We start from the raw sequence: 56,629 nt of genomic DNA, 5'->3' as shown, positions 1-56,629 counted from the left end.
GACTCTCTTGATCAGCCACGGGCTAGCTGACGAGCCGGGTACGCCGACCGGGCGTGGGTTGCGGAAGACCACTACTTGCCCCGGCGCGAGCGGGGATCGCGCCAGACGCCGCAGGGCCAGCAGCCGGTCGCCGTCCTGATAGTTCGGTGACATGCTGGGCCCGGACACCTCAGTGATGATCAGCCGCCGCCGGATGAACAACGAGCCGGCGCCGAGTACGGCGATCAGTGTGCTGGCCAAGACCCAGGTCATGCCCGTACCTCCGGATTCAGGTCGCTGCGGTAGCCTTCCGCCTGCATCGTGAACAGGCGGGCGTAGAGGCCGTCGCGGGCCATCAGTTCGTCGTGCCGTCCCAACTCCGCGACGCAGCCGTCGGCGAGGACGGCGAGTTGGTCCGCGTCCCGGAGCCCGCCCAGCCGGTGGGAGATCAGCAGGCTGGTCCGCCCGGCCCGGTGCGCCTTGACTCGGCGGTGGATGTCGAACTCCGCCTCCGGGTCGAGGCTGGCGCTGGGCTCGTCCATGATCAGCAGGTCGCGTTCGCCGCGCAGGATCGCCCGGGCGAGCGCCACCCGCTGCCACTGCCCGCCCGACAGCACGACGCCGGTCGCCTCGTCGTCCGCGTCGGTGTCGAAGAAGACCCTGGTCAGCAGGGTGTCATAGCCCTTTGGCAGGGACATGAGGTCGTCGTGGATCCCGGCGCCGTAGGCGGCTCGGCGCACGCTGGGCTCGTCCTGCAGCAGGCGGAGGTCGCCGAGTCCGACGTTCTCGCCGGCGGACAGGTCGTAGGTCATGAAATCCTGGAACAGTGCGCTGATCCGGTTCCGCAGCTCCGCCGGGTCGAGATCGCGTAGGTCGACGCCGTCCCAGCGCACGCTCCCGCGCTGCGGATCGTAGAAGCGACACAGAAGCTTCACCAGCGTGCTCTTGCCGGAGCCGTTGTGCCCGACCAGCCCGACCGTCTGCCCGTACGGGATCGTCAGGTTGACGCCACGTAGCACCCACGGGTGGCTGGGGCTGTACCGGAACCAGACGTCCCGGAACTCGATGCCGGAGCGCAACGGGGCCAGGGTGACCGGGTGTGGGCGCAGGGGCAGGTCGGAGCGGGTCGCCTCGATGTCGCGGAAGTGCCGGAACAGTAGAAGTTGCCGGTGGGTCGACGCGATCTGGTTGACTAGCGCCGCGTTGCCGGCCTGGACGCCGGCCGCTGCGGCCACGAACATCGCCACGTCGCCCACGCTGATCGTGCCGCCCCGTACGCCGCTGACCACCCAGATGATGCCGCCACCGGTGATGGCCGCCGACAGTACGCCGAGCGACACCTGGATGAGCATGTTGCGGCGGTCCAGCCGGCGTTGCTTGTCGTTGGCCTGCCGCCGCTCCGCCAGCATCCGGGCCCGGAAGAAGCCGCCGAGCCCGAACAGCCGGACCTCCTTGGCCGCCTCGATGTTGGCCATGAGGTCGGCGTAGAAGAACTCGCGCCGTTGCGCCGGCCCGATCTGCCACAGCATCGCGGCGGTGCGCCGGGCCAGCGCCAACTCGGCCAGGAGGGCCGGGACCGCCCCTGCGGTGATGACGGCGGCCATGACGGGACTGATGGCCAGCAGCGTGGTGAGGAACCCACCGACGGTGAGCAGGCTTCCGCCCAGGCCGAGGGCGCCGTCGACTACCTGCACCGGGGTGCCGCTGGACTGGGTCGCCATCCGCAGCCGGTCGACGAACGCCGGGTCCTCGAACCGGGCGAGGCCGGGCAGCCGGTTCAGCGCCGAGTAGAGCCGGTCGGTGGCCGTGAGTCCGGTGGCCCGCGCCAGCTCCGAACGTAGATAGCTGGACAGTGCGGGCAGGGCGGCCAGCGCGAGGCCGAGCACGCAGAGCCCGAGGCCGAGACCGATCACCGCGGTGTCGCCCGCGGTGATCCGGTCCAACAGCAGCTTGACGGTCAGCGCGCTGCCGACCGGGACCGCCGCGGCCGCGACCGTGCAGACCGCCAGCAGGGTCAGCGCCCCGGGCGCGGCGCGCCAGGCGAGGCCGGCCGCCACGGCGAGCGTGGCGCTCGTACGGCCCCGGTCGGCGACGGTCATGCTCGGACGGCGGTGGGTAGCCGGTCGACCACCGTCTCTGTCGCGACCACCACCCCGTCTTCCAGGACGAGCAGAGCGGGGGTGCCGATCACACCGAGCGCCTTGGTGATCGGGCCGCCCTGCGGCTCGACGACCACCGGGCAGCTCTCCTCGAGCCGGGCGGCCAGCTCCATGTGGTCGTCGCCGTCGGTCATCACCACGGCGATGGCCGAGTCCGCGCGTCCGGCGTATTCGATGAAGCCGGGCAGTTGGCGGTGGCAAGGCGTGCAGGTCGGGGAGAAGACACCGACCACCGTCCGCCGGTCGAGCAGCCGGTCGGAGATGGTGACACCCGTGGTGGACACGGTCGTGAACTCGCCGGTCCTTGCTCCGACCGGCAGCGACATATCGGGCTGGCTCGGGTCGGACGAACGGCTCTCGTACTCCCGCAGGCGCTGGATCACGCCGAGGAGGAGGAGAAGGTTGAGGGCGCAGACGAGCGCCAGGATGGTCATCGCGACCGTGGTCACGGACACCACGCCTCCATGTTGCTGGAATGGTTGACGGAAGGGGACCGGGGCACGGCCAGGAGCCACCCGGACACTCGTCCGGCCTGGTGGCCCCTGGCCGCCGGCCTACCGTTCGCAGCGTCCGGCCGTTACCGGCACACGCAGCGCGTCGGGCAGTTGTCGTACGTGGTGCAGCAGTAGTTCACGCACGTCGCCGTGCATAGGCAGTACGTGCCGAGGGAGATGCACCCCGCCTCCGCGGTCATCCTCGGCGCAACCAGTGACAGCAGCCGTTCGGCCGCCCGGGTCACCACTCGCATGGCTCCACCTCCGTGGGTCCGACCCGTTACCAGTTGCAGGGCGCGGTCTTGGACGGGCAGTTGTCGTAGGAGTAGATGCAGATGCCGTTGCAGTTCGGCGAGTACTTGGAGATGAAGATGCAGGCGGCCTCAGCCGTCACCTTCGGCGCGAGACGATTGAGGAGGGCGTACCCCACCCGGTTGACGATCTTCATTTGCCGGTTCTCCTTCCGGTGTTCGTACTGGCGGTCCAGACTCTGCCGGGCAGGAGTGTCGATCTTGATGGCGAACGTGTGTCGATCTTGTTCTATCGTCCTCTGTGTACGAATCCGTGGACACGGCGCGTCGAGCGCGGCGAGGATGTGACGTTGGTGGAGTTTCGTCTGCTGGGCCCGGTGGAGTTCTGGCGTGACGGGCGCCAGGTCCAATTGACCGGCCACAAGCTTCGGTCGGTGATGGCGGTGCTGGCGCTGAATGTCGGCCGGCCGGTGCCCGCGGACCGGCTGATCCGGCTGGTGTGGGCCGAGGACGCGCCACCGTCCGCGCCGAGACTGCTGCAGCATCAGGTCTCCTCGTTGCGGGCCCTGCTGCCCGACCCGGCCCTGATCCACCGGTCTCCGGCCGGCTACGAACTGCGGACGCCGCCGGAGCAGATCGACCTGCACGTGTTCGACGCCCAATGCGAATCGGCCGCGGACGCCCTGCGCGGCGGCGACGCCGATCTCGCTGCCCGCCAGCTGCGGTCGGCCCTGGCGCTGTGGCGCGGCCCGGCACTGTCCGGCACCACCGAGGAGCTGACCACCGCCTTCGGGCCGGCCCTCGAGGAGCGCCGCTTGGCCGCGCTGCTGAACCGGATCGACGCCGACCTGCGGGTGGGGCGGCACCTGCAACTGCTCGCCGAGCTCAGCCAGCTGGCGGCCGACCATCCGTTCGACGAGCGGCTGCGGGGCCAGCTGATCCTCGCGCTGGACCGGGCCGGCCGCAAGGCCGACGCGGTCGACGCCTACCAACAGATTCGCCGCCTGCTCGCCGACGAGCTCGGCATCGAGCCGGGCCCGCTGCTGCAGCGCACGTTCCGGCAGGTGCTGGGCGCGACGGACGAGGACAACGGCGCGGTCTCCGCCGGCGGCGAACCGACACCTCCGTCGGCACCGGCCGCCGCGACCACCGGTTCCCCGACCCCTTCCCGCGTGCCACGTCAGCTGCCCGCCACCGTGCCGGACTTCGTCGGCCGGGCCGAGGCGCTTACCGCACTGCACACGCTGCTCACGGGCGGGCATGCGGTGAGCGCGATCGTCGGACCCGCCGGCGTCGGCAAGACCACGCTGGCCGTGCACTGGTCCCACACGGCGGCCCGGCACTTCCCCGACGGGCAGCTCTTCGCAGACCTGAGGGGCTACGACCGGGACGAACCCGTCGCCCCGCAGGTGGTGATCGGCGGACTGCTACGCGCCCTCGGCGTACCCGCGGACGAGGTGCCGCCTGACCTGGCGGAGCGTACCGCCCTGTACCGGACGCTGCTCGCCGACCGTGCGGTGCTCGTGCTGCTGGACAACGTACGCTCCGCGGAACAGGTCCGGCCGCTGCTGCCCGGCTCGAACCGGTGTGCCGTCGTGGTGACCAGCCGGGACGAGCTGGCCGGCCTGGTGGCCCGGGACGGGGCACGCCGCATCATCCTCACCCCGCTCACCGCGCCCGAGGGTCGCGACCTGCTGCGCCGTACGCTGGGAGCGGACCGGGTCGAGGCCGAGCCGGCAGCGGCCACCATGCTGACGATGCTCTGCGACGGGCTCCCGCTCGCCCTGCGGCTGGCCGCCGAGCGCATGAGCCGCCATCCGGACACCCGGCTGACCCGCCTGGTCAAGGCGCTGGAGCTGGAGGCGCACCGGCTGGAAACACTGGACGCGGCGGGTGACCCGGCCGCCGCCGTCAGGGCGGCGTTCTCCTGGTCGTATCTCGCCCTGCCGCCCGCCGCCGCGCGGATGTTCCGGCTCCTCGGCCTCCACCCGGCCGCCGAGATCGATCCGACCGCCGCCGCCAACCTGGCCGGGCTGACGGGGCCCGAGGCCAGCCGGCTCCTGACCACACTGGCCGGGGTCCATCTGGTCACCGAGACCGCACCAACCCGGTACCGGATGCACGACTTGCTCCGGGTGTATGCGCTGGAGCAGTGCCGCGCGGAGGAGCCGGCGCCGGCCCGTCGCGCCGCCGTCGCCCGTCTGCTGGCCGGGTACGACGCTGCTGCCCGGCGCGCGGTGGACCTGGTCGCGCCGCACCGCCGGCGACTGCCAGCGGCCCCACCGCCCGGCTCGCTCGTGCTGCCCACCATCGCCAGCTACGACGAGGCGCTGGCCTGGCTGGACACCGAACGGGGCACACTCGTGGTTGCTGTACGGTACGCGGTGGCCGCCGGCGAACCGGCCTACAGCTGGCATCTCGCGCACACCCTGTGGCGGTATTTCCTGCTCGGCCGACACCTTGACGACTGGCTGACGAGTCACCAGGCCGCGGCACTGGCCGCCCGCGAGGCGGGCGACCGGACAGCGGAGGCGGAAATGCTCAACAGCATGGCGGCCGCCGACACCCACGGTGGGCGGTCCGCCCGGGCGGTCGACCGCTACCAGCGGGTGATCGAGCTGATGCGGGAACTCGGCGACCAGCGCGGCGAGGCCGGCGCCGTGGGCAACCTGGGCACTGCGTACCACCGCATCGGCCGCTACGCCCAGGCGCGACGGCACTACCTGGCGGCCCTGGACCTGTGCACCGACGAGGACCCGCGTGATCGGGCGTTCCTGCTGGGCAACATCGCCGAGGTCTCCTACCTGCTCGGCGACCACGCCGACGCGTTGCGGCACTACGAACGCTCGCTGGCCGTCAGTGAGGACGCCGACGACCGCTACGCGGAAACCTTCGCCCGCATCGGCCTCGGCGCCACCTACCGGGAACTCGGCCGCCTCGATGCGGCCGGGCGGCACCTCGAGCACGCGCTTCAGCTCAGCCGGGAGCACGCGGACCAGCACGACGAGGCGGCCTGCCTCGGCGAACTCGGGCTGCTACGGCTGCGCCAGGGGCGACCCGTCGAGGCGCTACAGCACCTCGACGAGGGGCTCGACCTGGGCCGGCGGGTCGGCGACCCGAACCTGACCGCAATGGTGCTCATCCGACGTGGCGACACGCTGTCTGCCATCGACAGTCGCGACGACGCGGAGCGCTGCTACCGGGAGGCGCTGGACATCGCCGACGCCGCCCGCGATCGGCTCCATCAGGCCCAGGCGCACCGCGGTCTCGCCACTGTCCGGCAAGCTGCCGGTGAGCGAGGCGGCGCCGCGCAGCACCGGCGCCAGGCGTACGACCTGTTCGTCAACCTCGGCCTGCCCGTCCCGTCCGACGTCGCCGGGGAGGACCCGCCCGGTCGCGACCATGGCTGAGCATGCCACTTCCTGGATGCCGGCACGATGTCCCATGGATCAACGGCTGTCGGTTGCGGCTCCTCCGCCGGGCCCGGTCAGCCGGAGCGCGGTGGGCGCGGCGGGTAGGGGAGCGGGCAGCCGCAGCGGGCCGGTGCCGGGCACGATGGCGCCGAGCACCCGGGACCCGGTCGCGCCGGTGCACGACGTCACGGTGGCGGGCAGACCGTGCGCGGTGTGCCAGCCGAGCAGCGCGAAGGCGATCGCCTCCTTGGTGTCGGCCGGCGCGCCGAACTCGTCGGTGGCGGTGACCCGCACCCGGGGCAGGCGTTCCCGCAGCATGCCCATCAGGGTCGGATTGGCGCAGCCTCCGCCGGCGGCGACGAGGGTGTCGACGTCGTGCCGGCGTACCTGGTCGGCGACGGTCTGCGCGGTGAGCGCGGTCAGCGTGGCGACGACGTCCGCGTCCGGCAGGTCCGGGTGCGTGCGCAGCGCCGACTCCAGGTACGCGGCGTGGAACAACTCCTTGCCGGTGGTCTTCGGCGCCTCGAGCCGGTAGTACGGCTCGGCGATCAGCTCCGCCAGCAGGCCGGCGTGCACCCGGCCGGCGGCGGCGAGACGGCCGTCCGCGTCGTACCGCAGCCGGCCATCGCTGGCCCGCACCACGGCGGCGTCGATCAGCGCGTTGGCCGGCCCGGTGTCGTAGGCCACCGGGCCGCCGCCACCGGGCGGCCGCAGCACGGTCAGGTTGGCGATGCCGCCCAGGTTGAGCGCGGCCGGCCGGCCCCGCAGGCCGGACAGCAGCAGAACGTCCATCATGGACACCAGCGGCGCGCCCTGGCCCCCGGCGGCCACGTCCCGCACCCGTACGTCGGCGACCACCGGGACGCCGGTGCGCTCGGCGATCCAGGCCGGCTGCCCGATCTGCAGGGTGCCCCGCACGTGGCGCCCCTGCACCCAGTGGTAGACGGTCTGCCCGTGCGAGCAGATCAGGTCCACCCCGCCGGCGTGCCCGGCCGCGTCGGCCGCCACCTCGGCGAACGCCTGACCGATCAGGGTGTCCAGCTCGCAGGCCTCGGCGAAGGTCAGCGCCGCGGGTGGCAGGGCCCGCATCAGCCGGGCGCGCAGCTCCTCCGGGTAGGGCGCACTGCCGGCGTACCCGACCGTGCCGTGCAGCACCCCGTCGCGCAGCGCGAAGTCGACGGCCGCGACGTCGATCCCGTCGTGGGAGGTGCCGGAGATCAGGCCGAGCACCTTCACGGGCTCGCCTCCAGCGCCTTCCGCAGCCGGCCGCCGCTGGCGGCCAGCCGCTGGCGGGGGTCCGCCCCGTCGGCAGGGCCGTCGAGCATCAGGATCGCGGTCTTGACGTCCAGGTCGGCGCGGTCGAGCGCCGCCTCCGCCTCGGCGTGGGGCGCCCCGGTCACCCGCCGGATGATGCGCACCGCCCGGTCGCGCAGCTTGGCGTTGGTCACCCGCAGGTCGACCATGAGGTTGTCGTACGTCTTGCCCAACCTGATCATCGAGACCGTCGAGATCATGTTGAGCACCAGTTTCTGCGCGGTGCCGGCCTTCAGGCGGGTCGAGCCGGCCAGCACCTCGGGGCCGACCAGCACCTCGATCCCGTGATCGGCGGCGGCGCTCAGCGGGGTGTCGGCGTTGCACGACAGGCCGACGGTCAGCGCGTCCCGCTCCCTGGCGGCCCGCATCGCCGCCAGGACGTACGGGGTGCGGCCGCTCGCCGAGATCCCGACGACCGCGTCGGTGGCCGTGATGGCGCACTCGGCGATCGCCTGCGCGCCGGCCGCCTCGTCGTCCTCCACGCCCTCCTGCGCCGCGAACAGCGCCGGGGTGCCGCCGGCGATGACGGCGCGCACCAGCTCCGGTGGGGTGCTGAACGTCGGCGGGCACTCCGACGCGTCGAGCACCCCTAGCCGGCCGGCGGTGCCCGCCCCGACGTAGAGCAGCCGTCCGCCTGCCGCCAGCCGGTCGGCGATTCCTTCGATGGCCGGCACGATCTGTGGCAGCGCGGCCCGCACGGCGCCGGGCACGGTCGCGTCCGCGTCGTTCATGACCACGGCCAACTGTGCGACCGAGGCGGTGTCGAGGCCGGCGTACCGATCGTCGACCTGCTCGGTCAGCAGGTCACCCAGGCGATCCGTCATGCGTTGCGTCCACTTCTCGGGTCGAGGGCGTTGCGGAGCCCGTCGCCGAGCAGGTTGAGCCCGGCCCGGGCGCTGACCGCACGCCCGGCGACCGAGTATCACGGGGCCCGCGGAGCGCTGTCAACGTTTTCCACCTCATGACGGCAAGATGAAGAAAGTTGCCAGCCATGGGAATGCCGCTCGACCGACGCGTCACCGGGTACGCGCGAGCGCCTCCACCTCGGCGAGGGTGACGACCTCGTCGCACTCCCCGGGCGTCAACTTGTTGATCAACGCCTTGGCTGCCTGCGCCTGCGCTGTGGTGGGCAGGTCACCGGCCACGAGGCCGGGCAGGCTCAGCTCGTAGCCGACCCGGGCCCGGGGCGAGTAGCGCGCACGGTTACGGGCGACGGCGAAGGAGACGCGGATCGCGTGCTCGTTGCCGGGCGGCACGTTCGGCCGGTCCGTCTCCCGAGCGGCGAAGCGCATGCCGTGGTAGTAGGCGCACCGGTGACAGGTGACCGGACCGTGGGTGAGCGTGGATCCGCAGAGCGGGCACGTCAGCCGGTCGAGGGCCGCGTCCACCACCCGCCAGTCGTGCTCGTCGGGACCGTCCGCCACGAGCCAGCCCAGCGCCGTCTCCTCCGGCGAACCCGGGGCGACGTCCAGCTCGGCGAGCAGGCTCGCCCAGGCCAGTTCGAGTTCCGCCACGAGCTCAGCGACGGCCCGGGCCAGGGACGGGCTGCGCCACGTCGGAGTGCCATCGACCATGTCGCCAAGCATGCGCCCACGCCGGATGCCGCGACACCGGGTTCTGCCCGGGCACGGTCAGGAGAAGTGCGTCCTTGGCCGGGCCAGCCGCTCCCCGCCGACGATCAGGTCGACCTTCTCGTTGTAGAACGCGACCAGGCCGGCGATCGGCAGCAGCGCCCCGGTCGGAAAGCGGTACGACCAGGCCAGGTCCGGGTGCACCGTGCCGTCGCCGCGGACCGACCAGTAGTCGCTGGTCCGCCCCTTGTACGGGCAGGAGGTCCTGGTCTCCGACGGTACGAGGCGGTGGAAGTTCACGTCGGTGCGGTTCAGGTAGTAGCGAGTCGGCAGGCCGGTCTCGAAGACCAGCACCGGCGACGCCGACTCGGCCAGCACTGTGCCGTCGAGTTCCACCCGCACGCTGCGCGAGGATCGCACCGCGTCCACCCGGGCGTACGGGTTACGCGGATGGACGAAGACCTCCTCGTCCTCCTCGAACCAGCCGTCGAGCGCCGCCCAGTCGAACCGGATCGTGTCCGCCAGCCCGGGCAGCGCGTCGTCCCCGTACCAGCGGACGCACGAACCGCGGGTGGTCTCGCCGACCCGCAACCCGTGCAACCGCCCGGTGCCCCGCCGCGACGGGTCCGTACGCTGCTCGTCGACCAGCAGGTCACGGTTCACGTCCGCGCTCGGGATGTAGTACTGCGGGTAGAACGGCCACTCCCAGACGTACCGGGCCCGCGTGGTGTCCAGCACCGGCTCGGCGGCGAGGAACGCGCGGACCCGGCGCGGCACGGGCTCGATGTGGTCCACCGGGGTGATCGCCTTCGGGTAGTCCGGCACCTGTCCTGTCCTCCACTGCTGGCTCGCGTCGGGTACCGGTTCAACGATCGGCGCGGCCGTTCGCGGCGCGTGTGACCTGAGGCACCTTCGTCGCGAGTGGGAATGAGATCAGGGGTCCGGTGATTTGGTGGCAGGTGTGACCGCCGCACAGTTCTCCGCCCGCGTCCGGACGGACGTGGCCCCGTGACCGCGACCGTCGACACCATCGAGACACCCACGCCAACCCAGCTTTCCGGTGACCTGATGAGCACCCGGCAACGGCTGCGGCTCGTCCTCGTCCTCGGCTCGCTGATCGCCATCGGGCCGCTGACCATCGACATGTACCTGCCCGCGCTGCCGGCCATCACCACCGACCTGCACACCACGTCGGCGGCCGTCCAGCTGACCCTGACCGGCACCCTCGCCGGCCTCGCCCTCGGGCAGCCGCTCATCGGCCCGCTGTCCGACGCGGTCGGCCGACGCAAGCCGCTGCTCGCCGGCATCGCGCTGCACATCGTGGCGTCCATGCTGTGCGCGATCGCGCCGAACATCGGGATCGTCGGCACCCTGCGCGTACTGCAGGGGCTCGGCGTCGCCGCCAGCTCCGTGGTGGCGATGGCGGTGGTCCGCGACTTGTTCAGCGGCGCCGCCTTCGCCCGGCTCTTCTCCCGCCTGATGCTGGTCATGGGCGTGGCCCCGATCCTGGCCCCCACGCTCGGCAGCGGGCTGCTGCGCTGGTCGGACTGGCGGGGCGTGTTCGTGGCCCTCGCCGTCTTCGGCGTCCTGCTGGTCACGGTCGCGGCGTTCGGGCTCGCCGAAACCCTGCCGCCCGAGCGGCGCCGCCGCGGCGGGCTGGCCGCCACCGGGCGGGACTACCTCGCGCTGCTGCGCGACCGGACGTTCGTCGGCCTCGTGCTGGTCGCCGGGCTCGCCATGGCGGCGCTCTTCGCGTACGTGGCCGGGTCGTCGTTCGTCTTCCAGCAGCAGTACGGGCTGGACGAGCAGCAGTTCGGGATCGCCTTCGGCGCCGGCGCGGTCGGCCTGATCACGGCCACCCAGCTCAACGTGCGGCTGCTGCGCCGGTACTCGCCGCAGCGGATCCTCGTCACCGCGCTCGGCGTGGGCACGGCGGCCGGACTCGTGCTGCTCGCCGTCGCCGCCACCGGCTTCGGCGGCCTCGCCGCCATCCTCGCCTCGCTGTGGGTTGTGCTCGCCGCGGCCGGGCTCGCCATGCCGAACGCGCCCGCCCTGGCGCTGTCCCGCCACGGCGAGGCCGCCGGCACCGCCGCCGCCCTGCTCGGCGCGGTGCAGTTCGGCGTCGGCGCGTTGGCCGCGCCGCTCGTCGGCGTACTCGGCACCGGCAGCGTGGCGATGGCCGTGGTGGTCGCCGGCGGCATGGTCGCGGCGATGGCCGTCCTGCTCGTCGTGGTCCGGCCCGCGCGGCTGGCCGAGGTCGAGCCGGCCGTGGTCGCCGTGGCCGCGCACTGACCGGCGGCCCACCGGCCCGTCGTTGCCCGCCCCGATCGGCGCCCGCCGGATAGGGTCGGGCCTCATGCGGACCAAGCAGGAGCTAGCGGCGGCGATCCGGCGGGAGGGGCGAGCGGTGCTCGTCGTCAACGCCCACTCCCGCCGGGGCCGCCAGCTCTACGAAGGGGCCCGGTCGCGGCTGGTGGCGGCCGGGTTCACCCTGCTCGGCACATACCCGGTCGAGCGGCCCGGCGAGCTCGAACAGCGCCTCGCCGCGGCCGCCGACCTGGGGCCGGACCTGCTGGTCGCCGGCGGCGGTGACGGCACCATCGGCACCGCCGCCCGGCTGCTCGCCCACCGCGACATCGCGCTCGGCCTGCTGCCGCTCGGCACCACCAACAACTTCGCCCGCACCGTCGGTATCCCGCTCGACCTCGACGCCGCGGTCGGGATCCTCACCGCCGGCAAGGTGATCGACGTCGACCTCGGCCTGGTCGGGAACATGCGGTTCACCAATCACGTCGGCATCGGCCTGTCCGCCGACGTGATGCTCCGGACGCCGCCGCGGCTCAAACGGGCCATCGGCCGACTCGCGTACCCGCTCACCGCCCTGGGGCTGCTCACCCGGCACCGGCCGCTGCGGGTGACCGTGCGCGCCGAGGCGCGCACGCACGAGTTCGTCACCCACCAGTTGTACGTGGCCAACGGCGGCCACCAGGCCGGCCGGCCGATCACCGCCGACGCCAACGCCGACGACCGGCTGCTGGTGGCGTACCCCGTCGGCGGGTCGACGCGCCGCGGGCTGCTGCGCGACACCGCCCGCAACGCCGCCACCGGGCACCGCCGCACGCTCGGCGACGAGCCGTTCCTCGCCGTGCGCCAACTGTGGCTGGAGACCGACCGGCCCGCGCCGGTCGAGGTCGACGGCGAGCTGTACGGTGAGACGCCGATCCGGATCGGCCTGGACGCGAACGCGTTGCGCATCATGGCCGCCGCCGACAGCCCGGACCGCTGAGCCCGGCCGGCTGCCCGTCCTGCCCGACCGGCGAGCTCCCGCAGGCGCTGACGGAGTGCCGGTGGCGGCCCGGGCGGGCGGTTCGCCGCCCCGGAGCCCCTCAGTCCCGGCGGTCCTCGTCGGGTACCGGAATCTCCTGGTTCTGCTCCACGGCGTCCGCCGGGCTGACATCGCCGCGGACGGCGCCGGCCAGGTCGGTCTGGTCACTCGGCGGACGCAGGACGCCCTGCTCCGCCAGGTCCGCCTCGGACGCCTCCGGCACGGCGTCGGAGACTGCGTCCGGCGGACCGACCACGGTCTCGTTCTGCTGCTGCTCCTGCGCGTCAGCCTCCGGCGGCCGGTGCAGCGGGTCAGCCTGCTCGTCCCAGTTGGCGGTCATCGCGGCCTCCCGACCCGAGCGGCCCGCTCAGCGGGTGCGCTGCACGAAGGGCGCGGTCAGGTCGGCGACCTCGCCGAACTCCGCCGGGAGTTGGGACACCACGTCGTCATACCCTTCGGGTGGGAGGGCCTGGCGGAGGGCGTCGAACACCGCCGTCGCCCCGTCCTTCGCCCGCTCCGGGTCGACCTCGGCGCGCCCGCTGACCCGCTGCAGGAAGACGTCGAGCCCGAACCGCTCGGCGGTCTCGGTCGGGGCGAAGGCGTACGGCCGCAGGCCCTCGGGAAGCTGGCCGGCCAGATCACGCGCCTCGCCGCCGTCGATCCGCTCCGCCAGCGTCGTCAGCGTGGCCCGGACGAGGGCGGTCGCCTGCTGCGACGACGTCCCGGTGCGCTTCGCCACCAGGCCGATGAACTGGTTGTCGTCCATCATCAGGGCCCTTCTCTCGGACGGATGCCCGCGTCTTCCCCGCCGCCGCCGGCTCAAACGGCAGCAGCCGGTGCAGCACGACCAGCGGCACCACGCCGACCGGATACCAGAGCAGGTCCACCGGATCGAACTGGACGCCCAGCACCAGCCGGGCCAGCAGGCTACGTGCCGACAGCGCGGCCGGCACGCCGGTGAGCTGGAAACACTCCATCGCCCAGCAGAAGCCCGCCGCGATGGCCCCAGCCGGCACCGGGCGCAGGCGCGGCCACAGGAAGAGCACCCCGGCGTACACCAGCGACGCGTAGAGGGCGGTGCCCGAATACTGCTCGAGGCGGCCGTCGGCAAGGCCCCGGATGGCCAGCGCCACCGCCAGGAACAACGCCGCCGACACCAGCATGAGCAGCCGGAAAATGGCCGGCCGGATCGACATTCCGGCGATGCTATCGGCGCCGGGTCGTCCGCGCCGTCCCGAACCGGCGGCCCGTCAGATGATCCGGCGGGCCGCCGGCCGGGTCGCGCGTCAGCGGTAGACGTGCACGGGGACGCCGACCCCGATGACCGACCAGAGCCGGTTCATGGCGGGGATGGGCACCCGGACGCAGCCGTGGCTGGCCGGATAGGTGGGCACGGAGGTGGCACCGTGCACCGCGTAGCCGCGGTAGAAGTAGTTCGGCCGCCACAGCAGGCCGAGGTCGCTCTGCCGCCAGCCGTCGATGCGCCGCTCGATCTTGTAGTTGCCGGTGGGGGTGGGGGTGCTGGACTTTCCGCTGGAGGCGTCCAGGATCCGTACCACTGACCCCCCGCGCGCCAGGTACAGCACCTGCCGGGTCAGGTTGGCCTCCAGCGAATAGCCGGAGTGCGTGTACTTCGGCTTGGGGACGACCGGGCGGTCGAGCGCCGCCCAGGTGCGCGGCCCGACGATCCCGTCCCGGGCCAGCCCGTTCACCTTCTGGAAGGCGACGACGGCGTGGTGCGTCGACGGCCCGAAGTCGCCGTCGATCCCGCCGACGTCGTAGTGCAGCGCGGTGAGCCGGCGTTGCAGGGTGCTGACCGCCGCGCCCTTGGAGCCCTGCCGCAGGACCGGCTGGCTGCTCGCGGCGAGCGTGACGGTGGTGACGGTGCTGGGGGTGGGTGCGGCGGCCGACGCCGGACTGGCGGTCACGGCCAGGCCGCCGGCGGTCACGAGGAGGGCCATCCCGAGCGCGGCGCGCGAGGCGGGGTGGCGAAGGCGGGTGGTGTGTGGTGAGACGGGAAGCATCGTCCCTCCCTTCCGAATTCCTGAGCATGACGGTAGCCCGCGGAAGCGAGGATGGCTGCCCCGTTTTGTAACGGTTCCGCACGTTCGAGGTCAGGGCACGTGCGGCGTCAGGCCACCCGGGGCACGGGCTGGATCGGCAGCGCCACCCGGTGCGCCGAGACGTCGCCGGTGCGCTCCACCGAGGGCGCCGGCACGGTGGCCGTGGTCTCGTCGGCGGTCGGTGCCGAACCGGTCGCGTCACCCCCGGCCGTGGCATCGGGGGCGGCGGCGCTCCGCATGTCGGTGAGCAGGTTCAGGAGTCGCCCGAGGTCCTCAGCCGGCATCCGGAACGAGCCGCGGCACAGCGAGCCGCTCCACAGGGACAACACCACGGCGCCGCGGTCCGGGTGGTAGCTGATCCGCAGCGTCCGGTCCTCGCCGCGCAGGTCGGTGAACAGGTCACCGAAGCTGGGCATCGGAAGCACCTCTCCCATCGATCCAGCATGCCGCAGACACAGCGGCACGGGAAGACCGCGAGCGGTCAGAACCGACCATGCTGACCTACGACCCCGCGGGCACGCCGCGCCTCGGCTCCGTCCCAGGTTGACGCGAGCGGTCAGCCGAGGGTCACGTAGGGCCGGTTTCCAGGTGAGCCTTCAGCGTGGCCAGATCCTTCCGGTTCGCCCGGCGCATCGCGGCGGCCAGGACCGGAGCGGCGAGCGACGCGAAGCCGCTGGGCTCGCCTCGATTGCGCAGGATCATCCGGGTGGCGCCATTGCCGTGCGGCTCCCACCGGTAGGTGGTCTCCATCGGGAACGGCCCCTCGGCGGTCCGCATCACGAGCCGCTCGTCCGGGACCAGCTCGACGATCTCGTACGTGTAGGCGAGCCGCCGACCAAGGAAGTGCGCCACGAAGGCGACCCGGGAACCGACCCGCAGAGGCGGCGGAGTCAACCATTCGACCGAGGCGATGTTCACATACCACGCGGGCGCGTTCGAGGGATCGCCCGCATACCGGGCCACCTCGGCGACCGGACGGTCAATCACCACCTCGGACACCACATCCACCGCCACGGGCACACCCTCCGTCGTCACGGCCGCGCCGACTCCTCGTCGCATCCAGTCTGACCCGTCACCGGGCGCGCCGCGCCCACGACGGGCGGGCCCACAACCTGGCGAGTAGCGTGCACGCCGAACGATCAACGCGAGGAGGTCGCACCGTGCAGACGACGACCGTGGAGGTACCGACCGGCGACGGAGTGGCCGACGCGTATCTCGTCCGGCCCGACGGGGACGGCCCGCTCCCGGCCGTCCTGGTCTTCATGGACGCGTACGGGCTGCGCCCCCGGCTGGCGGAGATGGCCGAGACGATCGCCGCCCGCGGCCACGTCGTGCTGGTGCCGAATCTGTTCCACCGCTTCGGTCGCGCGCCGCTGGTCGACCTCTCCGGGCTCCGCGAGCCGTCCCAGCGCGGCGCGCTGTTCGAGGAACTCGGCCCGATGATCCGCTCCCTGACCCCGGACGTCGTCGCCCGGGACACCGCCGCCTACCTGGACTTCCTGGCCGCGCGGCCGGACGTCGCGTCCGGCCCGGTCGCCATCACCGGCTACTGCATGGGCGGCCTGAACGCGCTGCGGGCCATCGAGGCGCACCCGGACCGGATCGCCGCCGCGGCCGTCTTCCACGCCGGGCGGCTGGCCACCGACGCCCCGGACAGCCCGCACCTGGCCGTCGGCGCGGTCACCGGCGAGCTGTACTTCGGCCACGCCGACCAGGACCGGTCGATGCCGGCCGAGCAGATCGGCGTCCTGGAACAGGCCCTGGACCGCGCCGGCGTGACCTACCGCTCCGAGGTGTACCCGGGTGCCCACCACGGCTACACCCAGTCCGACACCTCCGAGTACGACGAGCAGGCCACCGAGCGGCACTGGGTCGCCCTGTTCGACCTGCTCGACCGCACGTTCCGCCGCTGACCGGCGACCTGGACGCGGTGACCGGGCCAACCGTCACCAACAGGACGGTTCACCCGCGTCGCGTCGGGTAACCGCCGCCATGGCCGGCAAGCGGCGTACCGCCGACACCGTCCGCTCACCCCTGAACCGGGTGACCGGGCGGGGCGAACGAGCGGTGACCCGCGCCCGCAGCCAGGGCGGACAGGCCGGCCGGCTACGCCTGCGTCAGCTGGAGGTCACCGCCGTGATCTCCGTGCAGGCCGGGCTCGCCGCCGCGCTCGCCGCCCTGCTCGCCCAGTACCTCCTCGGCCCCGGCGCGCACGTCTTCGCCCCGGCCGCCGCGGTCGGCACGATCGCCACCGCCATCGGACAGCGGGCCCGGCGGACCTTCGAGCTCCTGGTCGGGGTGGGACTCGGCATCCTCGTCGGCGACCTGTTGCGCTTTCTGCTCGGCTCCGGGTCCTGGCAGCTCGGGCTGGTCGTGGCGCTGGCGATCGCGACGGCCCTGCTGGTGGCCGGCCGGGGCGGCGCCCTGGTCGGCCAGGCCGGCGGTACGGCAGTCCTGATCTCCGCCCTGGCCCCGGTCCGGTCCGGCCTCGAGCTGCCCCGCATCTTCGACGCGCTCGTCGGCGGCCTGGTCGGCCTCGCGGTGGTCGTCCTGCTGCTGCCGGTCAATCCGATCCGGGTGCTGGACCGGGCCGCCGCGCCGATTTTTACCGTCCTCACCGAGCAACTCGACGCGGTGGCGCACGCCCTGACCACCCGGGACGCCGACGCGGCGGTCCGCGCGCTGGAGCGGCTGCGCGGGCTGGACGCCGACGTCGGGCGGCTCAACGAGGCGCTCACCGGCGCCGGAGAGGTGGTCACGCTCGCGCCGGCCCGCTGGCACCGCCGCGCGCTGTACCACCGCTACGCCAACGGCGCGGCACACCTGGAACGGCTGATCCTCTACGCCCGGTCGGTGGCCCGCCGCTCCGCCACCGCCCTGCAATATGACGAACCCATCCCGGCTGCGCTCCCCGACGCCGTCTCCCGGCTCGCTGCGGCCGCCCGGGCGCTGCGCCACGCCGGCCGCTCCGGCGAGGACCTGGACCGCACCCACCAGCTGACCCAGGAGAGCGCCCAACTGGCCGGCCGGGCGTGGGCCCAGGGCGTCCGCTCGTACGGTGATGGCGTGATCACCGACCTCCGTACGGCGGCCAGTGAGCTGCTGCGCGCCACCGGATGCGAGCCGGACGACGCCAACCGGATGGTGCGGACCGCCGCCGGCGCGGGTGAGGCGGAGCTGCACCCACCGATCCGGGCGCGGATGCTCGGGCCCCGGCGGCACACCCCGCGCGCCCGGCGGCGCCTGCGGCTGGAGCGGCGGGCCCACGGACGACGGAAAACGAGTTCCCGGACCAGAGCTCCGGCCCGAGGCGAGCGGCGGGCCGGTGCGGTGGCAGGCCACGGACCGGAAACTGGCCCCTCCCATGACCGGCGAGCGTGATTAGCGTCGGGTCATGACCATGGACCCGGATGAATTGCGCGACCGGTTCGCGACGCTGACCACCGCCCACGTCGCCGACGCCTGCCTGCGGGCCGCCGCGCCGGTCCGCTGCGCCCCACCCGGCGTCGGACCGGTGGTCGCCGGTGGGCGGGCCGCCGGGCGGGTGCTGCCGGCCCGGCACGTCGGCAGCGTCGACATCTTCCTGGAAGCGATCGACCGGGCCGCGCCCGGCGACGTGCTGGTGGTGGACAACGGCGGACGCACCGACGAGGCGTGCGTCGGCGACCTGGTGGTGCTGGAGGCGCAGGCCGCCGGGCTGGCCGGCCTGGTCGTCTGGGGCCTGCACCGCGACACCGTCGACATCCGGGCGGTGGGGCTGCCGGTGTTCAGCCTGGGCGCCACCCCCACCGGACCGCGGCGGCTCGACCCCCGGCCGCCCGAGGCGTTGCGGTCGGCGCGGGTGGGGGAGTGGACCGTCGACCCCGACGACCTCGCGCTGGCCGACGAGGACGGGGTGCTCTTCATCCCGGCCACCCGGGCCCGGGAGTTGTTCGACCTCGCGGAGTCCATCCGGGACACCGAGCGGCGGCAGGCCGAGCGGATCCGTTCCGGCGAACCGCTGCGGGCGCAGGTGGGTTTCGGGGGCTACCTGGCCGCACGGGCCGAGAACCCGGCGCTGACCTTCCGGGACCACCTGCGTGCGGTTGGCGGCGCGATCGAGGAATGAGCTCGGCGGGGTCGCGGTCGGCGATCCCGGGGGCGTCGGCCTCGTCACGCCGCCTGGGGCAGGTGCCGCAGCCGGCGGTTCCACCACCCGGGGCGGGTGTGGGCCTGCCGGCGCAACCGCCGGTGCTCCCAGTGCTGATAGGCGACGAGCAACGGCACGAGTCCGACCATGACCGCCGGCACGCGCAGCCGGGCGGTCCGGTTCTCCCGGACCACGGCGAGCAGGCCCGCGATGGCCGAGGCGTAGAGGATCGGGTTGTAGAAGGGCATCAGCTCCGGTCCCAGCCCCTCGCAGTCCTCCAACCACGGCAGGCCGGCTCTGGTGCGACGAGTTGGCCAACCGCGCAGATGAGCCGACACGGCGGCGAGCCCGAAGCCGTTCGCCGCGGCCAACAACGGGTCTGCGGACTCGTCGCGACCGGTCGCGGCCAGGACGCCGCCGGTGACGAGCGTCCAGAAACCCGCGGCGGCGTACGGCCCGATCAGCGAGGCGAGCGGCATGCCGACACCCGCTGCCAGCTCGAAGGCCACGTGTCCGGCCAGGCTGACCACGGTCAGCCGGGTCAGGGGTCGGCGCCCGACGGGTCCGGCCGGGATGCGACGAGCGCGCCGCGCATGGCCCCCGAACATCACCGGTGGCGGTCCGACGTCATGCACCGGAAATGCCCCACTCTGCTCCGCCCTTCACGAGATTTGCCGCCGCTGCCGCCCGATGGCGGTCGTCCGCCCGAGCGCGGCGGGTGTACCCCGTTTTCGGCTGGGCATTCGCCACGCTGCGATCAGCGGCCGGAGCCCGGAGCGTCGGCCGGCAACCGGGACCGGCGGGACGTCGAGGACGGTGAGCCACCGCCGGCCCGGGCGGCGCAGGAGCCGTCCGGGCCGGCGACGTACTCAGAAGCCGAGCGCCTCGCGGCCGCCGACGATCGGCAGGGTGAGGCGGCTGGAGCCGGGCTGGACGGTCAGTCGGGTGCCGCCGAGCGGCAGCAGGGTGTATTCCTGATCGCTGGAGAAGACGACGACCCCGATGCGGTGCCCCGCCGCGAAGACGTAGTCCTTCGGCTCCAGGGTCCAGCGGTAGTCGTACATCACGCCCTGCTGGACCGCGACCGTGTGCGACCAGCCGGTCCGGTTCTGCGGATCCATCCAGCCCCGCGTCACCACGACCGGCCGCGCGGTCGAGCCGGGCGCGCCGTAGTCGACCAGGTAGACCGACAGGTTCGCGTCGGCGCGGTTGTCGATGGACATCCGCAACCGCATCTCCGGCCGCCCGGACAGGCGCACGTCGCCGGTCAGCACCGGCGAACGGTAGACCAGCCGGTTGGCGCTGGCCGTGTCAGGACCGGCCACCAGGGTGCTCGGGCTGATCGTGCGGCCCTCGTCCACGAAGGACTGCTCGGCCCGTTGGTTCCGGGCGTCGGTGGTGATCAGGTTGCCGGGCTCGGTGGCGCTGTCGGCGGTGAGGGTCAGCGCCACGTCCCGGGCGCCCGGGTCCGGCCAGTTGGCGTACGTGGTGTAGGACCGGTTCTCGCGCTGCAGGACCGCCGTGGGCTCGTCCATGATGCCGTTCTGCACGCCCCACAGCCAATAGTCGAACCAGCGGTTCTCGGTCTGCTTGTAGGTCCACGCCTGGCCGCTCGGCAGGGTCACCGTCGCGGCGTTGCCCGGGCCACCGTGGCCGCCCTGGTGCAGCCAGATCTTGCGCGGCACGCCGGCCGCGGCGAGCCGGTCCCACCAGCCGGCGAAGTTCTCCGTCTTCACGTTCCAGTCGTTGAGTCCGTGCACGACGAAGACGCTGGCGGTGACCTTCTTGGCGCCCGGCAGGTAGTCGCGGGCCCGCCAGAAGTCGCTGTAGTCGCCGGTGATCCGGTCCTGTTCGGCCGTCAGCTGGGCGATCTCGTCGGCGCACCGGCCCTCAGCGCGCGCCCGGCCCGCCGTGTACTGCGCCAGGACGTCGACGTCCTCGCCCTGGAAGGTGCCCGGCGCCACCACCAGCCCGTTGGCCCGGTAGTAGTCGTACCAGTTGCTGATCGCGGAGACCGGGATGATGGTCTTGAGGTTCTCGACCCCGGTCGTGGCCACCTGGTTGGGCAGCGTCCCGTTGTACGACACGCCGGTCATGCCGACCGCTCCGGTAGTCCAGTCGGCGGTGACCGGCTCGCCGGCGGCGTTGTACGCCTTCGCCCGCCCGCCCAGCCAGTCGATGATGGCCTTCGTGCCCAGCGTTTCCGCCATGTCCCCACTGGTCGGACAGCCGTCGGAATCCGCGGTGCCGATGCTCTGCCCGAGCACCACCGCGTATCCGCGGGGGACGTAGTAGTCGTCGAGGGATCCGGGCAGGTTGGCCTTGGCCCGCTGGATCCCGATCGCCTGTGACTGGCTGCGCAGCTGCGTGGTGAGTCCAGTCTGCGGCAGCTCGTCCACCAGCACACTCGGATACGGCACGTCGCCCCAGGTGCCCTTGCGATAGGGGCTGTGCTCGAAGACGACGGGGACCTTGAACCCTTCCGTGGCGGTCTCCCGCGGGCGGGAGATGTCGGCGACGACCCGGTCGAGCCGGCCGTCGTGGTCGGTGTCGAGTGGCGTCTCCACCCACACCCGTTCCTCGATGGCGTCGGCGAACGAGAACACCGGTTGGGTCATCCCGTCGCTGACGACGATGCCGGGCGCCGGCGTGGCGGCGGCCGGTGCCGCGGGCACGGCCAGGACGGTTGTGGTGGCTAGAGCGGCGGTGAAGAGAATGCGAAAGCGCGGTTGGCGCACGTGTACCTCCCGTGGTGGGGGCTTCCCAAGAGGATCATGGTAGTTGCGCCACAGGCCACGGTCGATGGTCGCGCGGAGGCGAATGGCGCCCGGGTCAGACGTGCACGATCACGTCCTTGCCGTACGCGGACAGGGTCTTCTCCTTGTCGTCGTGCATCAGGTAGAGGGCGAAGTTGTGCACCCCGATCTCCTTGAGTTCCTGCAGCCGGTCGACGTGGGCCGACTCGGGTCCGAGCAGGCAGAACCGGTCGACGATCTCGTCCGGCACGAAGTCGGTGGACGGGTTGCCGGCCCGGCCGTGATGCGCGTAGTCGTAGCCCTCGCGGCCTCGGATGTAGTCGGTCAGCGCCTTCGGCACGACCCCGGAGTCGCCGTAGCGGGCGACCAGGTCGGCCACGTGGTTGCCGACCATGCCGCCGAACCAGCGCAGCTGGTCCCGCTGGTGGGCGAGGTCGGTGCCGACGTAGGCGGGCGCGGCCACGCACATGGTGATGGCGTCGGGGTCCCGGCCGGCGGCGATGGCCGCGTCGCGTACCGAGCCGATGGTCCAGCGGGCGATGTCGGGGTCGGCGGTCTGCAGGATGAAACCGTCGGCCTGCTCGCCGACCAGCCGCAGCGCCTTCGGGCCGTACGCGGCCATCCAGACCTCCAGCCGGCCGTCGCGCACCCACGGGATGCGCACCGGCGTGCCGTGGTGGGCGACCTCCCGGCCCTCCGCCAGTTCCTTGATCACGTGCATGGCCTGGCGCAGCGTGGCGAGGCTCGCCGGCGGCTGGCCGATGACCCGCCGGGCCGAGTCGCCGCGACCGATCCCACACACCGTGCGGTTGCCGAACATCTCGTTGAGGGTGGCGAAGAGCGACGCGGTGACCGACCAGTCGCGGGTGCTCGGGTTGGTCACCATCGGCCCGACGATCAGGTGCTTGGTGGCGGCGAGGACCTGCGAGTAGATGACGAACGGCTCCTGCCACAGCACGCAGGAGTCGAACGTCCAGCCGTAGCGGAACCCGTTGTCCTCGGCGGCGGTGAGCCCGGCGACGACGTCGCGGGCGGGCGGGTCGGTCTGGAGTACGACACCGAAATCCACGGCCACTCCTTGTCAAACCAGGTACTGGCAGAGATCGCGCTTGAGGAACGTGCCGTGTCCGACGGCGCCGTGGAACGCGCCGTCGTCGACGACGACCCGACCGCGGGACAGCACGGTGGTCACCTGTCCGGTCAGCTCCATGCCCTCGTACGCGGAATAGTCCACGTTCATGTGGTGGCTGCTGGCGGAGATGGTCTGCCGGGCCGTCGGGTCGTAGACCGTGATGTCCGCGTCCGCGCCGGGCGCGATGACGCCCTTGCGGGGGTAGAGGCCGAACATCCGGGCGGGTGTGGTGGAGCTGATCTCCACCCAGCGCGGCAGGGTGATCTCGCCGCGCACGACGCCCTGATAGAGCAGGTCCATCCGGTGCTCGACGCCCGGCATCCCGTTCGGGATCTTGGAGAAGTCTCCGCGGCCGAGTTCCTTCTGGTCCTTGAAGCAGAACGGGCAGTGGTCGGTGGACACCAGCGACAGGTCGTTGGTGCGCAGACCGCGCCACAGCTCCGCCTGGTGCTCCTTGGGCCGCAGCGGGGGAGAGGCGACGTACTTCGCGCCCTCGAAGTCCGGCCTGGCCAGGTCGTCCAACGACAGGAACAGGTACTGCGGGCAGGTCTCGGCGAACACGTTCTGGCCGGTGTCCCGGGCGCGGGTGACCGCATCGAGGGCGTGCGCGGCAGACAGGTGCACGATGTACAGCGGCGCGCCGGTGACCCTCGCGAGGGTGATCGCCCGGTTGGTCGCCTCGCCCTCCAGCTCGGCCGGCCGGGTCAGCCCGTGCTGCACCGGGTCGGTCTGCCCACTCGCCAGTGCCTGCAGGACGAGCTGGTCGATGGCGATGCCGTTCTCCGCATGCATCATGATCATCGAGCCGGTGTCCCGGGCCTTCTGCATCGCCCGCAGGATCTCCCCGTCGGTGGCGTAGAAGACCCCGGGGTACGCCATGAACATCTTGAAGGTGTTGACGCCCGCGTCGATGCAGGCCTCCATCTCCTTCAGCGACGTGTCGTTCACGTCCGAGATGATCATGTGGAACGCGTAGTCGATCGCGCAGTTGCCGTCCGCCTTGCTGTGCCACTTGTCCAGCGCGGACAGCAGCGACGTGCCTTTGGCCTGCACGGCGAAGTCCACGATGGTCGTTGTACCGCCCCAAGCGGCCGCGATCGTGCCGGTCTCGAACGTGTCCGTCGAGAACGTGCCGCCGAACGGCATCTCCATGTGGGTGTGCCCGTCGATGCCGCCCGGCACCACGTACTTCCCGGCAGCGTCGATCACCCGCTCGGCGCCGGCCGCCCACTGCTGCGCCAGGCCCGAGTCGGGTGCGGCGAGCGCCGCGATCCGCTCGCCCTCCACCAGCACGTCCGCCGGGTATGCCCCGGTGGCGTTGACGACAGTCCCGTTGCGGATGACGATGCTCACGGCTTCACCAGCGATTCGTAGGTCTCGGGCCGGCGGTCGCGGTAGAACGCCCACAGGTCGCGCACCTCGGCCAGCCTGTCCATGTCCAGGTCGCGGACGACGACCTCCTCCTCGGTGTCCGACGCCGCCGCGCCGACCAGCTGCCCCCGCGGGTCGACGAAATAGGACTGGCCGTAGAAGTCGTTGTCGCCCAACGGCTCCACCCCGACCCGGTTGATCGTCCCGACGTAGTACTCGTTGGCGACCGCGGCGGCCGGCTGCTCCAGCCGCCACAGGTACTCCGACAGGCCGCGGCTGGTGGCGGAGGGGTTGAACACGATCTTCGCGCCGGCCAGCCCCAGGGCGCGCCAACCCTCCGGGAAGTGCCGCTCGTAGCAGATGTAGACGCCGATGCGACCCACGGCGGTGTCGAAGACCGGATAGCCCAGGTTCCCCGGCCGGAAGTAGAACTTCTCCCAGAACCCCTTCACCTGCGGAATGTGGTTCTTCCGATGCTTGCCGAGGTAGGTGCCGTCGGCGTCGATCACCGCAGCGGTGTTGTAGTAGACCCCCGGCTGCTCCTGCTCGTACATCGGCACGATCAGGACCACCCCGTGCTGCTCGGCGACCTCGCGCATCAGCGCCGTCGTCGGCCCGTCCGGGATCGCCTCCGTGTACGAGTAGTAGTCGGCGTCCTGGATCTGGCAGAAGTACGGGCCGTAGAACAACTCCTGCAGGCAGACCACCTGCGCGCCCTGCGACGCGGCGCGGCGGATCGCCTCGACCGCGTTCGCGATCATGGACTCCTTGTCACCGGTCCACTTCTGCTGCACCAGCCCGGCTCGGATGATGGTGCTCACCTGACCTCCCCTTTGGCGTGGCTGCCGCGCGGTGCCGACAGCGCCAGATAGACCACGAACGCGCCGACCAGGCCGGCGGCCCAGCTGTAGTCGTAGAGCGGCTTGAGGAACGGGATGAGCCCGTCCTCCGGGAACGGGCCCTTGCCGGGCGCGGAGTAGGCGCCGCCGACGGCGAGGATCGCGCCGACGACGGTGGCGACGACCGCCGTCCAGCTCCAGCCGCCGGAGAACCAGTACCGGCCCTCCGGGCGGTAGAGGGCGGGCAACTGCAGGCGGGTGCGGTTGCGGACCCAGTAGCCGGCGATGAGCACGCCGGCGACCGCGCCGAGCAGGCCCCCGTAGAACCCGAGCCAGACGAAGATGTAGATGTTCGGGTCCTGCACCAGGCGCCACGGCTGGATCAGGATGCCCAGCACCCCGGTGATCAGGCCGCCGGTCCGGAAGCTGATCAGCCGGGGCACGGCGTTGGAGAAGTCGTACGCCGGGCTGACCGTGTTGGCCGCGACGTTCACCGACAGCGTGGCCACCACCACCGTGAACAGGCCGAGCGCCACGACCAGCGGGTTGTCGAACTTCGCGGCCAGCTGGATGGGGTCCCAGATCGCCTCGCCGTAGATCGCCGCCGTGCCCGAGGTGATCACGATCGACAGGATGGCGAAGAACGACATCGTGGTGGGCAGGCCCAGGATCTGCCCGTACGCCTGCTGCCGCTGGCTGCCGCCGAACCGGGTGAAGTCGGGGATGTTCAGCGACAGGGTCGCCCAGAACGCGATCATCGCCATCAGCGACGGCGCGAACAGCTTCCAGAAGTCGGCGCCCCAGCCCAGCTTGGACGGCTGGGACAGGATCGGACCGAGCCCGCCCGCCTCGACCAGGACCCAGATCAGCAGCGCGACGGCGACCACGATGACGAACGGCGCGGCCCAGTTCTCGAAGCGGCGCAGGGTGTCCATGCCGCGCCAGATGATCGCCATCTCGATCGCCCAGAACAGCAGGAACGACGCCCACAGCGTCCACGGGTGGTCCATCACCTCCGCCGCGTCGACCCACCAGGAGCCCAGCAGTTTGCCGGCGATCGCGTAGATCGCCTCACCGCCGATCCAGGTCTGGATGCCGAACCAGCCGCAGGCGATGAAGGCGCGCAGCAGGGCCGCGAGGTTGGCGCCCCGGACGCCGTAGAACGCGCGGGCGAAGACTGGGAACGGGATGCCGTACTTCGTCCCCGCGTGGCTGTTCAACAGCATCGGGATCAGGACGAGCAGGTTGCCCAGGGTGATGGTGAGGAACGCCTGCACCCAGTTCATGCCGAGCTGGATGAGCCCGGCGGCGAGCAGATAGCTGGGGATGTTGTGTGCCATCCCGACCCACAGCGCCGTGAAGTTGTACGTGTTCCAGGTACGCCGCTCGATGGGTACCGGGGCGAGTTCGAGGTTGAAGTACCGGCTGTCGGCGATGGTGGAGAAATCGCGCAGCTCCACTCGGCCATCCGGATGGGTGATCTGGGTGCCCGGCTCGACCGCGGTGGCTTCGTGGGGTAGGGGTTCAACGGCCATCGGTGTCACCTCCCTGTTGCGCTGCCGCAACAGCGCCGGGCAGCCGGCGCGCGCGCTGCGGATGGGGCGGAACAGCACGATCTTTATCTCGGAATGGTGAGTGTCACGGACCCGCCACGGGCAGTGGCAAAGTGTCCACGCTTGCCATGATCACGGCACACTGTGTCCACGGGCACGGCCGCAGCGATCATGTCAATCCGCGCGGCGGACGGATTCCGGCCGCCTACGGGATTCGGCGTCGGGTCATGCGTCGTCGAGTTCGTGCACCAGCAGCGCGACGTACAGCGACAGCATCGACTCCGGGTCCTCCAACGACACCCCGAGCACCTGCGCGATCCGCGCCAACTGCTGGTAGTACGCGGTCCGCGACACGTGTGCGGCAGCCGCCGCCGCGGACTTGTTGCCGCCCTGCTCGCAGAAGCAGCGCAGCAGCTCCAGCAGCCGGCTGTGGTGGTTGGCGTCCCGCGCCAGCAGCGGACCCAGCTCGCGGTCCGCGAAGGCCCGGACCCGATCGTCGTCGCGCAACAGGTGCAGCAGGCCGCGCAGGCGCACATTGTCCAGCCGGTGGTACAGCTGCGTGCCGGGGGCGCGCAGGGCCGCCCCCGCCACGTGAGCGGCCTCGCCCAGGCTGCGGCGTACCTCGGCGACGTGCGACACGGTGGTGCCGACCGCCACCAGCACCGGACCGGCCGCCGAGCGGTGCACCTCCCGGGCCAACCGGCGCAGCACCGCGTCGATCCCGGCCTGCGCCGGCAACGACAACAGCGCGCGTACCGTCGTGTCGTCCACCACGCCCACCAGGGCGGGCACCGCCACCCGCCGCGCCGCCAGCGCGGTCGCCTCCGCGAGGTCCCGCAACACCTCCTGGTTGGCCAGCGCGGGGGCCCGGGGCGTCCCGGTGGCCGGCCGGATCGCCATCCCGACCAACTGCCGCCGCTCGACGCCGACCCCCAGCGCCGCCGCCCGGGCGGCCAGGTCCGGCGGCGGTACGGCCTGACCGAGCAGCTGCGCGAGCAGCATCCGGTGCGTCTGCCGCTCCAAGCTCTCCCGGTCCCGCGCCACGAGCCGATGCACCGCCAGCGCCGACGCGGCCCGCTCGGCGACCACCACGTGCCGGTGCGGTGGCGGGTCCGGTGAGAGCAGGACCAGTCGCCCCCAGTCGGCGCCCTGCGCCCCGACCATGGTGGCCAACCAGCCGGCGTCCTCGTCGTAGGCGGTCCGCTCGGGCGCGGCCACCGACCGGGACCGCTGCCCCCAGTCGGCCAGCAACTCCGTGGGGTCCCGGCCGGCCGCGTCGTACGCGAGCACCTCGTGCCCCAGCGTCTCCAGCACCACCGGCAGCCCGGAGATCCGGGCCACCTCGCGCAGCACCTCCGCCGGATCAGCACCGGCCACGGTGAGCGAGGTGAACGTCTCGTGCACCTGCTCGGCGGCCCGCAGCTCGGCGAGCTGCGCGTCGACGATCAGCGCCACCACCGCCTCGGTGACGGACACGAACGGGGTCTCCTGCGCCAGCGTGATCAGGGGCAGCCGGCGCCGGTTGGCCGCCGCCACCAACGCCTCCGGCAGCTGGCCGCTCCACCGCCGGACCAGCTCGATGACCAGCCCCGCCGCGTGCACCGCGGCCAGGTCGTCCACGTACCTCGCCAGGGCCGCGGCCTCGTCGGGCAGCGCGATGCCGGTGGTGAGCACCAGCTCCCCGCCGCGCAGCAGGTGCGCGATGTCGGCCACCTCCGCCACATGGACCCAGCGCACCCGGCCCTGCATGCCGGCCGAACCGGCCACCACCTGCGGCTTCCCGCGCCGGATCACCGGCAGTGCGATGGCTTCTGCGACGGAGGGGTACATCGCGGCTCCCAGGGGAGGGACTGCACACAACGTAATGGTGCGGCGACCACAGCGGTACAGGTTGTGCATAGCGGTTGCACAACGATTGCCGCCACACTCGCCGTGGGGACGAGTTACGGGAGGACGCGATGGCCCACCGCGAGCTGCTGGCCCGACACCGATCCGTGCTGCCGAACTGGCTGGCGTTGTACTACGAGCAGCCCATCGAGATCGCTGGCGCGCACGGCCGCCGGGTGACCGATCGCGAGGGGCGGACCTACCTGGACTTCTTCGCCGGCATCCTCACCAACGCCATCGGCTACGACGTCGCCGAGATCAGCGATGCGATCCGGTCGCAGGTCGGCACCGGCGTGGTGCACTCGTCCACGCTGTACCTGATCCAGTCGCAGGTCGAGCTGGCGGAGAAGATCGCGCAGCTGTCCGGCATCCCGGACGCGAAGGTGTTCTTCGCCAACTCGGGCACCGAGGCGAACGAGACCGCACTCATGCTCGCCACCCAGCATCGCCGCAGCGAACAGGTGCTCGCCCTGCGCAACTCGTACCACGGCCGGGCCTTCGCCACCATCGCGATCACCGGCATCCGCGGCTGGTCGGCCAGCGCGCTCAGCCCGGTCAAGGTGAGCTGGGTGCACGGCGGCTACCGCTACCGCAGCCCGTTCCGGGACCTGTCCGACGCGGACTACATCAAGGCGTGCGTGGCGGACCTGCGCGAGGTCATCGAGACGACCACGGCCGGCGACGTCGCCTGCATGATCGTCGAGCCGATCCAGGGGGTCGGCGGCTTCGCCTCCCCGCCGGACGGACTGTTCGGGGAGTTCAAGAAGGTGCTCGACGAGTACGGCATCCTCCTCGTGTCCGACGAGGTGCAGACCGGCTGGGGCCGCACCGGCGAGCACTTCTGGGGCATCCAGGCGCACGGCGTCGTACCCGACGCGATCACCTTCGCCAAGGGCCTGGGCAACGGCCTCGCGATCGGCGGCGTGGTCGCCCGGGCCGACCTGATGGACTGCCTGCGGGCCAACTCGATCTCCACCTTCGGCGGCAACCCGCTGGCCACCACCGGCGCGCTGGCGTCGCTGACCTACCTGCTGGAGCACGACCTGCAGGCCAACGCCGCGCAGCTGGGCACCCGCCTGCTCGACGGCCTGCGCGCGGTCGCCGCGGCCCATCCCGTGGTCGGCGACGTGCGCGGCAAAGGCCTGATGATCGCGCTGGAGCTCGTCGGCCCCGACGGCGAGCCCCATCCGGCGGCCGCGACCGCGCTGCTCGAGGAGACCCGGGAACGCGGCCTGCTCGTCGGCAAGGGCGGCCTCTACGGCAACGTCATCCGCCTGGCGCCACCGATGACTCTGACCCGGGCCGAGGCGGAGGAGGCGCTGGAGATCCTCACCCAGTCGATCGAGGCGGTAGTCAAGGAGGTGCAGCCCCGATGAGGACCACCCACTGGATCGGCGGCAAGCCGTGGCACGGCGTCCCCGAGCGCACCGGGGACGTCTACGACCCCGCCACCGGCCAAGTCGCCGGACAGGTCGACTTCGCCACCGCCGCGGTCGTCGACGAGGCGGTCGCCACCGCCCGCGAGGCGTTCACCCGCTGGCGCGCCGCGTCCCTCGCCCAGCGGACCACCGTGCTGTTCGCCTTCCGGGAACTGCTGAACGCCCGCCGGGCCGACCTCGCCGCCATCATCACCGCCGAGCACGGCAAGGTCCTCTCGGACGCGGCGGGGGAGATCCAGCGCGGGTTGGAGAACGTCGAGTTCGCCTGCGGCATCCCGCAGCAGCTCAAGGGCGGATACAGCGAGAACGCCTCGACCCAGGTCGACGTGTACTCCCTACGACAGCCGCTCGGCGTGGTCGGCGTGATCTCCCCCTTCAACTTCCCGGCCATGGTGCCGTTGTGGTTCGTGCCGAACGCCATCGCGTGCGGCAACACCGTGGTGCTCAAACCGAGCGAGAAGGACCCGTCCGCGGCGAACTTCCTGGCCGAGCTGTTCGCGGAGGCCGGGCTGCCGGACGGGGTGTGCAACGTGGTGCACGGCGACAAGGAGGCGGTCGACCGGATCCTCGAGCACCCGCACGTCAAGGCCGTCTCGTTCGTCGGCTCCACCCCGATCGCCCGCTACGTCTACCAGACCGGCACCCGGCACGGGAAGCGGGTGCAGGCGCTCGGCGGCGCGAAGAACCACATGGTCGTGCTGCCCGACGCCGACCTCGACCTCGCCGCCGACGCCGCCGTCTCGGCCGGCTTCGGCTCGGCCGGCGAACGCTGCATGGCCATCTCCGCCGTCGTCGCGGTCGACCCGGTCGGCGACGAACTGGTCGCCAAGATCAGCGAGCGGATGGCCGCTCTGCACGTCGGCGACGGCCGCCGCCCCGGCTGCGAGATGGGACCGCTGGTCACCGGCGCCCACCGGGACCGGGTGACGGCGTACCTGGACGCCGGCCGGGCCGCGGGCGCGCAGCTCGTGGTCGACGGGCGGAACCACCCCGTCGACGGCGAGCAGGGCGGCTTCTGGCTCGGGCCGACCCTGTTCGATCACGTCGACACCGACATGTCCGTCTACACCGACGAGATCTTCGGGCCGGTGCTGTCGGTGCTGCGGGTGCCCAGCTACGACGCGGCCGTCGAGCTGGTCAACGCCAACCCGTGGGGCAACGGCACCGCCATCTTCACCAACGACGGCGGCGCGGCCCGCCGGTACCAGCACGAGATCGAGGTCGGCATGGTCGGGGTGAACGTCCCCATCCCGGTCCCGGTGTCCTACTACTCCTTCGGCGGCTGGAAGGACTCCCTGTTCGGCGACGCCCATGCGTACGGGCCGGAGGGGGTGAACTTCTTCGTCAGGTCCAAGGTGGTCACCAGCCGCTGGCCCGACCCCGCTCACGGCGGGGTCAACCTCGGCTTCCCGCAGAACCGCTGACCACCGGCCGGCCGGCGGGGCCGACGGCTGCCCCGCCGGACCTCACCGCCCGGCCGGCGGGGTACTGACCTCCGTCAGGACACCCCGAAGCGGTCGACGAACGCGGCCCGGACCGGCCCGCCGGCCCGGTCGAGCACCGCGAAGGTGACCTGGTCGAACCAGCCCGCCGCGTCGGCCAGGGCCAGCGCGAACGCCTCCGCCACCGTGGCCGGGTCGTTGCGGAACACGCCGCAGCCCCACGCGCCGAGCACCAACCGCCGGTGGCCGTGTGCGGCGGCGACGGCCAGCACCCGACGGGCCCGGGCCCGCAGCGCCGGGGCGACCCGCTCGGCGTCGGCGGGCTGGTTGCGCAGCACCGCGCCGCGGTTGGGGGCGGCGGCGGTCAGGAACGACACCTCGTGGGCGGCGTCGAGCAGCCGGCCCTTGTCGTCGCGGAACACCGGCACCCGCGGCGAGTGGATCACCCGGTCGCTGTAGAGCAGGTCCCGCTGCTCGCGGTGGAAGCCGTAGAACTCGGGGACCGCGGTCAGGCAGGGGAAGAGCGCCGAGGCCCGGGCGATGCTCTCCTCCTGCGCCTGCGCCCCGGTGCGGAACCCGCCGCCCGGGTTCTTCGCCGAGGCGAACACCAGTGCGGCGACGTCCCCGTCCCCGGCGAGACGCCGGGCGGCCAGCAACGTGCTCTCCCCGGTCACCTCCACCGCCGGGGCCGCGCCACCGGTCGACGGGGTGGGCAGCGGGTCGTCGGGCAGGTGCAGGCGGGTGGCGGCGACAGCGGCGCGCACCGGGTCGGCGAGCTCGACGGGCTCGCCGTGGCCGTTGAGGTACCGGCCGGCGTCGAGGATGTCCAGGGTGTCGCGGGCGATGGCCCGCAGCCGCGTACTCATGATCGCCTGATTGTGCGGCAGCGGTCCGGGGCGCGACGACCGGTTATCGGGGCGGCAGGTGCTGGACGAGCTGGATCGGGTTGCCGTCCGGTGCGGCGGCCGTGTCGTCGGTCCAGAGGACGACCGCGCGTTGGCCCGACGGCACCGGGCCGAGGCCGTGGTCGTCCCAACGCCGCTCAGTCGGGCAGGCGGGGCATCTCCAGGCCGGGATCCCGACCGAGCAGCACGGCCCGGGTCAGCGCCGACGAGCCGAACCGGTCCCGGACGGCGTCCACCGCCGCATCCAGCTCCGCGCCCGGGTCGCGGGTGAACGGCAGCGTCAGCTGCACGTGCCCGGTGTCGAGGTTGCCGACGGACACCCCGATCAGCGTCACACCCCGGGCGTCGATCTCCGGCAGCGCCGCCCGCAGCAACGCGCGGGCGGCCTCGAGCAGGGGCCGGGTCTGCGCGGTCGCCTTGTCGATGGTGTGCGAGCGGGTCGCCCGGGTGTAGTCGGCGAAGCGCAGCCGCAGGGTGACCGTACGGCCGGTGCGCCGCGCCGCGCGCATCCGCCCGGTCACCCGGTCGACCAGCCCGGCCAGCACGGCGTCGAGCTCGGCGGGGGAGTGCGGCTCCCGGCCCAGCGCGTGCTGGGCACCCATCGACGACCGGCGCCGCCCGACCTGGACCCGGCGGGGGTCGCGGTTGTGGGCGAGGGCGTGCAGGTGGCGGCCGGCACCACCGCCGAGCAGCGACACCAGGGTCGGCTCGTCCAGCCGCGCCACCTGCCCCACGGTACGGATGCCCCGGTCGCGCAGCTTCGTCGCGGTCACCGGGCCGACGCCCCACAGCCGCTCCACCGGCAGCGGATGCAGGAACGCCAGCTCGCGCCCGGGCTCGACGACCAGCAGCCCGTCCGGCTTGGCCACCCCGCTGGCCACCTTGGCGAGGAACTTCGTCCGGGCCACGCCGACGGTGATCGGCAGGCCGACCCGCTCGCGTACCTCCCGGCGCAGCCGGGCCGCGATGTCGGCCGGCGGGCCGACCAGCCGGCGCAGCCCGCCCACGTCGAGGAACGCCTCGTCGATGGAGAGCCCCTCCACCAGCGGCGTGGTCTGCCGGAAGATCTCGAACACCGCCCGGCTCGCCGCCGTGTACGCGGCCATCCGCGGCCGCACCACGATCGCCTCCGGGCACAGCCGTAGCGCCTGCCGCCCGCCCATCGCGCTGCGTACGCCCCGGGCCTTGGCCTCGTAGCTGGCCGCCAGCACCACGCCACCGCCGACGATCACCGGCCGACCGCGCAGCCGGGGATCGTCGCGCTGCTCGACCGACGCGTAGAAGGCGTCCAGGTCGGCATGCAGGATGGTGGCCTCGCCCGACACGAACACATGTTCGCACAGGTGTTCGACAATGCTCCGCTGACCTGCCGAAAACAGGTCAACTCAGCGCCGGCCCGGGCACCGCGGCGGCGCCCGGGTCGGCTCAGCGGCGGGGACCGGTCACGGCAGCGCGAGCACCGCGGCGTGCCCCAGATGGTCCGACGCCCACCGGCCGTCCGGGGTCTGCCGCTCGGTGCCGAAGACCTCGCTGCGCACCGGCACGACCGCGCCCTTGACCAGAACCATGTCGATCCGGTGCTCGACGTCGCCGGCCGGCTGGTTCAGATCGTCGCCCAGCCCCGAGGTGTACCCGGGGTCTCCGGGGTGCAGGACCGGCCAGGTGTCGATCATGCCGCCGCCCACCAGCGTGAAGTACGCGAGCCGGTTGTTCGGATCGGGCAGTTCCGGCCCGGTGTTGAGATCCCCGACGAGGATCAGCCGGCCGGTGGTGCGCAGCGGTCCCTGCAGCAGCTCCTGCGCCTGCAGCACCCGGACGCCCGGGTGGAACGCCTCCAGGTGGGTGTTGACGAACCGGTAGGTCCGGCTGCCCTGCGCCACGTCCACCGCCGTCCAGCCGCGGGTGCTGGTGGCGCTGCCACCGACCGGCGGGAGCGGGGTCACCAGATTGTGCACGAAGTTCCCCGACGACGTCCCGGTCACCTTCACCCGGCCGCCGTGCCGCACCAGGATCACGTCGCGCATGGTGAGCCGGGCGTCCACGTTGTGCGGCGCCCCCGCCGGGGCCTCCAGGTCCGCCTCGTTCTGCACCACCGCCACGTCGTACCGGTGGCCGGAGCCGGCCAGCTCGGACATCAGCAGGGCCAGGTAGTCGTACCGGAGCGTGGTGGCCGGCGCCGGATCGCCGAGCGGCCCCGTGCGCCACAGCGCCACCTCCTGCAGGCCGACCAGGTCGGGCTTGCGCTCGCGGATCTCCGCGGCGACCAGCCGCGCCCGGGCGGGGAAGTCCATCCGGTCGACGTGGCTGAGCAGGGCCGCGTTGGCGGCCAGGAACGCAGGCAGGGTCGGCGCGGTCATCGACGGAGTGAGGTCGCCGCCGAGATAGAGGTTGCGGGTCAGCACCGTCACCTTGGGCCCGGCCTCCGCCTGCGCCGGCGCTGGGAGAAGCCCCAGGCTGGCCGCCACGACGGCGGCGGCGGTGACCAGCCGGGTCAGTCGGAAACGTGTTCTGCCGTCCATGCCCCGGTCCTCTCTCCAGCGGATGATCCGCGTCGGGTAACCAGGGCGTACGGTAGCGCCGCGACGACCATCGTGGACACCGCCGTTCGGGCGGTTCCACCAGCTCCGAGAGCAGTGTCAGACGGCAGGGACACGTGCGACAGACCGGCGGCCGCCCCGGTCCAGGGCGGCCGCCGGCCGTTGGTCGTGCGTCGGTCAGGAGACGGTGATCGCGAGCTTGCCCAGTGCGCCCGCGAAGTCGCCGAGTGCTTTGGGTACCTCGGCCAGATCGTAGCGACGGGTGACCGGCACGTGCAGCCGACCGGCCGCGAGGTCGCCGGCGAGCCGGTCGAGTGTCTCGGGGCTCGGGCTGCCCATGATCGACGTGGCGGCCGGATGCTGGTCGGGGCCGAAGCCGATGGTCGAGGCGAGGCGCCCCTCGAAGGCGAGCAGCCCGGCGAGTTCCATGCCGTCACCGGCCAGGTGTACCACCGCGGACACCCCGTCCGGGGCTACCGCGCGGACCTGGGCACTCAGGTCGCCGGTGTAGTCCACCACCTCGGCGGCGCCCAGCTTCCGAACGAAGTCCGTGGCGGCGCCGGCGCGGGCGGTGGCGACGACCCGCGCGCCGGCCGCGGTGGCGTACTGGACGGCGAGCGCGCCGACGCCGCCGGTCGCGCCGGCGACCAGGACGGTGTCTCCCTGACCGGGTGCGACGGCGTTCACCACGTCGACCGCGGTGGCGCCGGCCAGCCCGAGCGCCCCGGCGGTCGACGGGTCGAGACCTGCGGGAAGGCGGGTGATGCCGAACTGTTCGCCGACCGCCACGTGCTCGGCCCACGAGCCGTCGCCCAGGTAGGACCGCATCACCACGCCGAACACCGGGTCGCCGACGCGGAAGCGGGTCACCCCGTCGCCGAGCCCGGCGACCTCGCCGGCGAAGTCCTTGCCGAGCACGACCGGGTACCGGTACTCGAGCCCGCCCTTCATCATCCCGGCCGCCGCCTTCTTGTCGAAGCCGTTGACCGAGGACGCCCGGACCCGCACGAGCACCTCACCGGGGCCGGGGCTGGGCTGGGGCAGGTCGCGGAGGGCGGGTTTCCCTCCCTCCGCGACCAGCGTGATCGCCCGCATGCGCGTACCCCCCTCGTCGCCGCGGTCCGTCAGGCGCCCCGCGTGTGGGGCCGGCCGGCGGCGCCGCGCGACAGCGAACTCGGCGCGTTCACCCCCGCCTGGTCGCTGACGCCGACGCCGAGCCGCTCGACCAGCTCACCGCCGAGCCAGCCCGTGAAGCCGGCCAGCACGATGCCGACGAAGCTGCAGCCCAGAGCCGCCGCAGGGGGTTCCCAGTTCGTCGCGGACAGCCGCAGGAACCAGCTCGCCGCGAACAGCAGCAGCACCACCACGTTGCCGAGGCCGTGGACCGCGCCGACCCGCTTCGCGCGGGTGCCGGCGGGGATGGACAGCCAGTCGACCAGGCCGAACACCCCGGCGATCAGGCCGCCGATGACACCCGCGGCGATCGTGTACGCCGCGGAGATCTGGAAACCCGCCCGGTCGGTGATCAGGTACAGGATGTCGAAGATCACCGAAGTGGCGAGCAGGCCCAGCGGGAACACGATCAGGATGGGGTGGATCCCGTGCCCCATCGCCTTGGCGCGACTCTCCATGCCAACCCTCCTGTCTGTTCAGGTGAGGGCGCTTTCCCCGCCACCGCCGGACTACACGTGCCGGCCCACCCGCTCGACCGCTCAGGCCCGCCGCCCACGGCGGGAGACCGCCTGCCGCGGGGGACGCCGGATCACCGCCAGCCGGTCCCCGCGCGCGCTGATCGAGGTCCGTCCGCCGCGCCGGCGGCGCACGGTCAGGTCGACGGTGGCGCCCCCCACCTGTACGCCCTCCAGCCGCAGGTCCGGCAGCCAGTCGGGCAGGTGCGGGTCCACGATGATCGTCCGCAGGGGCGCGACCGGGCGCAGCGCCAGCAGCGCCTGCACCAGCGCCACGATCGCGCTGGCCGACCACGCCTGCGGAGCGCAGGAGTTCGGGTACACGCCGGGGTGCGGATGGTCGGCGTCTCGGGGCAGGCCGCTGAGCGCCTCGGGCAGGCGGTGCTCCTCGAACAGCGCCGCCGCGGCGAACATCCCCTCGGCCAACCGGTGCAGGTGCTCCCAGCACCCGTACCGGGCCAGCCCGAGCCCGATGGTCCCGGCCTCCACCGGCCAGACACTGCCCCGGTGGTAGCTGAACGGGTTGTACGCCGGATGCTCCGCCGACAACGTCCGGACCCCCCAACCGCTGAACATGTCGGGCGCGAACAGCCGGTCGACCACCCGGGCGGCGGCCCGGGCCGGGACGATGCCGGTGGTGAGCAGGTGCCCGTCGTTGGAGTTGGTCGACCGCACCGGCCGCCGGTCCGGCCCGAGCGCCATCGCGTAGCAGCCCCGGTCCGGCAGCCAGTACGCGACGTGGAAGCGCCGCCGTAGGGCACGGGCCCGGGCCAGCAGCGCGGCGCCCCGGGCCGGGTGGCCGGCCACGGTGAACACCACGGCGGCGTGGCGCAGCGCGGCGTACCAGTAGCCCTGCAGTTCGCTGGTCGCGATCGGGTTGGGCACCACCTGCCCGTCCTCGTCGACGATGGCGGTGTCCGAGTCCTTCCACCCCTGGTTCTTCAGGCCGCCCCGGGAGCGGTGGTGGTACTCGAGGAAGCCGTCGCCGTCGGGATCCCCATACCGTTCGATCCAGTTCAGGGCCTGCCGGGCGGTCGGCAGCAGGTCCCGCACCGTGTCCAGGTCGCCGGTCCAGGCCAGGTACTGCCCGAGGAAGACCAGGAAGTCCGGGGCGGTGGACCAGTCGCCGTAGTAGGCGGTGTACGGGTCCAGGCCGAGCACCGAGACCGGGCCCCGGCGGGCCTCGTGCAGCGGCTTGCCGGGTTCCTCGTCCCGCCAGTCGTCGAATCGCTGCCCGAGGTGCTGGGCGTTGAGCCGCAGACTGTCGGCCAGCATCGTCGGCCCGGCCAGCAGCGCCTGCCAGGAGGCGGTCATCGTGTCCCGGCCGAAGATCTCCTGGTACATGGGCAGCCCGGCCATCGGCGCGGTCGGCCCGGCTGGTTCGCCGAGCGGCAGCACGGCCAGTTCCTCCACCGCGTTCCGCCAGGCCGCCGTGATGTCGAAGTTGCTGCTGGTCAACCCGGCGAATTCGCTGACCAGCAGGCCTCGGGCCCGGGCGGCCGCGTCGGTGCCACCGGCGAAGCTGGCCGGGGGCGCGGGCAGGCGCGCGCCGTCGAAGATCGGCTCCACGATCAGGTCCACCCGGGCGGCGCCGCGCGGCGACACCTCGACCTCGACCGCGAACGCGCCGTCGGCGTACCGAACGGGGGTGTCGGCGCGCACCGCGACGGCGACCGCACGGTCGATGTCGTCGCGCAGGTAGGTCAGGCGGAGCTCCTGCGCCGCGGCGTCCCAGTCCGTACCGACATCGCCGGTCTGCAGCCGGCGGCCCGTCTCGGCCTCGACGCTGTCGGCGAAGTCCGCCTCGACCCGGATCGCCAGCGCCAGCCGCAGCGGCTGCTGAGCGTAGCTGACCACGGTCAGCCTGGTCCGCAGCCCCGCACCGACGAACCGTTCGGTCAGCAGGTAGGCAGCCCGGGACGGCAGCTCTTCCCCGTCACCCAACGCGGCGTACGACAGCTGGGAGCTGCCCAGCACGTTCGCCGCGCTGAACGGGATCGGCTCCCGGCCGTCGACCGTGACCTGCTCGACGCTGAGCACCCGGGTGTTGCGGGCGAAGAATCCCTGCGGGTCGGTTCCGGTGACCCGGCAACGCACGTCGGTGACCAGCGTGCTCCACCCACTCGCCACGTAGAGCAGGTCGGGCCGGACGCGGAGGTTGCGCACCCTGGTCATCGGGCACGCCTGTACCCGGTCGGACGGCCGGTACACGTGCCCGCCGGGCTCAGGGCTGGATCCGCGCCTGGTGGCGGACGAGCAACTCCACGGCGAGGGCGATCGCCACCGCCTCCACGGCGAGCAGGGTGATCAGGATGAGCAGCTGGGTCGCCCCGGCCTGGAGCGGGCCCGCCCCGCCGAGCAGCACACCGACGAACGCGCCCGGCAGGGTGACCAGCCCGACCGTGCGGGTCTGGTCCAGCGCCGGGATGAGAGCCTGCCCGGCGGCCGGCCGGCAGATCTCCAGCGCGGCGTCGCGGGGGAGCAGCCCCAGGGCCAGCCCCGCCTCGTACTCGCCGTGCCGGGTGCGCAGCTCGTCGAGGGTCCGCCGGCCGGCCAGGCTCGCCGCGGTCATCGCCCCGCCGATCAGGATGCCGGCCGTCGGCAGCACCACCAGCGGCGTCGCGGGCAGGGCCCGACTGGCCAGGAGTACGGCGAGACTCGGCACCACCCCGACCGCGATGGCCAGCGGCGCGACCCGGCGCGGGACGGCCGGCCCGATGCGCCGTCCCGCGGTGACGCTGGCGACCACGTACATGAGCAGGATGAACGCGGCGGTGCTCCACCATGCCCGCAGCACCGCGACGATGATCAGCGAGACGGCACCGAGCTGGATGGTGGCCCGGCCCGCCGCGCCCAGCACGGCCCGCGCCCGGCCGAGCCCGGACAGCCGCAGCACCACGGCACCGGCCAGGGTGAGCCCGGTGAGGGCGACCACCAGGGTCGGCCCGATCGGCACCGTGCCGCCACCTGTCGCCGCGCCGGTCATCGTCCCGCCCGGTCGCGGGGGATGTCGTCGACGCCGGCCACCTGATGATCGTATTCGGGCCGTCCTGCCGGGGCGCACGACCGGCCGCTCCTGCCGGACCTCAGCGCCCGAGGTTCCTCAGGCGCGCCGGCCCGCGCGTCGCGGCCGTTGCCCGGGTCAGGCCTGCCGCTGGGCGATGTTGACCATCCAGCCGATGCCGAACCGGTCCACGCACATGCCGAACTCGTCGCCCCACATCTGCTTCTCCAGCGGCACCGAGACCGTGCCGCCTTCGGCGAGCTGCTTCCAGTAGCCGCGCAGCTCGTCGGCGTCGTCGCCGCTCACGCTGATCGAGATGTTGTTGCCGGGGCTGTATTCCATCTCCGGCGGGGTGTCGGAGGCCATCAGGGTGAACCCCCGGTCGGTCTCCAGCATGGCGTGCATGACCTGGTTGGCCACCGCCGGATCCGGGTTGCCGGCCTCGCCGAAGGTGCTCAGCGTCAGGTTGCCGCCGAACACGTTCTGATAGAACTCCATGGCCTGCCGCGCGTTGTCGCGGAAGCTGAGGTACGGGTTGAGCCGAGACGCCATTGTGCGACCCTCCTTCGTCCTTGACGAGGGTCATCGTCGCAGCCGGGTGCGGCAGGGACAATGACGTGTGCTGGGCGAGTCGTACCGAAACGGACGCGGTGGGGGTGGCACCGTTGCCACCCCCACCGCTCTCCCCGCCGGTACGTCAGTCCTGCTGGAAGGACTGCCGCACCACACCCCCCACCAGCGCACACCAGGTGGTGGTGCTGACCTTGCCGTTCGGGTCCAGACCGTGCAGGTGCTGCAGGTCCTTGAGGGCCTTCTTGGTCACGTAGTCGTACTCGCCGGTGATCGCCACGTCGGCGTAGCCCTTGGAGTTGAGCATGAACTGCACCGCGGTGACCGGGATTCCGGTCGCGTCCTTGTCCAGCTCGGGCGCCAGGGTCTCCCAGGTCGGCGCGGTGAGGGTGGCGTCGATGTCGACCGGGATGCCGTTGCGGGCCTGCCAGTCCTGCACGGCGGCGACGGTGGCTGCGTTGAAGACGCCGTTGACCGGGACGGTGTAGCCGCGGAAGGTGAGCAGGTACTGGGCGACGCGGACCACCGGGCCGCCGACGAACCGCCAGATGTCCGGCCACCGGCGGGCCGGCACGTCGGCAAGGTTGGTGCCGAGCTCGGCGAAGACCCGGCGGCGCAGGGTGGGGAACTCCCGGTAGAACATCGCGCCGGGGCACAGCGTGGCCCGGAAGTCCCAGTGGCCGAAGATGTCGTGCGCGTGCAGGCCGTACTGCTGGCAGATGGTGGTGCAGAGCTTGACCAGCGAGTCGAGCAGTTCCCGCGGCGGCGTGTCGGTGACGTACGTGCCCTCGTTCTCGATGCCGATGGCCCGGCCGTTCTCGCCGGGGCAGTGCGCCGAGATCATCTGCCGGTCGCCGGCCTGGAGCCGCTCCAGGCTGCCGTGCCGGCCCTCCAGGACGTGCCCGCCCCGGCTGACCGTGAAGTGCTGCCCGGTGTCCGACCACCCGTTGCCGTCCATGTGCAGGTCCTGGCAGTCGCGGGCCAGCTGCTTGGCGTGCTCCTCGGAGTAGTCTGTGCTGTTCGGGAACGCCATGTGGTGCACGATGATCTTGTTGGTGGCGATGGCGCTGATCGACAGCGGGTCCGCCGGGGGGCGTGCGCCCCACTCGTCGCAGCTGATGATCCAGTCGAGGTTCGCGCCGGGCGCGGCCTGCGCGGCGGCCGGGAAGGCGAGCTCGCTCCCGACGACCGCGACCGCGGCGGCGCCGAATCCGGCCCGCAGCAGGGTGCGGCGGTCCAGCTCAGGGTGGTTGAAGTGCATGTCGTCTCCTCCGCGGCCGGGCAAGGACCAGGGCATGAAAAGGAACTTCAAGAGCCGCGCGTGAGACGGAGGATATTGCCACGAATGCGCGCAGCGCTAGGGGGTGGCGGGGGCGAGAATCGATCTGTGTCCCGGATGGAGGGTCGAATGTGGCCCAGAATGGTCAACTCGGGCGGGGCGATGTCGCATGGGTCGCCCGGGCGGTTGCCGGTCGCCCGCAGCCGGCGGTGAGCAGGAGCAGCGCCGTGGCCGGGGGCGATCGCCGTGCCGGGCCACGGGCCGGTCGGCCCCGGTTGGAAACGTTTTCGTAACGAGCCCTTGACCTGATCGCCGGCTCGGCGCAGACTCCCGGAAACGTTTACAGCAGACAGGTGGAGGTGCGGGGCGTGGGTCGTAAACGTTTACAGGAGTCGGCCGACGGCCGGCCCACCGTCCACACCGTCGCCGCCCGCGCCGGTGTCTCCATCGCGTCCGCCTCCCGCGTGCTCAACGGCGTCGGCGGCAGCCCGGAGACCGTCCGCAAGGTGCGCGAGGCGGCGGCCGAGGTCGGCTACGTGCCCAACGCCATCGGCCGCTCGCTTCAGTCGCAGCGCACCGGCCTGGTCGCGCTCGCCGTCGAGGACATCGGCAACCCGGTCTACGTCGAGATGATGCGGGCCATCGAGTCGGTGGTCGCCGCCTCCGGCCGGCAACTGCTGGTGCACGCCACCGGCGGGCAGATCGCCAACGAGACCGCGCTGCTGCGCCGGCTCGCCCACCGCTACGTCGACGGGATGATCGTCTCGCCGATCCGGGTCACCGACGACCACCTCGCCGCGCTGGTCGACAGCCCCGTACCGGTGGTCGTGGTCGGCCAGCTCGGCGCCGACGCGCCGGTGGACAACGTGCGCACCGACTCGCGTACCGGCGTGGGGCTGGCGGTCGACCACCTGGTCGCGGCCGGGCGGCGGCGGATCGGGTTCGTCAACGGCCCGCTCGACACCGTCCCCGGCGCCGCCCGCGACGCCGGCTTCCGGGCCGCCCTGGCCGCCCACGGCATCGACCTCGACGAGCGCCTCGTCGAGGTCGGCGACTTCCGGTACGCCGCCGGCCGCGCCGCCACCGAACGGCTGCTCGCTCGGGCCCGCCCCGACGCGCTGGTCTGCGCCAACGACCTGATCGCCGTCGGCGCGCTGCACGCCCTGCTGGCCGCCGGCCACCGCGTCCCGCAGGACGTCGCGCTGGTCGGCATGGACGACACCGAGCTGGCCCGGATGATGTTCCCGCAGCTGTCCAGCGTCTCCCTCGGCTCCGCCGAACGTGGTCGGCGCGCCGCCGAGCTGCTGCTGCAACGCATTGCCGACCCGGCCCTGCCGCCGCGGCGGGAACAGGTCGCGCCCAGCCTCGCCGTCCGCGCCTCCAGCGCCACCGGGCCCGCGACCGACGTAACTCTGCCCGCACCGCGTACCCCGGAGGTGACGGCATGACCACCCTGGCCGAACGGCCCGACGTCGCCCCCGCCGACGGGCCGCGGGTGGCCCGGTCCCGGTCCGACCGGATGGGCATCTACCTGCTGCTGCTCCCGTCGCTGCTGCCAATCGTGGTGCTGTCGGTGTTCCCGCTGCTGCGCGGCATCTACCTCGGCTTCACCGACGCCCGCGCCGGACGCCACGTCGAGATCAGCTTCACCGGGCTGGCCAACTACCGCGACCTGCTCGGCGACGAGCTGTTCTGGAACTCCTTCAAGATCGGCCTGCTCTGGGCGGTCGGCGTGACCGTGCTGCAGTTCCTGCTCGCCCTCGGCCTGGCCCTGCTGCTCAACCAGCAGCTGCGCTTCCGCGGCGTGGCCCGGGTGCTGTCCGTGGTGCCGTGGGCGATGCCGCCGGTGGTGGTCGGCATCCTGTGGAAGCTCGTCTACCACCCGGACGCCGGCCTGCTGAACGAGTTCTTCCACCGCATCGGCGCCGACGGGCTGCGCACCAACTGGCTCGGCGACTTCAGCACCGCGCTACCCGCGGTGATCCTGGTGGGGGTCTGGGCCGGCATGCCGCAGACCACCGTCGTACTCCTGGCGGGGTTGCAGGGTGTGCCGCGCGAGCTGCACGAGGCGGCCGCGGTCGACGGCGCCAGCACCTGGCACCGCTTCCGCAACGTCACCCTGCCCGCCATCGCGCCGGTGATCGTGGCGATCACCTCGCTGGACTTCATCTGGAACTTCAACTCGTTCGGCCTGGTCTACGTGCTCACCGCGGGCGGGCCGGGCGGCAAGACGATGCTACCGATGCTCTTCGCCTACGAGGAGGCGTTCCGCTACGGCAACTACGGATACGCCGCCGCCCTCGGCAACGTCATGGTCGTGATCATCGTCGCGCTGCTCGCCGTCTATCTGCGTCGCCGGTTGAGGGAGGCGAACTGACATGTTCGGAAAGCCGAGCCGCACCGGGCGCACGCTGCAATATCTCGCGCTGACCGGCTACCTGATCTTCCTCGGGTTCCCGCTGGTCTGGCTGCTCTCCACCGCGTTCAAGCCGCCCCGGGAACTGGTCCAGCTGCACCCCACGCTGATCCCCAGCAACCCGACCGTGCAGAACTTCGTGCAGGCCTTCACCGAGCAGCAACTCGGCCGGGCCGCGCTGAACAGCCTCCAGGTATCGCTCGCCTCGGCCCTGCTCACCGTGCTGGTCGCGCTGCCCGCCTCGTACGCCCTCGCCCGGTTCCGCACGAGGCTCGGCACCGTCGCGCTCGGCTGGGTGCTGCTGTCGCAGCTCTTCCCATTCGTCCTGCTGATCATCCCGATCTTCCTGATCCTGCGGCAGGTCGGGCTGGCCAACACGCACGCCGGGCTGGTGCTGATCTACGTGGTCTGGGCGCTGCCGTTCGCCCTGTGGATGCTGCAGGGCTTCGTCCGCAACATCCCCCGCGACCTGGAGGAAGCGGCCGCCGTCGACGGCGCCAGCCGGCTCCAGGTGCTGCGCCGGGTGGTCTTCCCGCTGCTCGCGCCGGGCATCGTGGCGACCGCGCTGTTCTCCTTCATCTCCGCCTGGAACGAGTTCTTCTTCGCCCTGGTGCTGGTCAAGACGCCCGAGCTGGCGACCCTGCCGGTCGCCCTGGCCCGGTTCGTCGGCATCGAGGGCACCGCCCGGCTTGGGCCCCTCGCGGCCGGATCCCTGCTCGCCACCCTGCCCAGCCTGATCTTCTTCGCGTTCATGCAACGCCGGCTCTCGTCCGGGTCGCTCGCCGGCGCGGTCAAGGGCTGAACCCCATCCCCCCACCCAACACCAAGGAGGAACCCCCCCCCATGCTCCGAAGCAGATTCCGTCGGCTCGCCGCGGCCACCGCGGTCGCGGTCGTCGGCCTCGGCGCCCTCACCGCCTGCGGTGACGGCGGCGGCGAGGACAAGGCGTCGTCCGGCCCGGTCAAGCTGCGCTTCCTCAGCCTGGCCTGGCAGAAGGAGTCGCTGCAGGCCAACAAGGACCTGGTCGCCAAGTGGAACAGCGAACACGCGGACATCCAGGTCGAGTACGTCCAGGGCGACTGGAACTCGATCCACGACCAGTTGGTCACCTCGTTCGAGGGCGGCGACGCCGCCGACATCGTGCACTACGAGGCCTCCGCCATCGGCGAGTTCACCAAGCAGGGCTACCTGACCGACGTCTCGAAGCTGCTCAGCGACGACTTCAAGGGCCAGATCGACCAGGGCGTCTGGGACACCGTCACGTTCGACGGCAAGGTCACCGGAGTGCCGTTCCTGCTGGAGTCGCAGGTCGTCATCGCCAACAAGAAGCTGCTCGACGCCGCCGGCGTCACCGTCCCGCCGGCCGACGGCGGCTGGACCTGGGACGAGTTCCAGGCCAACGCGCAGAAGCTCACCAAGCCCGGCCAGTACGGCGTGGCCTGGGCGCTGAAGTCGCCGACCAACCGGGTGATGAACCTGGCGTTGAACTACGACGGCAAGTTCTTCTACACCGACGGCGGCAAGACCGAGGTCAAGGTCGGCGACCCGGAGAAGGAGGTGCCCAAGCGGATCCACGACATGCTCTACACCGCCAAGTCCGCCTCCCCAGAGGCGCTCGGCATGAGCGGCGCGGACACCCTGCCCGGCTTCTTCGGCGGCAAGTACGCCATGCTCCCCGGCTCGGTCTCGCTGCGCCAGCAGATGGTCGAGCAGGCCCCCGCCGGCTTCGAGTGGGTGACCCTCCCGCCGATCAAGGGGCTGTCCAGCAAGCAGGCCGCCAACCCGCAGACGCTGTCCATCTCCGAGGACAGCAAGCACAAGAAGCAGGCCGCGCAGTTCCTGGAGTGGTTCCTCAACCCCACCAACATGGCCACCCTCGCCAAGGGCGACTGGCTGGTGCCCACCGGCAAGCAGGCCAACCAGGAGCTGGTCAAGGCCACCGGCGGCAAGCAGGGCTGGGACGTCGCCGCGGACAGCGCCGCCGACCTGACCGTCGCGCCGTTCCAGAAGGTCGACGGCTACCCGGAGTGGAAGACCAAGTACGCCACCCCGGCGCTGCAGCAGTACTTCGCCAACAAGATCACCCTGGACCAGCTCGGCACGCAGCTGGTCGACGGGGGCAAGCAGGTGCTGAGGTAACCATGTCACTCTTGCTCGACAAGTCGGTCGGCTGCCTCGTCGGCGCCGCGGTGGGCGACGCCCTCGGCGGGGCCACCGAGACAGCCCTGCCGGAGCAGATCCGCGCCCGCTTCGGCGGCTGGGTCGAGGGGATCGTGCCCCCGTACCACGCCGACTGGGCCACCGCGCGGCCACTCGCGCCGTACCACAAGGGCGACGGGCACATCACCGACGACACACTGATGACCCACGCCCTGGTCCGCGCGTACGCGGCCAAACGGGACCACCTCGACGCGTACGACGTGGCGGAACTGCTCGTCCCCGACCTGATCGAGCGGGTGGTGTACCTCCCGGACCTGGAGCGGGAGGGGGTGACCTTCCACCGGCTGGCCGCGGCCGAACGGTGGCTGGTCACCCGCCTGCACCACGCGCACGCCGACCCCCGCGAGGCCGGCGTGGGCAACATCGTCAACTGCGGCGCCGCCATGTACGTGGCCCCGGTCGGCATCGTCAACGCAGGCGACCCGCCCGGGGCGTACGCCGAGGCGGTGGAGCTCACCGGGGCACACCAGCACAGCTACGGGCGGGAGGCCGCGGCGGTCTTCGCCGCCGCGGTCGCCGCCGCCGCGGCACCCAGCGCGGGCGTCGACGACGTGATCGCCGCGGCCCTCGACCTGGCCCGCGACGGCACCCGCGCCGCCGTCGACGCGGTGGTCAAGGAGGCCCGCGGGTACGACGACTGGAAGGCGGCCATCCCCGCGCTGCGCGCCGCCGTCGCGCCCTACGACACGGTGGGGGAGGAGTACCGCAACCCGGGCCTGGGCGCCCGCCGGCCCAGCCGGCTGCACGCCATCGAGGAACTGCCGGTGGCGCTGGGCATGCTGGTGGTGGCCGGCGGCGACTACCGGGCGGCGGTGCTGGGTGCGGTCAACTACGGCCGCGACGCCGACTCCACCGCCACCATGGCCGGTGCGATCGCCGGGGCCCTCGGCGGCGCCGCGGCCGTGCCGGCCGAGTGGTCGCAGGCGGTCGCCTCCGCGTCCCGCACCGACCTGGTCGAGCCCGCCCGGGTCCTCGCCCAGGTGGCCACCGAGGTCTTCGACCGCGACCGGGAGCGGTTCGCCCGCCGCGCCGAACGCTTCGGCGGTCTGGCATGAGCGACGGGCTCCGGCTGACCTGGGTGCAGCCGGAGGACCTGCTGCCGCACGAGCTGGCCGCGAGCCGCGACGAGGGCCGCGACGTCACCGACCTCGCCGACCGGTGGGCGGCGGCCGGTGGTGACGTCACCGCCCCGGTCAGCGGCGCCTCGCCCGTGCCGGCGTCGCCGCGGCTGCGCGCCCTCGCCGTCGACCTGCTCGACGCCGCCGACGCGCGGCCCGGACCGGACACCGCGCACGAGCCCGACGACCTCGACGCGGTCCGCGCGACCTGGCCGAGCGCCTGGCACCTGCCAACCACGGTCGAGCGGGACCGGCTGCACGGCGCCTGGCTCGGCAGGGCCGCCGGCTGCCTGCTCGGCAAGCCGGTGGAGAAGATCCCCCGTCACGGGATCCGGGAGATCCTCTCCGCCACCGGCCGGTGGCCCCTGCGCGGGTGGTTCACCGCGCAGGGGCTGCCAGCCGACGTCGCCGCCCGCTGGCCGTGGAACCGGCGCAGCGCCCCCACCAGCCTGGCCGAGAACATCGCCGGCATGCCCGAGGACGACGACCTCAACTTCGCGCTGCTCGCGCTGCGCATCCTGGAGACGTACGGGCCGGACTTCACCAGCGCCGACGTGGCGCAGGCCTGGCTGGACTGGCTGCCCGCCGGGCGGGTCTTCACCGCCGAACGGGTCGCCTACCGCAACCTGCTGCTCGGCCTCACCCCGCCGCGGACCGCCCGCCGGCACAACCCGTTCCGGGAGTGGATCGGCGCCCAGATCCGCACCGACGTGTACGGCTGGACCAACCCCGGCCGCCCCGACCGCGCCGCCGAGGCGGCCTGGCGGGACGCCGCCGTCAGCCACGTCCGGGCCGGCGCGTACGGGGCGATCTGGGTGGCCGCCCTCGCCGCGGCGGCACCGGTCGCCACCAGCGTCGACGAGGTGCTGGACGCGGGCGAGTCCGTGCTGCCCCCGGACAGCCGGTTCACCGCCGCGATCCGGGAGGCACGCGCCCTCGGCGCGGGCACCGACGACTGGGAGCACATTGTGGACACCCTCTACGCCCGGCACGGGCACCTGCACTGGGTGCACGTCCGCAACAACGCCGCCCTGGTCGCCGCGGCCCTCGCGTACGGGCGCGGCGACCTGGAACGGTCCATCTGCGCCGTGGTCTCCGGCGGCTGGGACACCGACTCCACCGGCGCCACCGTCGGGGCGGTCACCGGGGCGCTCACCGGCGCGTCCGCCCTGCCCGGGCGCTGGGTCGACCCGCTGCGCAACCGCCTGGCCAGCAGCATCGCCGGCTTCGACGGCGTCCGCTTCGACGAGCTGGCCGGCCGGACGCTCGCCCTGGCCCACCGGAGTGCGCCGTGAGCGAGCGGAGCGAGCGAACCATCAGGCTCAGTAGCGGGGCGCCTCGCGCCGCCGCGGAGCGAAGCGGAGCGGCGGCGTGAGCCCGCGGGTGGTCGTGGTGGGCAGCGCCAACCTGGATCTGGTGGTGACCGCACCGCAGTTGCCCAGGCCCGGTGAGACGGTGCTCGGTGACGGCTTCCGCACCGTGCCCGGCGGCAAGGGCGCCAACCAGGCGGTCGCCGCCGCCCGGGCCGGCGCGGACTGCGCCTTCGTCGGCGCGGTCGGCGCCGACGACTTCGGGGCGCAGCTGCGGGACAACCTGACCGCCGCGGGCGTGGACGTGCGCGGCCTGCGCACCGTCGACGGGCCCTCGGGCGTCGCGCTGATCGCCGTCGACCACGCCGCGGAGAACTGCATCGTCGTCGCGCCCGGCGCCAACGCCACCCTGACCGACCTGCACCCCGCCGACCGGGCGGCGGTGGGCGCGGCCGACGTGCTGCTGCTCCAGCTCGAGGTGCCGCTGGCGGCCGTCACCCAGGCCGCCGACCGGGCCCGCGCCGACGCCACCACCGTGGTGCTCAACGCCGCCCCGGCCCGCCCGCTCCCCGAGGAGCTGCTCGACCTCGTCGACGTGCTGGTGGTGAACGAACACGAGGCGGCCGTCGTCGCCGGGATGTTCATCGACGAGCCCGCCGCCCTGCTCGACGCGCTGGTGGCCCTGGTACCCCGGGTGGTGCTGACCCTCGGCGCCCGGGGTGCCGCCTACGCCGACCGGCACGGTACCCGCCTGCAGGTGCCCGCGCCGGCGATCGAGGCGGTCGACACCACCGCGGCCGGCGACGCGTTCACCGGTGCCCTCGCGGTCGCCCTCGCCGAATGCGGCGGCGCACTCACCGCCGCCACCGCGCCGGCCGTCCTGCGCTGGGCCTGCGCCGCCGGGGCGGCCTGCGCCCAACGCCCCGGCGCGTCCACCGCGCTGCCCGACCGGGCCGCCATCGACACCCTGCACGCCGCGACCTACGGAGCGGAAGAGTGAACGAGCGTAGCGAGCGAACCAGCAAACTCAGTGCGGTGGAGCCTCGCGCCGGCGCCGACCGCAGGGAGGCGGCGGCGTGAGCTTCAACCCGTACGTCCCGCGCCCCATCGACCGGCCCACCGAGGTGCCGCTCGGGGCGCACGCCGACCTGGCCACCCTCGACGAGGCGAAGATCTTCGCCGCCCCGGGCCACCCCGCCGACTGGCCCGCCTGGCGCGACCAGCTCACCCGCTGGCGGGCCGACGCCCGGGCCCGGCTCGCCTACACCGGCGAGCACTACGACGGCATCACCGGCGACTGCTTCACCGTCTGCCTCGCCTGGCTGTGGGACGAGACCCTCTACGACCACGACCGGGGCGAGTTCACCGTGGACGCGTTTCTCGACGCGGCGCGGCGCGACTTCGGCGGCTTCGACGGAGTGGTCCTCTGGCACGCGTACCCGGTGATCGGGCTGGACGCGCGCAACCAGTTCGACTGGTACCGGGACGTCCCCGAACTGCCCGACGTGGTTCGCCAGTTCCAGGCCCACGGCGTCCGGATGTTCGTCGACTACAACCCCTGGGACACCGGCACCAGGCGGCGGCCCGGCACCGACGCCGAGGAGGTCGCCGCGCTGGCCGCCGCCCTCGGCGTCGACGGGGTCTTCCTGGACACCCTCAAGGAGGGCGCCGGCGAGCTGCGCAAGACCCTTGACGCGGTCCGCCCCGGCCTGGTCCTGGAGGGTGAGAGCCGGGTGCCGCTGGCCCGGATCGCCGACCACGCCATGTCCTGGGCGCAATGGTTCGCCGACTCCGACGTGCCCGGCGTGCTGCGGGCAAAGTGGTTCGAGCGGCGGCACATCCTGCACCACACCCGTCGCTGGCACCGCAGCCACCTCGACGAGCTGCACTCCGCCTGGCTCAACGGCTGCGGCGTGCTGGTCTGGGAGAGCGTCTTCGGCGTCTGGGTCGGCTGGAACGACCGGGACAAGGCCGTGCTGCGCGCCATGCGGCGGGTGCAGGCCAGCCACGCGGCGTGGCTGCGCGCCGAGGACTGGGTCCCGCTCGCCGATCACCCGGGCACCGGCCAGGTGTACGCGTCCCGCTGGACCCACGACGGCCAGCCCCTGTGGACGGTGGTCAACCGGGGCGCCGACCACGACGGCCCCTGGCTGCTCACCGAGCCCCGGCCCGGCCGCTTCGTCGACCTGGTCACCGGCGCCGAGCTGACCGTCACCGCACTCGAGGACGGGCGGGTCGCCGTCGGCGGGCCGCTGCCCGCCGGGGCGATCGCCGCGGTGGTCACCACCGACACCCCCGTCGACCGGCACGAGCCGCCGACCGGTGACCCGTCCTTCCCGGCCCGCGCCGCCGTGCGTACCCGCACCCCGTGGTCGCCCCTCGCGGCCCTGCCCGGCGGCATGGCCTGCGTCGACGGCGGCCACCACGAGCTGACCGTCCGCCACCGCGTCCGGGAGACCGGCCTGTACGGCGAAGCCCCCTACGTCGACGAGTGGAAGCCCCTGCCGCCCCGACTGCACCACACCGGCACCCTGCGCCGCCCGGTCCGGCTCGGCCGCTTCGCCATCGACACCCACGAGGTCACCCACGGCCAGTACGCCCGCTTCCTCGCCGCCACCGGCTACCGGCCGGTCCGGCCGGAACGGTTCACCGCCGGGCAGGGACCCGCCGACGCCCCGGTCACCGGCGTCGACCTCGCCGACGCCCGCGCGTACGCCGACTGGGCCGGCCTGCGGCTGCCCACCGAGGACGAATGGCAGGCCGCCGCCGAGGCGGGACTGCTCGCGCGCCGAGCACCCCTGGTCTGGAACCTGACCGAAAGTGAACACTCCGACGGGCGTACCCGGTTCGTCATCCTCAAGGGCGGCTGCGCGTACCGCGCGGAAGGCTCCGACTGGTATCTCGACGGCGGCCCCCAACCGCCCGAGGTGTCGGTGAAGCTGCTGCTCACCGGCGCCGGCCTCACCCGCTCCGACTCGATCGGCTTCCGCTGCGCCGCCGACCTGCCCGCCGAAGGAGCCCCCCGATGAGCAGAACGTGGCGCACCGGCGCCATCCTCGTCGCCCTGCTGGCCGCCGTCGGGCTCACCGGCCTGGCGCCGGAGACCGCCGTCGCCGCCAAGGATCCCGCCGGCACCCTCAGCACCGCCACCGCGCCCTCGCCGGCCCTCGGCGACAGCATCGACTACACCGTCTACCTCCCATACGGCTACCGCGACCCCGCGCAGGCCGCCACCCGCTACCCGGTGCTGTACCTGCTGCACGGGCGCGGCGACACCATGCAGGCGTGGACCCGCATCAAGTCGAACCTCGACCGGCTGATCGCCGACCGGCAGGTGCCACCGATGATCGCCGTGCTGCCCGACGCCCCGTGGAGCAGCCGCGGCAGCTGGTACGTCGACTCCGCGTACACCGGCGCCGACAACCCGGGCCGCCCCGTGGAAACCGCGCTCACCCGCGACCTCGTCACCCACGTCGACGCCACCTACCGCACCGCCGCGCACCGGAACGCCCGGCTCATCGGCGGCTACTCGATGGGCGGCGCGGGCGCGCTGCGCTACGCCCTCGCCCACCAGGACCTCTTCGCCAACGCGCTGGTGCTCAGCCCCGCCGTCTACCAGCCGCTGCCGCCGGCCGACTCCTCGGCCCGCGAGTTCGGCGCCTTCGGCGCCGGCGACCAGCTCTTCTCCGACGACGTCTACCGGCGGCTGAACTACCCGGCCCTGCTCCCCGGCGTCGACCCGGAATCCCCGGTCCGGATGTTCATCGCCGTCGGCGACGACGAATGGCCCAACCCGGACCCGGCCGACGCCGTCCACGACCTCGACTACGAGGCCGCCACCCTCTACAACACCGTCCGGCGCACCGACGGCATCGCCGCCGAGTTCCGCGTCCTCGACGGCGGGCACGACTGGGACGTCTGGCGCCCCGCCTTCGTCGCCGGTCTCACCCAGCTCGCCGCCACCCTCAGCGTCACCCCGCCCGCCGGGCTGCCCGCCCCGCTGCACGGCACCCCCGGCGCGGACTGGGCCGGCGGGGTCGCCGCCCACCCCGACGGCGACGTCACCCTCGGCTACGCGGCGTCCGGCAGTGTCGCCGGCCAGCCGTACGCCGGCGGCCTCGACGCCGTGGTCACCCGGGTCGCCGCGGACCGCACCACCGCCCGCTGGACCGCCCAGTTCGGCACCGCCGCCAACGACCGGCTCTACGGGACCGTGCCGCTGCCCGACGGCAGCGTCCTCACCGCCGGCTACACCCGCGGCGACCTCGACGGCCGGCACCCGGGCAGCCCGGCGGACGACGGGTTCGTGGCGAAACTGACCGCCACCGGGCAGCGCGCCTGGCTCACCCAGGCCGGTGACCCGGCCAAGGCCGACCGCTTCTACGCCCTCGCCGCCGCACCGGACGGTGGCGCGTACGTCGCCGGCTACACCAGCGGCGCGTTCGGCGGCACCAACGCCGGCGACAAGGACGCCCTGCTCGCCCGGATCGCCCCGGACGGCACGCTCGCCTGGACCCGCCAGTTCGGCGGACCCGGCGAGGACAAGGCGTACGCCGTCGCCGTCGGCCCCGACGGCGTCTACGTCGCCGGCGGCACCTCCGCCGCCCTGCCCGGCACCACCCCGCTCGGCGGCGCCGACGGCTGGCTCGCCCGGTTCACCCCCGACGGCACCCGCGACTGGCTCACCGTCGCCGGCGGCGACGGGGACGACCTGCTCGGCGGCGTCACCGTCACCGGCGCCGGGCAGGTCGTGGCCACCGGCGCCACCGCCGGCGACGTGCTGACCGTCGCGTACACCAGCAAGGGCGCAGAGCGCTGGCGGACCGTCACCGGCGGGCGCGGCGCGGACGCCGGCACCGACGTCCTGGCCCTGGCCGACGGCTCGCTCGCGGTGGTCGGCTTCACCGGCAGCACGCTCGGCGTGCCGGCCGGCGGGGCGGACGTGCTCACCCTGCGCCTCGACGCCCGCGGCCGGCAGCTCGCCGTCGCGCAGTACGGCACCGCCCGCGACGACGCGGCCGACCCGTTCGGCGAGGAGAACGTCTACGCCACCCTCGCCCCCGACGGCCGGCTGCTGGTCAGCGGCCGCACCGCCGGCACGCCCACCGGTGGCGCCGCCCTCGGCAACGGCGACGTGTTCCTCGCCGCCGTCGACCCGGCGAAGGGAACGCCATGACCGCGCCCGCCCCGCTGCACGGCGTCAAGGTGGTCGACCTGGCCACCCTCTTCGCCGGCCCGCTCGCCGCCGCCTTCCTCGGCGACTTCGGCGCCGACGTGGTCAAGGTCGAGCACCCGGCCAAGCCCGACCCGTCCCGCGGGCACGGCCCGGCCAAGGACGGCGTCGGCCTCTGGTGGAAGGTGCTCGGCCGCAACAAGCGCACCGTCACGCTCAACCTGTCCGACCCGCAGGGCGCCGAATTGCTGCGCCGGCTGCTCGCCGACGCCGACGTGCTGGTGGAGAACTTCCGCCCCGGCACCCTGGAACGCTGGGGCCTCGGCCCGGACGCCCTGCACGCGGTCAACCCACGCCTGGTGATCGCCCGGATCAGCGGCTTCGGCCAGGTCGGCCCCTACGCACCCCGGCCCGGGTTCGGCACGCTCGCCGAGGCGATGAGCGGCTTCGCCGCCGCCACCGGGGAACCCGACGGGCCGCCCACCCTGCCGCCGTTCGGCCTGGCCGATTCGGTCACCGCGCTCGCCGCCGCGTACGCGGTCATGCTGGCCCTGCGTGGCCGCGACCTGACCGGCCGGGGCCAGGTGGTCGACCTGGCCATCATCGAACCGATCATGGCGATGCTCGGCCCGCAGATCACCTGGTACGACCAACTCGGCTACGTGCAGCCCCGGCTCGGCAACCGGTCCAACAACAACGCCCCGCGCAACACCTACCGGTGCGCGGACGGCCGCTGGGTGGCCGTCTCCACCAGCGCGCAGAGCATCGCCGAGCGGGTCATCCGCCTCGTCGGCCACCCCGAGCTGGTCGACGAGCCCTGGTTCGCCACCGGCAGCGGCCGGGCCGCGCACGCCGACGAACTCGACGCCGTCGTCGCCGGCTGGGTGGCACAACGGGACCGGGACGAGGTGGTGGCCGCGTTCGAGGCGGCCCAGGCGGCCGTCGCGCCCGTCTACGATGTCCGGGACATCCTCGCCGACCCGCAGTACGCGGCGCTCGGCACCGTGGTCGCCGTCCCCGACGAGGACCTCGGCGAGGTCCGCATGCAGAACGTCCCATTCCGGATGTCGGCCACGCCCGGCGAGATCCGGCACGCCGGCCGGCGGCACGGCCAGGACACCGACGAGGTGTTCCGGGCGCTCGGCCTGACCGACGCGGACCTGGCCGCGCTGCGCGAGCGGGGCGTGATCTGATGCTGCTGACCTGGCTCTACGTGCCCGGCGACCGGCCGGACCGGTTCGCCAAGGCGGTCGCCTCCGGCGCCGACGCGGTCATCCTCGACCTGGAGGACGCCGTCGTCGCCGGCCGCAAGGCGTACGCCCGGGACGCCGTCGCCGAGTTCCTCGCCGAACCGTCGCCGGTGCCGGTCCAGGTGCGGGTCAACGAGCTGACCGGCCCGGACGTCGACGCCGACCTGGCCGCCGTCGCCGGTAGATCGGGGCTGGCCGGCCTGCGCCTGCCCAAGGTGGAGTCCCCGGCGGCCGTCGCCGCCGTCGCCGCCCGGGTCGACACCCCGCTGCACCCGCTGATCGAGTCCGCCGTGGGGCTGGAGTCCGCGTACCGGATCGCCGCCGCCCACCCGGCGGTGGCCTCGCTCGGCCTCGGCGAGGCCGACCTCCGCTCCGACCTGGGCGTCGGCGACGACGACGGCCTGCTCTGGGCCCGCGGCCGGATCGTCGTCGCGGCCCGCGCCGCCGCGTTGCCGCCGCCGGCCATGTCGGTGTATGCGAACGTCGCCGACCTCGACGGGCTGGCTGCCTCCTGCGCCGCCGGCCGGCGGCTCGGCTTCCTCGGAAGGACGGCCATCCACCCACGACAGCTCCGGGTCATCGCCGCGGCGTTCCGCCCGGCCGAGCGCGAGGTGGCCCGGGCCCGGGAACTGCTCGCCGCCGTCGCCGAGGCGCAGACCCGCGACTCCGGCACCGTGGTGCTGCCCGACGGGCGGTTCGCCGACCGGGCGATGGTGGCCGCCGCCCGCCGGGTCGTCGACCTCGCCGCCCGCTACGCCGCCTGAGCGCAGCTCACTCCGCCCGGCCGCCCTGGCCGATGCCCACCGGCCGGGGTGGCGGCTGGGTCAACCTCGCCTGGTCGGGCTGGAAGGGTGCGGGGTGAGCCCGTCCGCGACCGCCTCGATGAACTGGGTGAGGTAGTCGAAGTCCGGCACGGCGACCCGCTCGGCCCGTTCGTGCAGGGTGTCCGGGGTGACCGTGTCGTCGATCCGGGCGACCTCGTGGCGTCCGTCGCGGTCCATGGCGTGCCTCCCGTCACTGGTCGTGACGCTCGTCGGTGCCGTCACACCGTCGCTTGCATACAGCCATCATTGCACTGTGCCAGCATCTCGGCCAGGCCCTGACGCATAACCGGTAGGCGGCGCGGTCAGGCCTCGGCCTCCGCCGGGCTGTCCACCGCGGCGACGCCCAGCCACCACTCCTGCTCGGGCAGCTCACCCGCCGCCGTGGCGAACGCGGTCAGCGCCTCGGTCACCGTCGGCTGCCAGTACGCCGAGGTCGCGGCGACGATCCGAGACAGCTCCGCGCGCCGCCGACGGATCACCTCCTGCACCAGGGCCAGCCCGGCGGGGGTGAGCCGCAGCCGCACCACCCGGCGGTCGCTGCTGGAGCGGGACCGGCGGACCAGGCCCTTGCGGATCAGACGGTCACACATCCGCGTGCCGGTCGACGGGGCGACCTGGAGTTCGGCGGAGATGTCGACGGCGCGCTGGGGTCCCCGGGTGGCCAGCACGACCAACGCCCGAAACTGCGGCAGGGTGACCTCGGCGTCGAGGCCGGCCAGCGAGCGGGCGGCGAGGCCCACGAACGCGCGGCTGGCCGCCATCAGCGCCTCGACGGCCGCCGTTTCGCTGTCGCCGGCGGGTGATTGCATCCCGCCATCATTCCAGCAGGGCGGTAGCCCGTCGGGCGACGCCGGGGGCGGGCGCCGGCGGGTTTGCTTCCGGCGATCCGCGGTATCTCCGATCCATGCAGCGCATCACCTCCGCAGTCCTGGTCTCCCGGCGCGTGGACCGGAGTCCTGCCGTGCCATCGGGTCGGGAGGCCCGCCGTGCGGGGTGACTCCGTGCTCGACCGGGTGACCGCCGCGGCGTACCGGATCCCCACCGACGCCCCGGAAGGGGACGGCACCGCGGCCTGGAGCGCCACCACACTGGTGCTGGTCCAGGTCAGCGCGGGCGGCGAGGTGGGCACCGGCTGGACGTACGCGGCGGCCGCCGCCGGCGAGCTGGTCACCGAACTGTTGGCCGGGGTAGTGACCGGGCGCGACGCGCTCGACGTCC

At 73.1% G+C, this 56,629-nt stretch carries 53 protein-coding genes (2 of these 53 running past the window's edge); 20 read left to right on the top strand and 33 right to left on the bottom strand.

Features of this window, described 5'->3' with window-relative positions:
• The 5 genes from ABZ783_RS20465 to ABZ783_RS20445 form a co-directional block, all read right to left on the bottom strand.
• Positions 1-252 carry the 5' portion of a S26 family signal peptidase gene (locus ABZ783_RS20465; RefSeq protein WP_357440482.1) on the bottom strand. The gene continues 186 nt to the left of window position 1, outside the view, so 252 of the gene's 438 nt are visible here — the first part of the coding sequence; it begins with the start codon at positions 250-252; its stop codon lies beyond the left edge, outside the window.
• Positions 249-2,078, bottom strand: a complete 1,830-nt coding sequence (locus ABZ783_RS20460; RefSeq protein WP_357440480.1) for an ABC transporter ATP-binding protein — start codon at positions 2,076-2,078, stop codon at positions 249-251. The genes ABZ783_RS20465 and ABZ783_RS20460 overlap by 4 nt, the downstream gene beginning before the upstream one ends.
• Complete coding sequence (locus tag ABZ783_RS20455) at positions 2,075-2,593, bottom strand: redoxin family protein (RefSeq protein WP_357440477.1); 519 nt, start codon at positions 2,591-2,593, stop codon at positions 2,075-2,077. The genes ABZ783_RS20460 and ABZ783_RS20455 overlap by 4 nt, the downstream gene beginning before the upstream one ends.
• A 122-nt stretch (positions 2,594-2,715) precedes the next feature.
• A complete protein-coding gene (locus ABZ783_RS20450; RefSeq protein ID WP_357440474.1) occupies positions 2,716-2,886 on the bottom strand; it encodes a hypothetical protein in 171 nt (56 codons plus the stop codon).
• A gap of 26 nt (positions 2,887-2,912) precedes the next feature.
• Positions 2,913-3,080, bottom strand: a complete 168-nt coding sequence (locus ABZ783_RS20445) for a hypothetical protein (protein WP_357440472.1) — start codon at positions 3,078-3,080, stop codon at positions 2,913-2,915.
• Between the two features lie 156 nt (positions 3,081-3,236).
• Between ABZ783_RS20445 and ABZ783_RS20440 the strand changes: the two genes are divergently transcribed.
• Entirely contained in the window at positions 3,237-6,293 is a 3,057-nt protein-coding gene (locus ABZ783_RS20440) for a BTAD domain-containing putative transcriptional regulator (protein WP_357440703.1), read from the top strand.
• Between the two features lie 39 nt (positions 6,294-6,332).
• Here the strand turns inward: ABZ783_RS20440 and ABZ783_RS20435 are convergent, their stop codons facing one another.
• From ABZ783_RS20435 to ABZ783_RS20420, 4 genes are all read right to left on the bottom strand, one after another.
• A complete protein-coding gene (locus ABZ783_RS20435; RefSeq protein ID WP_357440469.1) occupies positions 6,333-7,532 on the bottom strand; it encodes an anhydro-N-acetylmuramic acid kinase in 1,200 nt (399 codons plus the stop codon).
• Complete coding sequence (murQ, locus tag ABZ783_RS20430; RefSeq protein WP_357440466.1) at positions 7,529-8,434, bottom strand: N-acetylmuramic acid 6-phosphate etherase; 906 nt, start codon at positions 8,432-8,434, stop codon at positions 7,529-7,531. Before murQ ends, ABZ783_RS20435 begins: the two co-directional genes overlap by 4 nt.
• A 192-nt stretch (positions 8,435-8,626) precedes the next feature.
• Positions 8,627-9,184 (bottom strand): hypothetical protein, encoded by a 558-nt coding sequence (locus ABZ783_RS20425; protein ID WP_357440463.1) that lies wholly within the window; start codon positions 9,182-9,184, stop codon positions 8,627-8,629.
• Positions 9,185-9,241: 57 nt separating this feature from the next.
• Positions 9,242-10,006 (bottom strand): DUF427 domain-containing protein, encoded by a 765-nt coding sequence (locus ABZ783_RS20420; protein ID WP_357440460.1) that lies wholly within the window; start codon positions 10,004-10,006, stop codon positions 9,242-9,244.
• A gap of 243 nt (positions 10,007-10,249) precedes the next feature.
• Between ABZ783_RS20420 and ABZ783_RS20415 the strand changes: the two genes are divergently transcribed.
• Complete coding sequence (locus ABZ783_RS20415; RefSeq protein WP_357440701.1) at positions 10,250-11,473, top strand: multidrug effflux MFS transporter; 1,224 nt, start codon at positions 10,250-10,252, stop codon at positions 11,471-11,473.
• A gap of 64 nt (positions 11,474-11,537) precedes the next feature.
• Positions 11,538-12,467 carry a YegS/Rv2252/BmrU family lipid kinase gene (locus ABZ783_RS20410; RefSeq protein WP_357440457.1) on the top strand — a complete coding sequence of 310 codons (930 nt, stop codon included), beginning with the start codon at positions 11,538-11,540 and terminating at the stop codon, positions 12,465-12,467.
• 100 nt (positions 12,468-12,567) lie between these two features.
• Here the strand turns inward: ABZ783_RS20410 and ABZ783_RS20405 are convergent, their stop codons facing one another.
• The 6 genes from ABZ783_RS20405 to ABZ783_RS20380 all read right to left on the bottom strand — a co-directional run bounded on the left by ABZ783_RS20405 (position 12,568) and on the right by ABZ783_RS20380 (position 15,604).
• Positions 12,568-12,846 (bottom strand): hypothetical protein, encoded by a 279-nt coding sequence (locus ABZ783_RS20405; protein WP_357440454.1) that lies wholly within the window; start codon positions 12,844-12,846, stop codon positions 12,568-12,570.
• A 27-nt stretch (positions 12,847-12,873) separates the two neighbouring features.
• The gene (locus ABZ783_RS20400; protein ID WP_357440451.1) at positions 12,874-13,245 is read right to left on the bottom strand and encodes a DUF2267 domain-containing protein; all 372 of its coding nucleotides are present in this window, start codon (positions 13,243-13,245) and stop codon (positions 12,874-12,876) included.
• Positions 13,145-13,702, bottom strand: a complete 558-nt coding sequence (locus tag ABZ783_RS20395; protein WP_357440448.1) for a DUF2809 domain-containing protein — start codon at positions 13,700-13,702, stop codon at positions 13,145-13,147. Before ABZ783_RS20395 ends, ABZ783_RS20400 begins: the two co-directional genes overlap by 101 nt.
• Positions 13,703-13,792: 90 nt before the next feature.
• The gene (locus ABZ783_RS20390; RefSeq protein ID WP_357440446.1) at positions 13,793-14,530 is read right to left on the bottom strand and encodes a L,D-transpeptidase family protein; all 738 of its coding nucleotides are present in this window, start codon (positions 14,528-14,530) and stop codon (positions 13,793-13,795) included.
• A gap of 107 nt (positions 14,531-14,637) precedes the next feature.
• On the bottom strand, positions 14,638-15,003 hold the full coding sequence (locus ABZ783_RS20385) for a hypothetical protein (RefSeq protein WP_357440444.1): 366 nt from the start codon (positions 15,001-15,003) through the stop codon (positions 14,638-14,640).
• Positions 15,004-15,136: 133 nt separating this feature from the next.
• Positions 15,137-15,604: an SRPBCC family protein gene (locus ABZ783_RS20380; RefSeq protein ID WP_357440441.1), complete on the bottom strand. Its 468-nt coding sequence runs from the start codon at positions 15,602-15,604 to the stop codon at positions 15,137-15,139.
• 125 nt (positions 15,605-15,729) lie between these two features.
• Here ABZ783_RS20380 and ABZ783_RS20375 point away from each other — a divergent pair, with 125 nt between their 5' ends.
• The 3 genes from ABZ783_RS20375 (at position 15,730) to ABZ783_RS20365 (ending at position 18,677) form a co-directional block, all read left to right on the top strand.
• A complete protein-coding gene (locus ABZ783_RS20375) occupies positions 15,730-16,482 on the top strand; it encodes a dienelactone hydrolase family protein (RefSeq protein WP_357440438.1) in 753 nt (250 codons plus the stop codon).
• Positions 16,483-16,561: 79 nt separating this feature from the next.
• A complete protein-coding gene (locus ABZ783_RS20370; RefSeq protein WP_357440435.1) occupies positions 16,562-17,950 on the top strand; it encodes an FUSC family protein in 1,389 nt (462 codons plus the stop codon).
• Positions 17,951-17,963: 13 nt separating this feature from the next.
• Positions 17,964-18,677: an RraA family protein gene (locus ABZ783_RS20365; RefSeq protein WP_357440432.1), complete on the top strand. Its 714-nt coding sequence runs from the start codon at positions 17,964-17,966 to the stop codon at positions 18,675-18,677.
• A gap of 44 nt (positions 18,678-18,721) precedes the next feature.
• On the opposite strand, the gene ABZ783_RS20360 is transcribed toward ABZ783_RS20365, so the two are convergent.
• The 7 genes from ABZ783_RS20360 to ABZ783_RS20330 form a co-directional block, all read right to left on the bottom strand.
• Complete coding sequence (locus ABZ783_RS20360) at positions 18,722-19,207, bottom strand: hypothetical protein (protein ID WP_357440429.1); 486 nt, start codon at positions 19,205-19,207, stop codon at positions 18,722-18,724.
• Positions 19,208-19,567: 360 nt separating this feature from the next.
• Positions 19,568-21,436 (bottom strand): Xaa-Pro dipeptidyl-peptidase, encoded by a 1,869-nt coding sequence (locus ABZ783_RS20355; RefSeq protein WP_357440427.1) that lies wholly within the window; start codon positions 21,434-21,436, stop codon positions 19,568-19,570.
• Between the two features lie 94 nt (positions 21,437-21,530).
• Positions 21,531-22,523, bottom strand: coding sequence for a TIGR03842 family LLM class F420-dependent oxidoreductase (locus ABZ783_RS20350; protein WP_357440424.1), 993 nt, complete (start codon positions 22,521-22,523; stop codon positions 21,531-21,533).
• A gap of 12 nt (positions 22,524-22,535) precedes the next feature.
• Positions 22,536-23,939, bottom strand: coding sequence for a dihydropyrimidinase (gene hydA / locus ABZ783_RS20345; protein ID WP_357440421.1), 1,404 nt, complete (start codon positions 23,937-23,939; stop codon positions 22,536-22,538).
• Positions 23,936-24,778 carry a nitrilase-related carbon-nitrogen hydrolase gene (locus ABZ783_RS20340; RefSeq protein WP_357440418.1) on the bottom strand — a complete coding sequence of 281 codons (843 nt, stop codon included), beginning with the start codon at positions 24,776-24,778 and terminating at the stop codon, positions 23,936-23,938. The genes hydA and ABZ783_RS20340 overlap by 4 nt, the downstream gene beginning before the upstream one ends.
• Positions 24,775-26,331, bottom strand: a complete 1,557-nt coding sequence (locus tag ABZ783_RS20335; RefSeq protein WP_357440415.1) for an NCS1 family nucleobase:cation symporter-1 — start codon at positions 26,329-26,331, stop codon at positions 24,775-24,777. Before ABZ783_RS20335 ends, ABZ783_RS20340 begins: the two co-directional genes overlap by 4 nt.
• 243 nt (positions 26,332-26,574) lie before the next feature.
• Positions 26,575-28,179, bottom strand: a complete 1,605-nt coding sequence (locus tag ABZ783_RS20330; protein WP_357440412.1) for a PucR family transcriptional regulator ligand-binding domain-containing protein — start codon at positions 28,177-28,179, stop codon at positions 26,575-26,577.
• Between the two features lie 128 nt (positions 28,180-28,307).
• Between ABZ783_RS20330 and ABZ783_RS20325 the strand changes: the two genes are divergently transcribed.
• Together ABZ783_RS20325 and ABZ783_RS20320 are read left to right on the top strand one after the other, a co-directional pair.
• Entirely contained in the window at positions 28,308-29,612 is a 1,305-nt protein-coding gene (locus ABZ783_RS20325; protein ID WP_357440409.1) for an aspartate aminotransferase family protein, read from the top strand.
• On the top strand, positions 29,609-31,099 hold the full coding sequence (locus tag ABZ783_RS20320) for a CoA-acylating methylmalonate-semialdehyde dehydrogenase (protein ID WP_357440406.1): 1,491 nt from the start codon (positions 29,609-29,611) through the stop codon (positions 31,097-31,099). The genes ABZ783_RS20325 and ABZ783_RS20320 overlap by 4 nt, the downstream gene beginning before the upstream one ends.
• 74 nt (positions 31,100-31,173) lie before the next feature.
• On the opposite strand, the gene ABZ783_RS20315 is transcribed toward ABZ783_RS20320, so the two are convergent.
• The 9 genes from ABZ783_RS20315 to ABZ783_RS20275 all read right to left on the bottom strand — a co-directional run bounded on the left by ABZ783_RS20315 (position 31,174) and on the right by ABZ783_RS20275 (position 41,082).
• Positions 31,174-31,983, bottom strand: a complete 810-nt coding sequence (locus ABZ783_RS20315; RefSeq protein WP_357440403.1) for a TIGR02452 family protein — start codon at positions 31,981-31,983, stop codon at positions 31,174-31,176.
• A 176-nt stretch (positions 31,984-32,159) separates the two neighbouring features.
• Positions 32,160-33,347, bottom strand: a complete 1,188-nt coding sequence (gene dinB, locus ABZ783_RS20310; protein ID WP_357440400.1) for a DNA polymerase IV — start codon at positions 33,345-33,347, stop codon at positions 32,160-32,162.
• A gap of 117 nt (positions 33,348-33,464) precedes the next feature.
• Positions 33,465-34,541, bottom strand: a complete 1,077-nt coding sequence (locus tag ABZ783_RS20305; RefSeq protein ID WP_357440397.1) for an endonuclease/exonuclease/phosphatase family protein — start codon at positions 34,539-34,541, stop codon at positions 33,465-33,467.
• Positions 34,542-34,736: 195 nt separating this feature from the next.
• Positions 34,737-35,654 carry an NADP-dependent oxidoreductase gene (locus ABZ783_RS20300; protein WP_357440395.1) on the bottom strand — a complete coding sequence of 306 codons (918 nt, stop codon included), beginning with the start codon at positions 35,652-35,654 and terminating at the stop codon, positions 34,737-34,739.
• 29 nt (positions 35,655-35,683) lie between these two features.
• Positions 35,684-36,190, bottom strand: a complete 507-nt coding sequence (locus tag ABZ783_RS20295; RefSeq protein ID WP_073838742.1) for a DUF2231 domain-containing protein — start codon at positions 36,188-36,190, stop codon at positions 35,684-35,686.
• 81 nt (positions 36,191-36,271) lie between these two features.
• Positions 36,272-38,422: a glycogen debranching N-terminal domain-containing protein gene (locus tag ABZ783_RS20290; protein WP_357440391.1), complete on the bottom strand. Its 2,151-nt coding sequence runs from the start codon at positions 38,420-38,422 to the stop codon at positions 36,272-36,274.
• Positions 38,423-38,471: 49 nt separating this feature from the next.
• On the bottom strand, positions 38,472-39,203 hold the full coding sequence (locus ABZ783_RS20285; protein ID WP_357440388.1) for an ABC transporter permease: 732 nt from the start codon (positions 39,201-39,203) through the stop codon (positions 38,472-38,474).
• 186 nt (positions 39,204-39,389) lie between these two features.
• Positions 39,390-39,803 carry a VOC family protein gene (locus ABZ783_RS20280; RefSeq protein ID WP_357440386.1) on the bottom strand — a complete coding sequence of 138 codons (414 nt, stop codon included), beginning with the start codon at positions 39,801-39,803 and terminating at the stop codon, positions 39,390-39,392.
• A gap of 145 nt (positions 39,804-39,948) precedes the next feature.
• The gene (locus ABZ783_RS20275; protein ID WP_357440383.1) at positions 39,949-41,082 is read right to left on the bottom strand and encodes an N-acetylmuramoyl-L-alanine amidase; all 1,134 of its coding nucleotides are present in this window, start codon (positions 41,080-41,082) and stop codon (positions 39,949-39,951) included.
• A 386-nt stretch (positions 41,083-41,468) separates the two neighbouring features.
• On the opposite strand from ABZ783_RS20275, the gene ABZ783_RS20270 reads away from it, so the two are divergent.
• The 11 genes from ABZ783_RS20270 to ABZ783_RS20220 all read left to right on the top strand — a co-directional run bounded on the left by ABZ783_RS20270 (position 41,469) and on the right by ABZ783_RS20220 (position 55,351).
• Complete coding sequence (locus ABZ783_RS20270) at positions 41,469-42,548, top strand: LacI family DNA-binding transcriptional regulator (protein WP_357440380.1); 1,080 nt, start codon at positions 41,469-41,471, stop codon at positions 42,546-42,548.
• On the top strand, positions 42,545-43,477 hold the full coding sequence (locus tag ABZ783_RS20265; protein ID WP_357440378.1) for a sugar ABC transporter permease: 933 nt from the start codon (positions 42,545-42,547) through the stop codon (positions 43,475-43,477). The genes ABZ783_RS20270 and ABZ783_RS20265 overlap by 4 nt, the downstream gene beginning before the upstream one ends.
• Before the next feature lies 1 nt (position 43,478).
• Positions 43,479-44,318: a carbohydrate ABC transporter permease gene (locus ABZ783_RS20260; protein ID WP_357440375.1), complete on the top strand. Its 840-nt coding sequence runs from the start codon at positions 43,479-43,481 to the stop codon at positions 44,316-44,318.
• A 41-nt stretch (positions 44,319-44,359) separates the two neighbouring features.
• Positions 44,360-45,655, top strand: coding sequence for a sugar ABC transporter substrate-binding protein (locus ABZ783_RS20255; protein WP_357440372.1), 1,296 nt, complete (start codon positions 44,360-44,362; stop codon positions 45,653-45,655).
• 2 nt (positions 45,656-45,657) lie between these two features.
• On the top strand, positions 45,658-46,791 hold the full coding sequence (locus ABZ783_RS20250; RefSeq protein WP_357440369.1) for an ADP-ribosylglycohydrolase family protein: 1,134 nt from the start codon (positions 45,658-45,660) through the stop codon (positions 46,789-46,791).
• On the top strand, positions 46,788-48,149 hold the full coding sequence (locus ABZ783_RS20245) for an ADP-ribosylglycohydrolase family protein (RefSeq protein WP_357440366.1): 1,362 nt from the start codon (positions 46,788-46,790) through the stop codon (positions 48,147-48,149). The genes ABZ783_RS20250 and ABZ783_RS20245 overlap by 4 nt, the downstream gene beginning before the upstream one ends.
• A 76-nt stretch (positions 48,150-48,225) precedes the next feature.
• Positions 48,226-49,164 carry a ribokinase gene (locus ABZ783_RS20240; RefSeq protein WP_357440364.1) on the top strand — a complete coding sequence of 313 codons (939 nt, stop codon included), beginning with the start codon at positions 48,226-48,228 and terminating at the stop codon, positions 49,162-49,164.
• A gap of 76 nt (positions 49,165-49,240) precedes the next feature.
• Positions 49,241-51,193 (top strand): formylglycine-generating enzyme family protein, encoded by a 1,953-nt coding sequence (locus ABZ783_RS20235; protein WP_357440361.1) that lies wholly within the window; start codon positions 49,241-49,243, stop codon positions 51,191-51,193.
• A complete protein-coding gene (locus tag ABZ783_RS20230; RefSeq protein WP_357440358.1) occupies positions 51,190-53,340 on the top strand; it encodes an alpha/beta hydrolase-fold protein in 2,151 nt (716 codons plus the stop codon). Before ABZ783_RS20235 ends, ABZ783_RS20230 begins: the two co-directional genes overlap by 4 nt.
• Positions 53,337-54,530 carry a CoA transferase gene (locus ABZ783_RS20225; protein WP_357440355.1) on the top strand — a complete coding sequence of 398 codons (1,194 nt, stop codon included), beginning with the start codon at positions 53,337-53,339 and terminating at the stop codon, positions 54,528-54,530. Before ABZ783_RS20230 ends, ABZ783_RS20225 begins: the two co-directional genes overlap by 4 nt.
• Entirely contained in the window at positions 54,530-55,351 is an 822-nt protein-coding gene (locus ABZ783_RS20220) for a CoA ester lyase (protein WP_357440352.1), read from the top strand. The genes ABZ783_RS20225 and ABZ783_RS20220 overlap by 1 nt, the downstream gene beginning before the upstream one ends.
• Before the next feature lie 60 nt (positions 55,352-55,411).
• On the opposite strand, the gene ABZ783_RS20215 is transcribed toward ABZ783_RS20220, so the two are convergent.
• A complete protein-coding gene (locus ABZ783_RS20215; RefSeq protein WP_357440349.1) occupies positions 55,412-55,588 on the bottom strand; it encodes a hypothetical protein in 177 nt (58 codons plus the stop codon).
• A gap of 125 nt (positions 55,589-55,713) precedes the next feature.
• Positions 55,714-56,220, bottom strand: a complete 507-nt coding sequence (locus ABZ783_RS20210) for a MarR family winged helix-turn-helix transcriptional regulator (protein WP_357440346.1) — start codon at positions 56,218-56,220, stop codon at positions 55,714-55,716.
• Positions 56,221-56,397: 177 nt separating this feature from the next.
• On the opposite strand from ABZ783_RS20210, the gene ABZ783_RS20205 reads away from it, so the two are divergent.
• Positions 56,398-56,629 carry the 5' portion of an enolase C-terminal domain-like protein gene (locus ABZ783_RS20205; protein ID WP_357440343.1) on the top strand. The gene runs 878 nt beyond the window's last position, so the window shows 232 of its 1,110 coding nt (coding positions 1-232); it begins with the start codon at positions 56,398-56,400; the stop codon falls past the right edge of the window.

It is taken from the genome of Micromonospora sp. NPDC047738, assembly GCF_040642675.1.
Taxonomy (GTDB): Bacteria; Actinomycetota; Actinomycetes; order Mycobacteriales; family Micromonosporaceae; genus Micromonospora.
Note: the sequence above shows the minus strand (reverse complement) of the source record. Positions and strands in the feature narration are given on the sequence as shown.

Excerpts from the sequence above, each read along its gene's own strand:
- ABZ783_RS20280 (WP_357440386.1), bottom strand. The coding sequence starts at position 39,803 with ATGGCGTCTCGGCTCAACCCGTACCTCAGCTTCCGCGACAACGCGCGG.
- ABZ783_RS20300 (WP_357440395.1), bottom strand. The coding sequence starts at position 35,654 with ATGCGGGCGATCACGCTGGTCGCGGAGGGAGGGAAACCCGCCCTCCGC.
- ABZ783_RS20460 (WP_357440480.1), bottom strand. The coding sequence starts at position 2,078 with ATGACCGTCGCCGACCGGGGCCGTACGAGCGCCACGCTCGCCGTGGCG.
- ABZ783_RS20255 (WP_357440372.1), top strand. The coding sequence starts at position 44,360 with ATGCTCCGAAGCAGATTCCGTCGGCTCGCCGCGGCCACCGCGGTCGCG.
- ABZ783_RS20450 (WP_357440474.1), bottom strand. The coding sequence starts at position 2,886 with ATGCGAGTGGTGACCCGGGCGGCCGAACGGCTGCTGTCACTGGTTGCG.
- ABZ783_RS20230 (WP_357440358.1), top strand. The coding sequence starts at position 51,190 with ATGAGCAGAACGTGGCGCACCGGCGCCATCCTCGTCGCCCTGCTGGCC.
- ABZ783_RS20305 (WP_357440397.1), bottom strand. The coding sequence starts at position 34,541 with ATGGACGGCAGAACACGTTTCCGACTGACCCGGCTGGTCACCGCCGCC.
- ABZ783_RS20395 (WP_357440448.1), bottom strand. The coding sequence starts at position 13,702 with ATGTCGATCCGGCCGGCCATTTTCCGGCTGCTCATGCTGGTGTCGGCG.
- ABZ783_RS20245 (WP_357440366.1), top strand. The coding sequence starts at position 46,788 with ATGAGCGACGGGCTCCGGCTGACCTGGGTGCAGCCGGAGGACCTGCTG.
- ABZ783_RS20265 (WP_357440378.1), top strand. The coding sequence starts at position 42,545 with ATGACCACCCTGGCCGAACGGCCCGACGTCGCCCCCGCCGACGGGCCG.
- ABZ783_RS20390 (WP_357440446.1), bottom strand. The coding sequence starts at position 14,530 with ATGCTTCCCGTCTCACCACACACCACCCGCCTTCGCCACCCCGCCTCG.
- murQ (WP_357440466.1), bottom strand. The coding sequence starts at position 8,434 with ATGACGGATCGCCTGGGTGACCTGCTGACCGAGCAGGTCGACGATCGG.
- ABZ783_RS20315 (WP_357440403.1), bottom strand. The coding sequence starts at position 31,983 with ATGAGTACGCGGCTGCGGGCCATCGCCCGCGACACCCTGGACATCCTC.
- ABZ783_RS20320 (WP_357440406.1), top strand. The coding sequence starts at position 29,609 with ATGAGGACCACCCACTGGATCGGCGGCAAGCCGTGGCACGGCGTCCCC.
- ABZ783_RS20295 (WP_073838742.1), bottom strand. The coding sequence starts at position 36,190 with ATGGAGAGTCGCGCCAAGGCGATGGGGCACGGGATCCACCCCATCCTG.
- ABZ783_RS20405 (WP_357440454.1), bottom strand. The coding sequence starts at position 12,846 with ATGACCGCCAACTGGGACGAGCAGGCTGACCCGCTGCACCGGCCGCCG.
- ABZ783_RS20410 (WP_357440457.1), top strand. The coding sequence starts at position 11,538 with ATGCGGACCAAGCAGGAGCTAGCGGCGGCGATCCGGCGGGAGGGGCGA.
- ABZ783_RS20330 (WP_357440412.1), bottom strand. The coding sequence starts at position 28,179 with ATGTACCCCTCCGTCGCAGAAGCCATCGCACTGCCGGTGATCCGGCGC.
- ABZ783_RS20335 (WP_357440415.1), bottom strand. The coding sequence starts at position 26,331 with ATGGCCGTTGAACCCCTACCCCACGAAGCCACCGCGGTCGAGCCGGGC.
- ABZ783_RS20365 (WP_357440432.1), top strand. The coding sequence starts at position 17,964 with ATGACCATGGACCCGGATGAATTGCGCGACCGGTTCGCGACGCTGACC.
- ABZ783_RS20250 (WP_357440369.1), top strand. The coding sequence starts at position 45,658 with ATGTCACTCTTGCTCGACAAGTCGGTCGGCTGCCTCGTCGGCGCCGCG.
- ABZ783_RS20210 (WP_357440346.1), bottom strand. The coding sequence starts at position 56,220 with ATGCAATCACCCGCCGGCGACAGCGAAACGGCGGCCGTCGAGGCGCTG.
- ABZ783_RS20275 (WP_357440383.1), bottom strand. The coding sequence starts at position 41,082 with ATGCACTTCAACCACCCTGAGCTGGACCGCCGCACCCTGCTGCGGGCC.
- ABZ783_RS20325 (WP_357440409.1), top strand. The coding sequence starts at position 28,308 with ATGGCCCACCGCGAGCTGCTGGCCCGACACCGATCCGTGCTGCCGAAC.
- ABZ783_RS20385 (WP_357440444.1), bottom strand. The coding sequence starts at position 15,003 with ATGGGAGAGGTGCTTCCGATGCCCAGCTTCGGTGACCTGTTCACCGAC.
- ABZ783_RS20260 (WP_357440375.1), top strand. The coding sequence starts at position 43,479 with ATGTTCGGAAAGCCGAGCCGCACCGGGCGCACGCTGCAATATCTCGCG.
- ABZ783_RS20215 (WP_357440349.1), bottom strand. The coding sequence starts at position 55,588 with ATGGACCGCGACGGACGCCACGAGGTCGCCCGGATCGACGACACGGTC.
- ABZ783_RS20225 (WP_357440355.1), top strand. The coding sequence starts at position 53,337 with ATGACCGCGCCCGCCCCGCTGCACGGCGTCAAGGTGGTCGACCTGGCC.
- ABZ783_RS20290 (WP_357440391.1), bottom strand. The coding sequence starts at position 38,422 with ATGACCAGGGTGCGCAACCTCCGCGTCCGGCCCGACCTGCTCTACGTG.
- ABZ783_RS20445 (WP_357440472.1), bottom strand. The coding sequence starts at position 3,080 with ATGAAGATCGTCAACCGGGTGGGGTACGCCCTCCTCAATCGTCTCGCG.
- ABZ783_RS20220 (WP_357440352.1), top strand. The coding sequence starts at position 54,530 with ATGCTGCTGACCTGGCTCTACGTGCCCGGCGACCGGCCGGACCGGTTC.
- ABZ783_RS20415 (WP_357440701.1), top strand. The coding sequence starts at position 10,250 with ATGAGCACCCGGCAACGGCTGCGGCTCGTCCTCGTCCTCGGCTCGCTG.
- ABZ783_RS20425 (WP_357440463.1), bottom strand. The coding sequence starts at position 9,184 with ATGGTCGATGGCACTCCGACGTGGCGCAGCCCGTCCCTGGCCCGGGCC.
- ABZ783_RS20370 (WP_357440435.1), top strand. The coding sequence starts at position 16,562 with ATGGCCGGCAAGCGGCGTACCGCCGACACCGTCCGCTCACCCCTGAAC.